49 protein-coding genes, 2 tRNA genes and 1 pseudogene (1 of these 52 cut by a window edge) are annotated in these 56,385 nt (G+C 73.5%); 36 read left to right on the top strand and 16 right to left on the bottom strand.

The genetic code is table 11. From position 1 onward, the window contains the following. Positions 1 to 101: 101 nt before the first annotated feature. Together ACFOYX_RS06785 and ACFOYX_RS06780 are read right to left on the bottom strand one after the other, a co-directional pair. Entirely contained in the window at positions 102 to 1,121 is a 1,020-nt protein-coding gene (locus tag ACFOYX_RS06785) for a TAXI family TRAP transporter solute-binding subunit (protein ID WP_322439923.1), read from the bottom strand. Further along, positions 1,118 to 3,403 (bottom strand): TRAP transporter permease, encoded by a 2,286-nt coding sequence (locus tag ACFOYX_RS06780; RefSeq protein ID WP_377533836.1) that lies wholly within the window; start codon positions 3,401 to 3,403, stop codon positions 1,118 to 1,120. Before ACFOYX_RS06780 ends, ACFOYX_RS06785 begins: the two co-directional genes overlap by 4 nt. Before the next feature lie 337 nt (positions 3,404 to 3,740). Between ACFOYX_RS06780 and ACFOYX_RS06775 the strand changes: the two genes are divergently transcribed. From ACFOYX_RS06775 to ACFOYX_RS06685, 19 genes and pseudogenes are all read left to right on the top strand, one after another. Continuing rightward, positions 3,741 to 4,673, top strand: coding sequence for an ABC transporter ATP-binding protein (locus tag ACFOYX_RS06775; protein ID WP_322439922.1), 933 nt, complete (start codon positions 3,741 to 3,743; stop codon positions 4,671 to 4,673). A gap of 83 nt (positions 4,674 to 4,756) precedes the next feature. Further along, on the top strand, positions 4,757 to 5,557 hold the full coding sequence (locus ACFOYX_RS06770; protein WP_377533845.1) for an ABC transporter permease: 801 nt from the start codon (positions 4,757 to 4,759) through the stop codon (positions 5,555 to 5,557). Positions 5,558 to 5,569: 12 nt separating this feature from the next. Next, positions 5,570 to 6,379, top strand: coding sequence for an ABC transporter permease (locus ACFOYX_RS06765; RefSeq protein WP_322439920.1), 810 nt, complete (start codon positions 5,570 to 5,572; stop codon positions 6,377 to 6,379). A 62-nt stretch (positions 6,380 to 6,441) separates the two neighbouring features. Next, positions 6,442 to 7,524: pseudogene (locus ACFOYX_RS06760) on the top strand (YihY/virulence factor BrkB family protein). A gap of 388 nt (positions 7,525 to 7,912) precedes the next feature. Further along, positions 7,913 to 9,091 (top strand): ROK family protein, encoded by a 1,179-nt coding sequence (locus ACFOYX_RS06755; RefSeq protein WP_322439919.1) that lies wholly within the window; start codon positions 7,913 to 7,915, stop codon positions 9,089 to 9,091. 217 nt (positions 9,092 to 9,308) lie between these two features. Further along, on the top strand, positions 9,309 to 10,820 hold the full coding sequence (locus tag ACFOYX_RS06750; RefSeq protein ID WP_322440008.1) for a sugar ABC transporter ATP-binding protein: 1,512 nt from the start codon (positions 9,309 to 9,311) through the stop codon (positions 10,818 to 10,820). Positions 10,821 to 10,863: 43 nt separating this feature from the next. After that, positions 10,864 to 11,985, top strand: coding sequence for an ABC transporter permease (locus ACFOYX_RS06745; protein ID WP_322439918.1), 1,122 nt, complete (start codon positions 10,864 to 10,866; stop codon positions 11,983 to 11,985). Positions 11,986 to 12,076: 91 nt separating this feature from the next. Then, the gene (locus tag ACFOYX_RS06740; RefSeq protein WP_109804727.1) at positions 12,077 to 13,129 is read left to right on the top strand and encodes a substrate-binding domain-containing protein; all 1,053 of its coding nucleotides are present in this window, start codon (positions 12,077 to 12,079) and stop codon (positions 13,127 to 13,129) included. A 20-nt stretch (positions 13,130 to 13,149) separates the two neighbouring features. Next, entirely contained in the window at positions 13,150 to 14,361 is a 1,212-nt protein-coding gene (locus ACFOYX_RS06735) for a Gfo/Idh/MocA family oxidoreductase (protein ID WP_322439917.1), read from the top strand. Positions 14,362 to 14,785: 424 nt separating this feature from the next. Next, on the top strand, positions 14,786 to 15,946 hold the full coding sequence (locus ACFOYX_RS06730; protein ID WP_322439916.1) for an inositol-3-phosphate synthase: 1,161 nt from the start codon (positions 14,786 to 14,788) through the stop codon (positions 15,944 to 15,946). After that, positions 15,930 to 16,817 carry an SCO3242 family prenyltransferase gene (locus ACFOYX_RS06725; protein ID WP_322439915.1) on the top strand — a complete coding sequence of 296 codons (888 nt, stop codon included), beginning with the start codon at positions 15,930 to 15,932 and terminating at the stop codon, positions 16,815 to 16,817. Before ACFOYX_RS06730 ends, ACFOYX_RS06725 begins: the two co-directional genes overlap by 17 nt. After that, complete coding sequence (locus ACFOYX_RS06720) at positions 16,814 to 17,734, top strand: sugar phosphate isomerase/epimerase family protein (protein WP_322439914.1); 921 nt, start codon at positions 16,814 to 16,816, stop codon at positions 17,732 to 17,734. Before ACFOYX_RS06725 ends, ACFOYX_RS06720 begins: the two co-directional genes overlap by 4 nt. A 13-nt stretch (positions 17,735 to 17,747) precedes the next feature. Then, a complete protein-coding gene (locus ACFOYX_RS06715) occupies positions 17,748 to 18,371 on the top strand; it encodes an EboA domain-containing protein (RefSeq protein ID WP_109804697.1) in 624 nt (207 codons plus the stop codon). Next, positions 18,371 to 19,222: a TatD family hydrolase gene (locus ACFOYX_RS06710; protein WP_109804698.1), complete on the top strand. Its 852-nt coding sequence runs from the start codon at positions 18,371 to 18,373 to the stop codon at positions 19,220 to 19,222. Before ACFOYX_RS06715 ends, ACFOYX_RS06710 begins: the two co-directional genes overlap by 1 nt. Beyond that, entirely contained in the window at positions 19,222 to 20,421 is a 1,200-nt protein-coding gene (eboE, locus tag ACFOYX_RS06705; RefSeq protein WP_322439913.1) for a metabolite traffic protein EboE, read from the top strand. Before ACFOYX_RS06710 ends, eboE begins: the two co-directional genes overlap by 1 nt. Beyond that, positions 20,418 to 21,812, top strand: a complete 1,395-nt coding sequence (locus tag ACFOYX_RS06700) for an alkaline phosphatase family protein (RefSeq protein ID WP_322439912.1) — start codon at positions 20,418 to 20,420, stop codon at positions 21,810 to 21,812. Before eboE ends, ACFOYX_RS06700 begins: the two co-directional genes overlap by 4 nt. Then, positions 21,809 to 22,876, top strand: a complete 1,068-nt coding sequence (locus tag ACFOYX_RS06695; RefSeq protein WP_322439911.1) for a polyprenyl synthetase family protein — start codon at positions 21,809 to 21,811, stop codon at positions 22,874 to 22,876. Before ACFOYX_RS06700 ends, ACFOYX_RS06695 begins: the two co-directional genes overlap by 4 nt. A 200-nt stretch (positions 22,877 to 23,076) precedes the next feature. Next, a complete protein-coding gene (locus ACFOYX_RS06690; protein WP_322439910.1) occupies positions 23,077 to 23,715 on the top strand; it encodes an ATP-binding protein in 639 nt (212 codons plus the stop codon). A 217-nt stretch (positions 23,716 to 23,932) separates the two neighbouring features. Then, entirely contained in the window at positions 23,933 to 24,943 is a 1,011-nt protein-coding gene (locus ACFOYX_RS06685) for a sugar phosphate isomerase/epimerase (protein WP_109804703.1), read from the top strand. 323 nt (positions 24,944 to 25,266) lie between these two features. On the opposite strand, the gene ACFOYX_RS06680 is transcribed toward ACFOYX_RS06685, so the two are convergent. The 4 genes from ACFOYX_RS06680 to ACFOYX_RS06665 all read right to left on the bottom strand — a co-directional run bounded on the left by ACFOYX_RS06680 (position 25,267) and on the right by ACFOYX_RS06665 (position 31,728). Further along, entirely contained in the window at positions 25,267 to 26,451 is a 1,185-nt protein-coding gene (locus tag ACFOYX_RS06680; protein WP_322439909.1) for an ROK family protein, read from the bottom strand. A 109-nt stretch (positions 26,452 to 26,560) separates the two neighbouring features. Beyond that, entirely contained in the window at positions 26,561 to 27,634 is a 1,074-nt protein-coding gene (locus tag ACFOYX_RS06675) for a sugar phosphate isomerase/epimerase family protein (RefSeq protein WP_322439908.1), read from the bottom strand. Positions 27,635 to 27,724: 90 nt separating this feature from the next. Beyond that, positions 27,725 to 31,060 (bottom strand): ThuA domain-containing protein, encoded by a 3,336-nt coding sequence (locus ACFOYX_RS06670; protein ID WP_322439907.1) that lies wholly within the window; start codon positions 31,058 to 31,060, stop codon positions 27,725 to 27,727. 263 nt (positions 31,061 to 31,323) lie between these two features. Further along, a complete protein-coding gene (locus ACFOYX_RS06665; RefSeq protein WP_322439906.1) occupies positions 31,324 to 31,728 on the bottom strand; it encodes a hypothetical protein in 405 nt (134 codons plus the stop codon). 271 nt (positions 31,729 to 31,999) lie between these two features. On the opposite strand from ACFOYX_RS06665, the gene ACFOYX_RS06660 reads away from it, so the two are divergent. From ACFOYX_RS06660 to ACFOYX_RS06635, 6 genes are all read left to right on the top strand, one after another. After that, positions 32,000 to 32,072: transfer RNA gene (locus ACFOYX_RS06660), tRNA-Asn, on the top strand. A gap of 200 nt (positions 32,073 to 32,272) precedes the next feature. Beyond that, the gene (locus tag ACFOYX_RS06655; RefSeq protein WP_322439905.1) at positions 32,273 to 34,408 is read left to right on the top strand and encodes an MMPL family transporter; all 2,136 of its coding nucleotides are present in this window, start codon (positions 32,273 to 32,275) and stop codon (positions 34,406 to 34,408) included. Continuing rightward, a complete protein-coding gene (locus tag ACFOYX_RS06650; RefSeq protein ID WP_322439904.1) occupies positions 34,398 to 35,663 on the top strand; it encodes an NAD(P)/FAD-dependent oxidoreductase in 1,266 nt (421 codons plus the stop codon). The genes ACFOYX_RS06655 and ACFOYX_RS06650 overlap by 11 nt, the downstream gene beginning before the upstream one ends. Before the next feature lie 36 nt (positions 35,664 to 35,699). Further along, positions 35,700 to 36,647, top strand: coding sequence for a hypothetical protein (locus tag ACFOYX_RS06645; RefSeq protein WP_322439903.1), 948 nt, complete (start codon positions 35,700 to 35,702; stop codon positions 36,645 to 36,647). Next, a complete protein-coding gene (locus ACFOYX_RS06640; protein ID WP_322439902.1) occupies positions 36,644 to 38,347 on the top strand; it encodes an insulinase family protein in 1,704 nt (567 codons plus the stop codon). Before ACFOYX_RS06645 ends, ACFOYX_RS06640 begins: the two co-directional genes overlap by 4 nt. 63 nt (positions 38,348 to 38,410) lie before the next feature. Further along, positions 38,411 to 38,487: transfer RNA gene (locus ACFOYX_RS06635), tRNA-Ile, on the top strand. 47 nt (positions 38,488 to 38,534) lie between these two features. Here ACFOYX_RS06635 and ACFOYX_RS06630 read toward each other — a convergent pair. Beyond that, entirely contained in the window at positions 38,535 to 39,143 is a 609-nt protein-coding gene (locus tag ACFOYX_RS06630) for a hypothetical protein (protein ID WP_109804713.1), read from the bottom strand. An 81-nt stretch (positions 39,144 to 39,224) separates the two neighbouring features. On the opposite strand from ACFOYX_RS06630, the gene ACFOYX_RS06625 reads away from it, so the two are divergent. Beyond that, positions 39,225 to 39,683 carry a hypothetical protein gene (locus ACFOYX_RS06625; protein ID WP_322439901.1) on the top strand — a complete coding sequence of 153 codons (459 nt, stop codon included), beginning with the start codon at positions 39,225 to 39,227 and terminating at the stop codon, positions 39,681 to 39,683. Positions 39,684 to 39,917: 234 nt separating this feature from the next. Further along, entirely contained in the window at positions 39,918 to 40,325 is a 408-nt protein-coding gene (locus ACFOYX_RS06620) for a hypothetical protein (protein ID WP_322439900.1), read from the top strand. Between the two features lie 236 nt (positions 40,326 to 40,561). Here ACFOYX_RS06620 and ACFOYX_RS06615 read toward each other — a convergent pair whose 3' ends face one another. Beyond that, on the bottom strand, positions 40,562 to 41,077 hold the full coding sequence (locus ACFOYX_RS06615) for a hypothetical protein (protein WP_322439899.1): 516 nt from the start codon (positions 41,075 to 41,077) through the stop codon (positions 40,562 to 40,564). A gap of 52 nt (positions 41,078 to 41,129) precedes the next feature. Next, the gene (locus ACFOYX_RS06610) at positions 41,130 to 41,708 is read right to left on the bottom strand and encodes a TetR family transcriptional regulator (protein ID WP_322439898.1); all 579 of its coding nucleotides are present in this window, start codon (positions 41,706 to 41,708) and stop codon (positions 41,130 to 41,132) included. A gap of 71 nt (positions 41,709 to 41,779) precedes the next feature. Between ACFOYX_RS06610 and ACFOYX_RS06605 the strand changes: the two genes are divergently transcribed. Continuing rightward, the gene (locus tag ACFOYX_RS06605) at positions 41,780 to 42,988 is read left to right on the top strand and encodes an FAD-dependent monooxygenase (RefSeq protein ID WP_322439897.1); all 1,209 of its coding nucleotides are present in this window, start codon (positions 41,780 to 41,782) and stop codon (positions 42,986 to 42,988) included. Between the two features lie 10 nt (positions 42,989 to 42,998). On the opposite strand, the gene ACFOYX_RS06600 is transcribed toward ACFOYX_RS06605, so the two are convergent. The 3 genes from ACFOYX_RS06600 to ACFOYX_RS06590 all read right to left on the bottom strand — a co-directional run bounded on the left by ACFOYX_RS06600 (position 42,999) and on the right by ACFOYX_RS06590 (position 44,151). Beyond that, the gene (locus tag ACFOYX_RS06600; protein ID WP_322439896.1) at positions 42,999 to 43,541 is read right to left on the bottom strand and encodes an SRPBCC family protein; all 543 of its coding nucleotides are present in this window, start codon (positions 43,539 to 43,541) and stop codon (positions 42,999 to 43,001) included. Positions 43,542 to 43,543: 2 nt separating this feature from the next. Next, a complete protein-coding gene (locus ACFOYX_RS06595; protein ID WP_322439895.1) occupies positions 43,544 to 43,852 on the bottom strand; it encodes a metalloregulator ArsR/SmtB family transcription factor in 309 nt (102 codons plus the stop codon). A gap of 80 nt (positions 43,853 to 43,932) precedes the next feature. Continuing rightward, the gene (locus ACFOYX_RS06590; protein WP_322439894.1) at positions 43,933 to 44,151 is read right to left on the bottom strand and encodes a hypothetical protein; all 219 of its coding nucleotides are present in this window, start codon (positions 44,149 to 44,151) and stop codon (positions 43,933 to 43,935) included. Positions 44,152 to 44,226: 75 nt separating this feature from the next. Between ACFOYX_RS06590 and ACFOYX_RS06585 the strand changes: the two genes are divergently transcribed. From ACFOYX_RS06585 to ACFOYX_RS06575, 3 genes are all read left to right on the top strand, one after another. Then, complete coding sequence (locus ACFOYX_RS06585; protein ID WP_377533834.1) at positions 44,227 to 44,853, top strand: hypothetical protein; 627 nt, start codon at positions 44,227 to 44,229, stop codon at positions 44,851 to 44,853. Positions 44,854 to 44,927: 74 nt separating this feature from the next. Next, positions 44,928 to 46,097: an FAD-binding protein gene (locus ACFOYX_RS06580; protein WP_322440007.1), complete on the top strand. Its 1,170-nt coding sequence runs from the start codon at positions 44,928 to 44,930 to the stop codon at positions 46,095 to 46,097. A 404-nt stretch (positions 46,098 to 46,501) separates the two neighbouring features. Continuing rightward, positions 46,502 to 47,125, top strand: coding sequence for a maleylpyruvate isomerase family mycothiol-dependent enzyme (locus tag ACFOYX_RS06575; protein WP_322439892.1), 624 nt, complete (start codon positions 46,502 to 46,504; stop codon positions 47,123 to 47,125). Here the strand turns inward: ACFOYX_RS06575 and ACFOYX_RS06570 are convergent. Both ACFOYX_RS06570 and ACFOYX_RS06565 read right to left on the bottom strand, forming a co-directional pair. Further along, positions 47,122 to 48,264: a site-2 protease family protein gene (locus tag ACFOYX_RS06570; RefSeq protein WP_322439891.1), complete on the bottom strand. Its 1,143-nt coding sequence runs from the start codon at positions 48,262 to 48,264 to the stop codon at positions 47,122 to 47,124. The two genes, ACFOYX_RS06575 and ACFOYX_RS06570, sit on opposite strands and share 4 nt — an antisense overlap. 49 nt (positions 48,265 to 48,313) lie before the next feature. Beyond that, positions 48,314 to 49,165 (bottom strand): alpha/beta fold hydrolase, encoded by an 852-nt coding sequence (locus ACFOYX_RS06565; RefSeq protein ID WP_322439890.1) that lies wholly within the window; start codon positions 49,163 to 49,165, stop codon positions 48,314 to 48,316. Positions 49,166 to 49,310: 145 nt separating this feature from the next. Here ACFOYX_RS06565 and ACFOYX_RS06560 point away from each other — a divergent pair, with 145 nt between their 5' ends. The 4 genes from ACFOYX_RS06560 to ACFOYX_RS06545 all read left to right on the top strand — a co-directional run bounded on the left by ACFOYX_RS06560 (position 49,311) and on the right by ACFOYX_RS06545 (position 52,983). Continuing rightward, positions 49,311 to 50,270 (top strand): ABC transporter ATP-binding protein, encoded by a 960-nt coding sequence (locus tag ACFOYX_RS06560; RefSeq protein WP_322439889.1) that lies wholly within the window; start codon positions 49,311 to 49,313, stop codon positions 50,268 to 50,270. 1 nt (position 50,271) lies between these two features. Beyond that, complete coding sequence (locus tag ACFOYX_RS06555) at positions 50,272 to 51,072, top strand: ABC transporter permease (protein WP_322439888.1); 801 nt, start codon at positions 50,272 to 50,274, stop codon at positions 51,070 to 51,072. Positions 51,073 to 51,101: 29 nt separating this feature from the next. Next, positions 51,102 to 52,253, top strand: a complete 1,152-nt coding sequence (locus ACFOYX_RS06550) for a sensor histidine kinase (protein ID WP_322439887.1) — start codon at positions 51,102 to 51,104, stop codon at positions 52,251 to 52,253. 106 nt (positions 52,254 to 52,359) lie between these two features. Beyond that, on the top strand, positions 52,360 to 52,983 hold the full coding sequence (locus tag ACFOYX_RS06545; protein ID WP_322439886.1) for a response regulator transcription factor: 624 nt from the start codon (positions 52,360 to 52,362) through the stop codon (positions 52,981 to 52,983). A gap of 9 nt (positions 52,984 to 52,992) precedes the next feature. Here the strand turns inward: ACFOYX_RS06545 and ACFOYX_RS06540 are convergent, their stop codons facing one another. Together ACFOYX_RS06540 and ACFOYX_RS06535 are read right to left on the bottom strand one after the other, a co-directional pair. After that, the gene (locus tag ACFOYX_RS06540) at positions 52,993 to 53,913 is read right to left on the bottom strand and encodes a L,D-transpeptidase family protein (protein WP_322439885.1); all 921 of its coding nucleotides are present in this window, start codon (positions 53,911 to 53,913) and stop codon (positions 52,993 to 52,995) included. A 102-nt stretch (positions 53,914 to 54,015) separates the two neighbouring features. Further along, positions 54,016 to 55,461, bottom strand: a complete 1,446-nt coding sequence (locus tag ACFOYX_RS06535) for an alpha-amylase family protein (RefSeq protein ID WP_322439884.1) — start codon at positions 55,459 to 55,461, stop codon at positions 54,016 to 54,018. A 299-nt stretch (positions 55,462 to 55,760) separates the two neighbouring features. Here ACFOYX_RS06535 and ACFOYX_RS06530 point away from each other — a divergent pair, with 299 nt between their 5' ends. Continuing rightward, positions 55,761 to 56,385: the 5' end (the start) of a hypothetical protein gene (locus ACFOYX_RS06530; RefSeq protein WP_322439883.1), read on the top strand. The gene runs 971 nt beyond the window's last position; 625 of the gene's 1,596 nt are visible here — the first part of the coding sequence; the start codon lies at positions 55,761 to 55,763; the stop codon falls past the right edge of the window.

Raw genomic sequence — 56,385 nt, 5'->3', positions numbered from 1 at the left:
GCCAGTGAACCGGGTGCCGGGGGCGGGCCTGGCGCGACCGGGGCGAGCGCCCGGCCGCGATGCCGGGCCCGGACGGGACGGCCGGACCCGGCCCGGGTGGATCAGTTCGCGCCGAGGTCCTGCAACGCCTTGGCCGCGCCCCGGTGCAGTGGCACGGGGTCGGTCTTGCGGGCGTTCTCCAGACTGATGCCCTTGGCGGCCGGATTGGCCTGGGCGAGGGCGTCCTTCTTCTCGAAGACCGTCTTCGTGATCGCGCAGGCGACGTTCGCGTCGAGGTCCTTGCGGACCAGCAGCACATTCGGCACCACGATGGTGGGGGTGTCGGCCGCGGTCCGGTAGACGTCCGCGCGAATCGTCCCGGCCTGGTACGCCGGGTTGAGTTCGGTCATCTTCGGCAGCAGCGGAGTGATGTCGATGAACTTCACCTTGTCGCCGGCGGTGGTGAACAGGTCGGTCACCCCGCCGGTGGGCACCCCGCCGGACCAGAAGAAGCCATCGATGCTGCCGTCCTTCATGCCCTCGACGGTCTTGGTCAGGTCGAGCCGCTGCGCCTGGATGTCCTTGGCCGGGTCCAACCCGGCGGCCTCCAGCAGCCGATTCGCGATGACCTCCGTGCCGGACTTGGGGGAGCCGGTGGAGATCTTCCTGCCCTTCATGTCCGCGACCGAGGTGATCCCGGAGTCGGCCCGGACGGCGACCTGGGTGTAGTTGTCGTAGATCCGGCCGAGCGCCTCGACCGGCTGAGGGGCGGTGAAGCTGCCCTTGCCCTGCACCGCGTTGACCGCCGTGTCGAAGAGCGAGAAGGCGACGTCGTACTGGCCGCCGACCAACTGCTCGACGTTCTGCACCGAGGCGCCGGTCTCCGCGGCGGTGCCGGTCAGCTTGCCGCCGGTGGCCGCGGAGAGCTGGCCGGCCAACGCGTTGCCGACCACGTAGTAGACGCCGGTGGCGTTGCCGGTGGCGATGCCGACCCGGGTGTTCTCGGTGACCTTGCAGGTGACCTCGCTGGAGGCGTCGTCCTTGGCCGCGCCGTCCTGACGGCCCCCGCATCCGGCGGCACCCGCCGCGACAAGGGCCAGCGCGCCCACCCCCGCGGCGATCCGCACGTCGATCCGTCTCACAATCTTTCCTCCCCCTGGTTCGCCGGTGATGTCGACGGCGCGTCGGCCCGGCCGGCGGCGCCGCGTCGTACGAGCACAACCGCCACCGTCGCGGCGGCCAGGACGGCGCCGACCGTGACGGGTACGGGTTCCAGCCAGAGCAGCGCCAGGCCGGCGAGTGCGCCGAGCAGCCGCTCCGGCGGGCCGGCCGGGCCGACGCCGGGCAGCCAGCCGCCCGCCGCGACGGCCAGCACGGCGACGCTGAGCGCAACGACCGCTCCGGCCACGGCGATCCGCCCCGGGCCGCCGATGCCGAGCAGCCCGAGGCCGGCTGGGGTGATCACGAAGGCGATCGGGATGAGGTAGGCCGGCAGGGCGTACCGGAGGGTCTGCCACATGGTCGGCACCAGCCGGCCGCCGGTGACCGCGGCGGCGGCGACCGCCGCGAGCGCGGTCGGCGGGGAGGCCTCGGACAGGACCGCGAAGTAGAAGACGAACATCGCCGCGGCGGGCGCGGCGACGCCCAGGTTGAGCAGGGCCGGGCCGATGATCACCCAGCCGATCACGAACGACGCGGTGACCGGCACGGCCAGGCCGAGCAGGCTGAGCGCGATCGCGGCGAGCAGCGCGGTGAGCGCCAGCACCACCGCCGGGTCCGAGCTGACCGCCTGCGCCCCGCCGACCAGCAGCGCGGCCGCCTGCGGGCCGAGGCCGGTCTTGGTGGTGGTCGCCGTGATGATGCCCGCGGCGGCGCAGACCGCGGTCACTGCGAGCACCCCGCGCACGCCGCCGCTGAGCGCGGCCACCAGGCGGGCGGGGGTGAGCCGGTGCCGCCGGTCCAGGAAGGACAGCGCGGCGGCCAGGAGGGTGGCGGCCACTACGGCCCGCGTCGCGGACATGCCGAGCGCGAGCAACACGATGATCACGAGCAGCGAGAGGAAGTGGTAGCCGAAGCGGGCCAGCAGCCGCCAGGCAGAGCCGGTGTCGATCACCACCGGGCGCACGCCGGAGCGCCGGGCGTCGATCTCGACCGAGAGCAGAATGCCGAGGTAGTAGAGGACCGTCGGGACGGTCGCCCAGCCGAGCACCTGGAGGTACGACACGCCCAGGTATTCGGCGATGATGAAGGCCGCCGCGCCGAGGGTGGGTGGGGAGAGGATCGCCCCCACGCCCGCGGCGGCCAGCATGCCGCCGGCGCGCTCGGCCGGGTAGCCGGCCCGGCGCAGGATCGGCCAGGTCACCGCGCCGATGCTCACCGTCGTCGCGGCACCCGATCCGGAGACGGTGCCGAGCAGGAAACCGGAGGCGACGGCGGTGCGCCCGGCGGCCGTCCGGGAGCGCCGGAAGGCGGCGGCGGAGAGCTCCACGAAGAATCGGCCCGCCCCGGAGAGGTCCAGCACCGCGCCGTAGATGGTGAAGAGCACGATGTACGAGGCCGCGACGTCCAGCGGCGTCCCGTAGAAGCCGCTGTCGGAGTTGTAGAAGGCGTCGACGAGTTGGCCGAAGTCGAGGCCGGCGTGGGCCACCGGCCAGGACTGCGGCAGCAGCCCGCCGTAGTAGCCGTAGGCCAGAAAGAGCAGGCAGACCGCGGGGAGGATCCACCCGGTGGTGCGCCGGCACGCCTCCAGCAGCAGGAGCAGCAGCACGGTGCCCATCGCGACGTCCAGCGGGACGAGCAGGCCCTGCCGGTCGAGGAACGCGTCGTACCCCCCACCGCCGGCGCCGAGGGTGACCGGTAGCACCGGGTAGAGGCAGCTCACCAGCGCCGCGACGGCGAGCGCCCGGTCGGCCGGGGTGGGCCCCTGCGCCGCCCGGCCCGCCGCCGTGCCGGCCCCCGTAGCCGCCCCGTCGGCCGGTACGGCGGGCCCGTCGGCCGATGCGCCGGGGGCGTCGGCCGTCGGGCGGTGCCGGCGGGGCAGTCGCAGGTCCGCCGGGTACGCGAGGAAGACCATCGGCAGAATGCCGGTCAGGAAGATGATCAGGTAATACTTGCTGCCCTGCGGGAGCGGGAAGAAGACCTGCCAGAGCGCGAGCAGTGCGATCGCCAGCGTCGCCCCGGTGAACAGCAGCCCGATCGGTCCGGAAAGGACGCGCCCCGGTTTCTCGTCCTCGAAGCGGGCGGCGAGTTCGCGGGTGTCGGAGTGGGCGCTGGTCGGCCCGTCGTCGGCCCAGGCAGGGTCGCCGACCGCTGCGTCGTCCGGCGGTAGGGCGACCAGGGCGGCGTTGGGCGCAGGCGTCGCCTCGCGGGAGCTGGCAGGCCGGGGCCGCGGGGGAGAGCCGTCGGAGGAACGAACGGGCGACACGAGGGGAACATACGCGAAATCCGTACACCACGCATTGCCCCTCGTGATTGCGGCAAGTCATGGAAATCGGCTGGCAGTCACTCAGCGCACCCGTTTGTCGGGCTGACTTCCCCGCCGCAGTCCGCGCAAAAATCCGGAGCGAGCTTCCCGCGTCGCGCGAGTCCGAACAGGACCTTTCCACTATGAGCCGGATTCGCCCCGACGGTCGGCTCCCGGCGAGACCGTCAGGTCGCTCACGCGGCGTAGCGGACAGCACTCCGCGTGGTGTCGTGGGTGCCGCGCGTCCGCGGCGACTAATCCGGTCGAAGCTGTCGGACCCGGCGGCTAGGGTCGGCCGGTGACCACTGCTCAACCACTCATCCAGGCTCGGGGGCTGGTGAAGCGGTTCGGCGACTTCACCACCGTCGACGGCATCGACGTCGAGGTGCGACCCGGCGAGGCGTTCGGCTTCCTCGGGCCGAACGGCGCCGGCAAGTCCTCCACCATGCGCATGGTCGGCTGCATCTCCCCGCCGAGCGGCGGGGAGCTGCGCATCCTCGGCATGGACCCGGTCCGGGACGGCCCGGCGATCCGGGCCGGGCTGGGCGTCTGCCCCCAGCTGGACAACCTGGACCCGGAGCTGACCGTCCGGGAGAACCTGACCACCTACGCCCGCTACTTCGGCATTCCCCGCCGGGTGGCCCGCGAGCGCGCGGCCGAGCTGCTCGACTTCGTCCAGCTCGCCGAGCGGGCCGACAGCAAGGTCGAGCCACTCTCCGGCGGCATGAAGCGCCGGTTGACCATCGCCCGCGCGCTGGTCAACAACCCGGAGATCGTCCTGCTCGACGAGCCCACCACGGGGCTCGACCCGCAGGCCCGGCACCTGGTCTGGGAGCGGCTGTTCCGGCTCAAGCAGCAGGGCGTCACCCTGGTGCTCACCACCCACTACATGGACGAGGCCGAGCAGCTCTGCGACCGCCTCGTGGTGATGGACGGCGGTCGGATCGTGGCCGAGGGCTCGCCCCGCGCCCTGATCGAGCAACACTCCACGCGGGAGGTGGTGGAGCTGCGCTTCGCCGCCGACTCGCAGGAGGCGTTCGCCGGCAAGCTCGACGGGCTGGGGGAGCGGGTCGAGGTGCTGCCCGACCGGATCCTGCTCTACGTCGCCGACGGCGACGCGGCGGTCGCCGAGGTCACCGCGCTCGGCCTCGTCCCGGCCAGCGTCCTGGTCCGGCGCAGCAGCCTGGAGGACGTGTTCCTGCACCTCACCGGCCGGACGTTGGTGGACTGACGGCCTATGGACCGTCGTAGGGTGGCGGGCGGTCTGTCGTACCCGGGAGGTAGGAAGGCCGTGGTGGGCGGAGAGCGGGGGTGGTGGACGTGAGCGTGGCGGGGCGGGTCCGGCCGGCGTTGCCGCGGGTGCCGGCGCTGGCGGTGCTCGCGCACTACCTGGTGGGCTATCGGCGGACCTGGCGGGCGGGGGTCTTCTCGTCCTTCCTGCTGCCGGTGCTCACCGTGGTCGGCTTCGGCTTCGGCGTCGGGGCGTACGTCGACCAGGGCGTCGGCGGCGTGCGTTACCTCGACTGGCTGGTGCCGGGCCTGATCGCCTCCACCGCGATGCAGGTCGCGATCGGCGAGTCGACCTGGCCGGTGCTGAGCAACTTCCGCTGGATCAAGACCTACTTCGCCCAGTCCGCGGCGCCGCTGCGGGTGGGGGACATCCTCGCCGGCCACCTCGCCTTCGTGCTGTTCCGGGCGTTCACCAGCACGGCCGCGTTCCTGCTGGTGACCGCGCTGTTCGGGGCGGTGCGCTCGCCGTGGGCGGTGGCCGTGCTGCCGGTGGTGCTGCTGCTCAGCCTGGCGGTCGCCGCGCCGACCTTCGCGTTCAGCGCCTGGGCGCCGAGCGACAGCTATCTTGCGCTGCTGTTCCGTTTCGCGGTGATCCCGATGACGCTCTTCGCCGGGGTGTTCTTCCCGGTCGAGTCGCTGCCGTCGGGGCTGCGCCAGCTGGCGTACGCGACGCCGCTCTGGCACGGGGTGGACCTCTGTCGGGCGGCCACGCTCGGGGTGGCGCCGCAGTGGTCCGTCCCCGGTCACCTGCTCTACCTCGCCGCCTGGGCGATCGCCGGTTGGCTGCTGGCCCGGCGCGCGTTCCGCCGCGAGCTCGTCGTCTAGGGGAGGGGTGTCGTGGTCGGTCTCGTCCTGCCCCGGCTGGTCAGCTTCGAGGGAGCGCCCCGCCGGTCGGCCTCGGTCGCCGAGCGCAACCTCGCGGCGCTGAAGAGCGCCTACTGGCTCGTGCTCATCTCCGGCTTCCTGGAGCCGGTGCTCTACCTCTTCTCCATCGGCATCGGGGTGGGGGCGCTGGTCGGCGACCTCACCCTCCCGGGCGGCCGGGTCGTCTCGTACGCCGGGTTCGTCGCGCCGGCGATGCTGGCCTCGTCGGCGATGACCGGCGCGCTGGCGGAGACCACCTTCAACTTCTTCGGGAAGATGAAGTACATGAAGCTGTACGACGGGATCATCGCGACCCCGGTGCAGCCGTTCGAGATCGCCCTCGGCGAGTTGGGCTGGGCGATGATCCGGGGCTCGCTCTACTCGGCGGCCTTCCTGGTCGTCATGGTGGTGATGGACCTGACCAGCGTGGGCCGGGCGGTGACCGCGTTCCCGGCCGCGGTGCTGGTCGGCTTCGCGTTCGGCGCGCTCGGCATGGCCGTCGCCACGTTCATGCGCAGCTGGCAGGATTTCGACCTGATGGGCTCCGCCCAGTTCACCCTCTTCCTCTTCTCCGGCACCTTCGTTCCGGCCGAGGCGTATCCGGCCGTGTTGCGCTGGGTGGTCGAGCTGACCCCGCTCTACCGGTCGGTGCACCTGATCCGGGGCATCTCCGTCGGGGCGACCGGCTGGTCGTGGCTGCTCGACGTGGCGTATCTGCTGGTCCTGACCGGGGTGGGGCTGTTGGTGGCATCCCGACGGATGGGGAGGTTGCTCTACAAGTAGCTGGTTAATCACCGGCTCTCGCGGGGCATGTGCAGGGCGACGCCGACGACGAGGGAGTGGCGATGGCCTCCGACGAGACTTCCGCCCGCAGCGGGCGCGACCGTGCCGACCGCGGAGAACCCGCCGCGGCCCGTGGCGGTGACCGGGCGGGCCGGGAGGCCGGCCGTGGGCGCAACCGCGGGCCGGTCGGTCCGGACGACGGGCCGGAGAGCCCGACCGAGCTGCCGGGCGCCGGGTGGAAGGCCGCGCTGAAGCGCACGGTCAGGGAGTTCCAGGAAGACAGCCTGACCGACTGGGCCGCCGCGCTCACCTACTAGGGGGTGCTCTCGATCTTCCCGGGCGTGCTGGTGCTCATCTCGGTGCTCGGCCTGCTCGGCACCCGCGCCACCGAGGGGGTCAAGGACACCGTCAACCAGGCCGTGCCTCAGGAGAACATCCGCGAGATCATCGAGACCGCGATCGAGCAGGCGGGCGCCTCCGGCGGCCTGGCCAGCATCGCCGCGATCATCGGTCTGCTCGCCGCCTTCTGGTCGGCCTCCGGCTACATCGCCGCCTTCATGCGCGCCTCCAACACCATCTACGACGTGCCGGAGGGGCGGCCGATCTGGAAGACCCTGCCGATCCGGCTCGGGGTGACCGCCCTGGTCGGCGTGCTGCTGCTGGCCGCCGCGGTGATCGTGGTCTTCACCGGCGGCCTCGCCGAGCAGGTCGGCAGCGCGATCGGGCTGGGCTCGACGGCCGTGACGGTGTGGAACATCGCCAAGTGGCCGGTGCTGCTGATCCTGGTGAGCCTGATGTTCGCGATCCTCTACTGGGCCTCGCCGAACGCGCGGCACGGTGGTTTCCGCTGGGTCAGCCCCGGCGGCGTGCTGGCGGTGGTGATCTGGCTGGTGATCTCCGGCCTCTTCGCCCTCTACGTCAGCAACTTCGGCTCGTACAACAAGACCTACGGGGCGCTGGCCGGCGTGATCATCTTTCTGGTCTGGCTCTGGTTGAGCAACATCGCGATCCTGCTCGGCGCGGAGTTCGACGCCGAGCTGGAGCGCGGGCGCGCCATCGAGGCCGGGCACCCGGCCGAGGAGGAGCCCTACGTCGAGCTGCGCGACGACCGCAAGCTGAAGAAGAAGCGCAACGCCCGTCGCTGATCCGACCCCGTCGACCGCCCCGCCCCGCCGCGCCCGTCGCGGCGGGGCGGTCGCACGTCCATCGTCCGGTGCCCGCCCGGTTCGCCGGGCCGGGTCCGGGAGATCGGCTCCGGGTCGGCGAGGTGGCGGTGTCGGCGGATCGCGCCATCTCGCCGATCCGGCGTCGATCGTCGTGCCGGCCGCCCCGCCGACGGGCGGCGGTGGGGTGAGCTGGGCCGGAACCGCCCGCTTTTCGTGATCCACTACGCGCTTTTGCTCAGATGGACAAAAGTTTGGGTCGGATCGCGCTGAAGCTATGGACATGCGGCCCGGAAGGCTCCTACTGTGTCGGACACGACACGTCGCCGTTGCGTCGATGTGAACGACTCCGATGCGGAGGTGAGTCCCGGTGCGGACGGTGGACCCCCTGCACGTACGGCTGCTGCGGTTGCTCCGGGACGAGGGAGCGGTGTCCCGGGCGGAGCTCGGCGACCGGTTGCAGATGCCGCGCCCCCGCCTCCTCGCCGAGCTGGAACGGCTGGTCGGCCTCGGCTACGTCGCCGAGGCGGGGCTGGCCGCGTCCCGCGGTGGCCGGCGCTCCACCCTGGTCGAGCTGAGCCCGCACCTGCGCTTCGCCGCGGTCGACCTGGGCGCCAGCTCGATCGACGTCGAGGTGGTCAACGGCCGCCTCGAACCGGTGGCCGCCTACACCGAGCCGGCAGACATCCGCTCCGGCCCGAAGGTGACCCTCCAGCGGGTCAACGAGCTGCTGCACAAGGCCAAGGTGGACGGCGCGTACGAGCGGCTCGACTCGGTCGGCATCGGCGTGCCGGGGCCGGTGAGCTTCCGCGACGGCGTGCCGGTCTCGCCGCCGATCATGCCGGGCTGGGACCGCTTCCCGGTCCGCGAGCTGCTCACCCGGGAGCACGGCTGCCCGGCGGTGGTCGACAACGACGTCAACATCATGGCGATCGGCGAGCGGCACGGCGGGGTCGCCCACTCGGTGGACGACTTCCTGTTCATCAAGATCGGCACCGGGATCGGCTGCGGCATCTACCTCAGCGGCGAGGTGTACCGCGGCACCGACGGGTGCGCCGGGGACATCGGCCACATCCAGGTCGATGCGAACGGTCCGATGTGCTCCTGCGGCAACCTGGGCTGCCTGGAGGCGCTGTTCAGCGGCGCCGCGCTGGCCAAGGAGGCGACCGCGGCGGCCCGCGCCGGCATCTCCCCGGCGCTCGCCGAGCGGCTCGACGCCCGGGGCGCGCTGACCGCGCTGGACGTCGCGCAGGGGGCGGCCGAGGGGGACGTCACCTGCATTCAGCTCATCCGCGACGGCGGCCGGCGGGTCGGCGGCGTGCTGGCCGGGCTGGTGAGCTTCACCAACCCGTCGATGATCGTGATCGGCGGCGGGCTCGCCCAGCTCGGGCACATCCTGCTCGCCGAGATCCGCAGCGTGGTCTACCGCCGGTCGCTGCCGCTGGCCACCGGCAACCTGCCCGTCGTCCTGTCCGAGCTCGGCCCGCGCGCCGGGGTCGCGGGGGCGGCCGTGCTCGCCAGCGACCTGGCCTTCGGGGAGGCGTCATGACCGCGAGGAGCGAGCCGGGCCTGCGAGCCCCGCAGCCGCGAGCCGGGGAGGCGTCATGACCGCGCGCGACGACGATCCGGTCGTCCCGGGCGCCGGTCCGGCCGGGGACACGGGGGAATCGGCCGACCGGGACGGACCGCCGACGAGCAGGAGCGAGGAGGCCGTCGTGACGAGGACGCCGCTGGTGGAGGCCCCCGCGGACACCGTCGCGGGGGAGGTGGTCCTGCGCCTCACCGACGTGGTCAAGACCTTCCCCGGCGTACGCGCGCTGGACGGGGTGCAGCTGGAGGTGCGGGCGGGCGAGGTGCACTGCCTGCTCGGGCAGAACGGCGCCGGCAAGTCCACCCTGATCAAGGTGCTCTCCGGGGTGCACCGGCCGGACTCCGGCGAGGTCCACTGGCGGGGCGAGCCGGCGGCTTTCGCCAGCCCGCAGGCCGCGATGCGGGCCGGGATCGCCACCATCTACCAGGAGCTTGACCTGGTCGAGGACCTGTCGGTCGCGGAGAACGCCTTCCTCGGCCACGAGCCGCGCCGGTTCGGGTTCGTCCGCCGCGGCCGGATGGCCCGCCGCACCCGGGAGATCCTCGGCCGCCTCGGCCACCCGGAGATCCCGCCGAATCGGATGGTCCGGGCGCTGCCCGCCGCCGGCAAGCAGGTCGTCAGCATGGCGCGGGCGCTCTCCCACGAGGCCCGACTGATCATCATGGACGAACCGAGCGCCGTGCTGGCCCACGACGAGGTGGGCAACCTGTTCCGGATCATCCGGGAGCTGACCGCGCAGGGCATCGCGGTCATCTACATCTCGCACCGGCTGGAGGAGATCCGCGAGATCGGCGACCGGGTGACCGTACTCAAGGACGGCCGGACCACGGCGGCGAACCTGCCGGCGCGCGACACCCCGACCCGCGACCTGGTCGCCCGGATGACCGGCCGGAGCATCGAGTACGTCTTCCCGGACCGCCCCGCCGCGGACCCGGCGGGCGCCGAGCTGCTGCGGGTGGACGGCCTCACCCGGTCCGGCGAGTTCGCCGACGTCTCGCTGACCGTGCGGGCCGGCGAGATCGTCGGGGTCGCCGGGCTGGTCGGCTCGGGCCGCTCCGAGCTGCTGGAGACCATCTACGGCGCCCGCCGCGCGCAGGCCGGCACGGTCCGGATGGGCGGCCGGACGCTGCGGCCCGGCAGCGTCGGCGCGGCGGTGCGGGCCGGCATGGGGATGGCCCCGGAGGAGCGCAAGAGCCAGGCGCTGCTGCTCGGCGAGTCGATCTACCGCAACGTCACCCTGGCGACCTTCGGCCGGTACGCCCGGCTCGGCTTCACCGACACCGGACGGGAGCGGGCCGAGGCGGACCGGATCGCCGACTCCCTGGAGCTGCGGCCCCGCGACGTCCGGCGGCCGGTGCGCACCCTGTCCGGTGGCAACCAGCAGAAGGTGGTGGTCGGGCGCTGGCTGCTCGGCGACACCCGGCTGCTGCTGCTCGACGAGCCGACCCGGGGCGTGGACGTGGGGGCCCGGGCCGAGCTGTACCAGGTCATCCGGCAGTTGGCCGCGCGGGGCGTCGGCGTGCTGCTGGTCTCCAGCGAGGTGCCCGAGGTGCTGGGGCTGGCCGACCGGGTCCTGGTGATGCGGGAGGGCCGGGTGGTCCGCGAGGCCCCGGCCGGCGAACTCGACGAGAACACCGTGCTCGACCTCGTCATGGCGGGGTCCCTCATGGAAGGTGCGCCGGCATGAGCGAGCGCAGCGAGCGAATCGACGTGTGGACGGAGGCGGCGGCATGAGCGAGATGAGTCCCACGGCGACGCCGGAGCGGCCGGCGGACCTGCCGGCGCAGTCGCCGCCGGTGGATCCGGCGGAGACCGCGGCGGCGACCGCGAAGTCGGACGCGCCCGGCCGGCTCTCCTGGTGGCGGGGCGACGGCGGGGAGGGCGCGAAGCGCAACCTGGGCCTGCTGGCGACCCTGGTGGTGCTCGTCGTCATCGGCATCCTCACCCGGCCCGACCTGTACGGGAACGCGAGCTGGGTGTGGGGCAACACGCTCACCATCCTCAAGCTCGCCTCGGTGGTCGGCGTGGTCACCGTCGGGATGACCTTCGTGATCATCGGCGGCGGCATCGACCTGTCGGTCGGCGCGATCGTCGCCCTGGCCGGCGTCTGGGCCACCACGGTCGCCACCCAGAGCTACGGCGCCGGCGGCATGATCTTCAGTGCCCTCACCGTCGGGTTGGCCGTCGGCGTGGTCAACGGCCTGCTCGTCTCGTACGGGCGGCTGGTGCCCTTCATCGCCACGCTCGCCATGATGGTCGCTGCCCGGGGGCTCGCCGCCGAGATCTCCGACAAGCAGACCCAGGTCTCGAACAACAGCTTCATCAACGGCATCGCCAGCACCGAACTGCTCGGCATCCCGCTGCTGGTCTACATCCTCGCCGCGGTGGTGGTCGCCGGTTGGGTGCTGCTCAACCGGACCACCTTCGGCCGCCGCACCGTCGCGGTCGGCGGCAACCCGGAGGCCGCCCGGCTCGCCGGCATCAACGTCCGGCGGCACACGCTGTACCTCTACGCGCTGTCCGGCCTCTGCTGCGGCATCGCCGCGGTCATGCTGACCGCGCAGGCCACCTCCGCGCAGGCGGCGATGGCGAACCTCTACGAGCTGGACGCGATCGCCGCCGCCATCATCGGCGGGACGCTGCTCAGCGGCGGGCGGGGCACCATCATCGGTTCCCTGCTCGGGGTGGTCATCTTCTCCACCATCACCAACCTCTTCGCCATCAACGGCCTCTCCACGGAGGCCCAGAACATGGTCAAGGGCGGCATCATCGTGGCCGCCGTCCTGATCCAGCAGGTGCAGTTCCGGAGCCTCACCCAGTTCCTCGGCCGCAACCGGGCCACCACCACCTGACCCACCGCACACCGGCGGCCACCTCGACAGCGACGGTGGCCGGGACCAGCACACCCATTTTCACCCCACCACCTCATCCATGGAGGTCGTCATGACCCAGCACAGTCGCGACCTGTCGCGCCGCCGGCTGCTGTTCGGCGGGGCCGCGCTCTCCGCCGGCGTCGTGCTCGCCGGCTGCACCAGCAACGAGGCGACGCCGACCGAGGCGCAGACCAAGGCCGCCGCAACCGGTGGCAACGCCGAGCCGGGCAAGAAGGTGACCATCGGCTTCTCCGCCCCGGCCGCCGACCACGGCTGGATCGCCGCCATCACCAACAACGCCAAGGCGCAGGCCGGGGCGTACTCCGACGTGGAGTTCAAGAGCGTGGAGGCCGGCGCGGACGCGGCGGCCCAGCGCGCCGCGCTGTCCACCCTGATCTCCCAGAAGCCGGACGTGATCGTGCTGCTGCCGCACGACGGCAAGGAGCTGAACGCGTTCGGCCTGGAGGCGATGAAGGCCGGCATCCCCGTGGTCAACCTGGACCGGGCCTTCCCCGACCCCAAGGCCTACCGCCTGCAGATCAAGGGTGACAACTACGGCATGGGGGTGGCCGCCGCCACCTACATCGTCGAGCAGCTCAAGGCCAAGGGGGTCAGCAACCCGGTGATCGGTGAGATCCCCGGCATCGACTCGCTGGAGCTGACCCAGGAACGCTCCAAGGGCTTCGCCGACACCCTCGCCGCGAACGGCCTGCGGGTGGCCAACCGCCGCCCGGCCGAGTTCACCGCCGACTCCGGCCAGCAGGCGGCCACCGGCTTGTTCCAGGCGCTGCCGAAGCTCGACGCGCTCTGGAACCACGACGACGACCAGGGCATCGGTGTGCTCGCCGCGGTCAACCAGGCCAACCGCAAGGAGTTCTTCATGGTCGGCGGCGCCGGCTCGAAGAAGGCGATGGAGGACATCCAGGCCGACAACACGGTGCTCAAGGCCACCGTCACCTACAGCCCGTCGATGGCCTCCTCGGCCATCTCCCTGGCCCGCCTCATCGGTCAGGGGAAGGGCATGTCCGACCTGGTGGAACTCCAGGTTCCGAAGGAGATCGTGCTCGCCTCCGAGACGATCACCAAGGAGAACGCGGGCAACTACCTGAAGCTCGGGTTCTGACACACGGGGGGAGACCCACCTTGTCCACTCACGACAGACACCTGCGGGTCGGCATGGTCGGCTACGCGTTCATGGGCGCCGCGCACTCCCAGGCGTGGCGCACCGTGAACCGGGTGTACGACCTGCCGGCGCGGGTCCGGATGTCGCTCATCTGCGGGCGGGACGCCGGAAAGGTGGCCGACGCCGCCGACCGGCTCGGCTGGGAGGGGCACACCACCGACTGGCGGCGGCTGGTCGAGTCCGACGAGATCGACGTGGTCGACATCTGCACGCCGGGTGACAGCCACTGCGAGATCGCGATCGCCGCGCTGGCCGCCGGCAAGCACGTGCTCTGCGAGAAGCCGCTGGCCAACACCGTCGAGGAGGCCCGGCTGATGGCGGCCGCCGCCGCCCGGGCCCGGGCCGACGGGGTACGCGCCATGTGCGGGTTCAACTACCGCCGGGTGCCGGCGGTCACCATGATGCGGCAGCTGGTCGCCGACGGACGGCTCGGTGTGATCCGGCACGTCCGGGCGGCGTACCTGCAGGACTGGATCGTGGACCCGCAGTTCCCGCTGGTCTGGCGGTTGCAGAGGGACAGGGCGGGCTCCGGCGCGCTCGGCGACATCGGCGCGCACATCATCGACCTCACCCAGTACGTGACCGGGCAGCGGATCAGCGGGGTCAGCGCGCTGACCGAGACCTTCGTCAAGGAGCGGCCGTTGCCGGCCGGGTCGAGCGGCCTGGCCGCCCACGCGGACGGCAACGGCCGGGCCACCGGCACGGTCACCGTCGACGACGCGGCGGTCTTCGTCGCCCGGCTCGACGGCGGCGCGCTGGCCACGTACGAGGCGAGCCGGTTCGCCACCGGCCGCAAGAACGCGCTCCGGGTGGAGATCAACGGCTCGCTCGGCAGCGTGGTGTTCGACCTGGAACGCCTCAACGAGCTGGAGTTCTACGACGCCACCCGGCCCGCCGCCGAGCAGGGTTTCACCCGGATCCTGGTGACCGAGGGGGAGCACCCGTACATGTCGGCCTGGTGGCCGCCGGGCCACATCATCGGCTACGAGCACTCCTTCACCCACCAGATGCGGGACTTCGTCGAGGCGGTCGCCACCGGCATCGACCCGACCCCCTCCTTCGCCGACGCGTTGCAGGTCCAGCTCGTGCTGGACGCGGTGACCCGCTCGGCGGAGCTGGGCTCCTCCTGGACGGAGGTGGAGCCGGCCGTGGCGGCCGAGCTGGCCGCCTGACCCGTCGCGGCGCCGGCCGACCCGCCGGCGCCGCCCGATCGACTTTCCGGAGCCGGCCGGCGAGGGACCGGCCGCGGTTGCGCCCCGCGGCGGGGACGAGGCCGGCCCCGGAGGGCGTGCCACCGGAGCTGCTCCGGTGCGGCACGAGCAGCACGGCCGTCCGGTGCGGCCGGACCGGGATTCCCCGGCCGCACCGGCGGACGCGTACCACCCGGCGACGCGGGGCAGGCAGGACCGGGACGCCGACCGACCCGGCCTGCCAGCCCCGTCCGCCCACACCCGCCCGGGACCCCGTCCGGCGCGCTGCCGCCGACTTCGCCGCCGGACCCGGGCGCAACCCCGGGACGCCACGGGCGGACGGGGCCCATCCGCACATTGACGACCAGCGAGATCTCGGCACGGAGGTTCCACGGGAAGGAGCACGATGCGTACGGGTATCTGGCTGATGGGGGCGCGCGGCTCGGTCGCGACCACCAGCATCGTCGGGGCGCTCGCCCTCCGGGCCGGGCTCACCGGCCCGACCGGCTGCGTCACCGAGCTGCCCGAGCTGCGGGGTCCGGCCCTGCCGGCCTTCGCCGATCTCGTTCTCGGCGGCCACGACGTGGTGGCGACCCCGCTGATCAAGCGGGCCGAGGCGCTGGCCACCGCGGGCGTGCTGCCCGGCCGGCTGGTCGACACCCTCGCCGGGGAACTGGACGAGGTCGAGCGGGCGCTGCGCCCCGCCCCGGCCGGGGGCACCCAGGCCGACCGGGCCGCCGCCGTCGCGCGGGACCTGACCGACTTCCGGGACCGGCACGGGCTGGACCGGGTGGTGGTGGTCAACGTCTGCGCCACCGAGCCGGCCGCCGTCGCGCACCCGGCGCACGCCGACCTGGTGGCCCTGCGGGCCGCGCTGGCCGGCCCTGACGAGGTGCTGCCGCCCAGCTCGCTGTACGCGTATGCGGCGTTCACCGCCGGCTGCCCGTACGTCGACTTCACACCGTCCACCGGGGCCCGGCTGCCGGCGCTCGCGGCGCTGGCCGCGGAGCGTGGCCTGCCGTACGCGGGGCACGACGGCAAGACCGGGGAGACGCTGGTCAAGTCGGTGCTGGCACCGATGTTCGCGATGCGGCACCTGGCCGTCCGGTCCTGGTCCGGGGTGAACCTGCTCGGCGGCGGGGACGGCGCGAACCTGGCCGATCCGGCGGCGAACGCGGCCAAGGTGGCCAGCAAGCAGCGGGTGCTCGGCGAGACGCTCGGCTACCTGCCGCAGGGCGACACCCGGATCGACCATGTCGAGGAGCTGGGCGACTTCAAGACCGCCTGGGACCTGATCACCTTCGCCGGCTTCCTGGGCACCGGGATGCGGATGGAGTTCACCTGGCACGGCTGCGACTCCGCGCTGGCCGCCCCGCTGGTGCTCGACCTGGCCCGGCTCACCGCCGCCGCGCACGCCGCCGGGCGGCGCGGCCCCCTCCCCGAGCTGGCCTTCTTCTTCAAGGACCCGCTCGACGCCCCGACCCACTCGCTCGTCGAGCAGTGGGCCCTGCTGCGCGACCTCGTCGCCGGCCTGCACCGGGGAGGCGCCGATGGCCAGCCTCGCTGACCTCGCCGAACTGGTCCGGGCGCCGGCCGCGCTCTCCGTACCCGGGGACGTGCTGGCGGGCGCGGCGGCGGCCGGCGTCCTGGACCGCCGGACGCCGGCGCTGGCCGGGGCGTCGGTGCTGCTCTACTGGGCCGGCATGGCGGCCAACGACTGGGCCGACCGCCGCCTGGACGCGGTGGAGCGGCCGGAGCGGCCGATCCCCTCCGGCCGGGTGAGCCCGCCGGCCGCGCTCGGGCTCGCCGCCGGCCTCACCGCCGCCGGGCTCGCCCTGGCCACCGCCGCCGGGGGCCGGCGGGCGGCGGCCGTCGCGGTGCCGCTCGCCACCGCCATCTGGGGGTACGACCTGCTGGCCAAGAACACCGCGGCCGGTCCCGCCGTGATGGCCGCCTGCCGGGGCCTGGACGTGCTGCTCGGCACCACCTCCGCCGGCCCGGCTCCGGCCGGCCGCCGCGCCGGCGGCTCGGCGGGAACCCGCCTGGCCCGGGCGCTGCCGGCGGCGCTGACCGTGGCCGCGCACACCTGGACGGTCACCGAGCTGTCCCGCCGCGAGGTCACCGGCACCGACCGGCGGCTGCCCCGGGCCACCCTCGCCGGCACCGCCGTCGTGGCGGCGACCGCGCTGGGCCGGGCCGACCCGGTCCCGGTCGCGCTCGCCGCCGGCTACGCCACCCGGTACGGCGCCGCGCAGGCCAGGGTGGTGGCCGACCCGTCGCCCGGCCGGGTCCGGGCCGCGGTCGCCGCCGGCATCACCGGCCTGCCCGCGTTGCAGGGCGCGCTGACCGCCCGGGCCGGCGCCCGGCTGCTCGGCCTGGCCGTCGCGGCCGCCGCCCCGCTCGGGCGCCGTCTCGCCCGGTTGGTGTCGCCGACATGACCGGGCGCGCGGCACCGGGGCCGGCCGGAGCGACCGACGTGCCGCTCCGCCCGACCGGGCTGCGATTCGGCTACGGGACCAACGGCTTCGCCAACCACCGGCTGCTCGACGCGCTGGCGGTCATCGCCGACCTCGGCTACCACGGGGTGGCGCTCACCCTGGACCACGACCACCTGGACCCGTTCGCGCCCGGGCTGGCCCGCCGGGTCGCCGCCGTGCACCGCCGGCTGGCCGCGCTCGGCCTGGCCACGGTGGTCGAGACCGGGGCCCGCTACCTGCTCGACCCGTGGCACAAGCACGCCCCGACGCTGCTGCACGACGACCCGGCCCGGCGGGTCGACTTCCTCCGCCGGGCGGTGCGGATCGGCGCCGACCTGGGCGCCGAGGCGGTCTCGTACTGGGCCGGGGTACGCCCGCCGGAGGTCCCGGCGGCCGTCGCGTGGGACCGGCTGGTGGCCGGCTGCGCCACCGTCTGCGCCGAGGCGGAGGCCGCGGGCGTGCCGCTCGGCTTCGAGCCGGAGCCCGGAATGCTGGTCGAGGACATCGCCGGCTGGCGGCGGCTGCGGGCCGCGCTCGACGCGCCACCCGCATTCGGCATCACCCTCGACATCGGACACTGTCGCTGCCTGGAGCCGACGCCGGTGCCGGACTGCGTGGCGGCGGTCGCCGACCACCTGGTCAACGTGCAGATCGACGACATGCGCCGGGGCGTGCACGAGCACCTCGAGTTCGGCACCGGTGAGATCGACTTCCCGCCGGTGCTGCGCGCCCTCGCCGACGCCGGCTACCGCGGCCTGGTCGCGGTGGAACTGCCCCGGCACTCGCACGCCGCACCGACCGTGGCCGCCGGCTCGATCGAGTTCCTGCACGCCGCCGCCCGGGCGGCCGAGAAGGGCGGCGGCGCACCACGTACCTGAGAGGGGAGACGGCATGACACCCGACCGACTGCGCGCCGCATTGCGGGGCGTACCCGATCCGCAGTGGCTGGACGCGGCGCTGCGCCGCGTCGCGGCCGAACCCGCGGCGATCGCCCGGCTGTTCCCCGCCGCCGCGCGGCGCTGCGGGCGGGGACCGCTGCCCGACCCGCCCGGCTGGACCGCCGACGAGGCCGCCCGGGCGCTGCTGCTCACCGCGCTCCCCGCCGACCAGGCGGCGGCCACGGCGGAGACCCTCTACCGGCACGGCGACGCGGCCGAGAAGCGGGCCGTGCTGCGGGCGCTGCCGCTGCTGCCGATCGGCGCGGCCTGCGTACCGCTGCTGCACGACGCCATCCGCACCAACGACACCCGGCTGGTCGCCGCCGCCCTCGGCCCGTACGCCCGGCACCTGGAGCAGTCCGCCTGGCGGCAGGCGGTGCTCAAGTGCGTCTTCACCGGCGTACCGCTGGCGGTGGTGGACGACCTCGACGGGCGCGCGGACGGCGAACTCGGCGCGATGCTGGCCGCGCTGGCGGCCGAGCGGCACGCCGCCGGCCGGGCCATGCCCGCCGACGCCACCGACCTGCTCGACCGGCTCGGCGCCGGCTCGGACCTGACCACCGCCAGGGAGGCGTGATGCGCATCTTCGACCCGCACATCCACATGACGTCACGGACCACCGACGACTACGAGCGGATGGCCGCCGCCGGGGTACGCGCGGTGGTGGAGCCGGCGTTCTGGCTGGGTCAGCCCCGCACCAGCGCCGCCAGCTTCGTCGACTACTTCGACTCGCTGATCGGCTGGGAGCCGTTCCGGGCCGGGCAGTTCGGGGTCCGGCACCACGCCACCGTCGCGCTCAACCCCAAGGAGGCCAACGACCCGCGCTGCCACCCGGTGCTCGACCTGCTCCCGCGCTACCTGGACAAGGACGGCGTGGTGGCGGTCGGTGAGATCGGCTACGACTCGATGACGCCGGCCGAGGACGCCGCGTTCGCCGGCCAGCTCGCCCTGGCCGTCGCCCACGACCTGCCCGCCCTGGTCCACACCCCGCACCGGGACAAGGCGCGGGGCGTCGAGCGGAGCCTCGCGGTGGTCGCCGAGTCGGGCATCGAGCCGGGCCGGGTGCTGGTCGACCACCTCAACGAGGTCACCGTGAAGCTGGTCCGGGACACCGGCTGCTGGCTGGGCTTCTCCATCTACCCCGACACCAAGATGACGCCGCCGCGAATGGTCGAGCTGCTGCGGACGTACGGGACCGAGCGGATGCTGGTGAACTCGGCGGCCGACTGGGGGCGCTCCGACCCGCTGCTGACCCGGGCCACCGGCGAGGCGATGCTGCTCGCCGGCTTCACCGGGGACGACGTCGACCAGGTGCTGTGGCGCAATCCGGTGGAGTTCTACGGCCAGTCCGGCCGGCTCGACCTCAGCGACCTGGCGGCGCCCGGCGTCACCTTCGCCGGCAACTCCATCCTGCGCGGGGGCGAGTGATGCGGCTCCGGCACGCCGACGGCAGCACCGTCCACCTCGGCTACTGCACCAACGTCCACCCCGCGGAGGACCTGGCCGGGATCCTCGCCCAGCTCGACCGCTACGCGGTGCCGGTGCGCCGGGCCCTCGACGCCGACCTGCTCGGACTCGGGCTCTGGCTGGCCGCCCCGGTCGCCGCCGAGCTGGCCGCCGACCCGGCGCTGCGCCGGCGGCTGCGCACCGAGCTGACCGTACGCGGGCTGGAGGTGGTCACCCTCAACGGCTTCCCGTACGCCTCCTTCCAGGCCCCGGTGGTCAAGGGCGCGGTCTACCACCCGGACTGGACCACCGGCGACCGGCTCGCGTACACCCTGGACCTGGCCCGGGTGCTGGCCGACCTGCTCCCCGACGACGCGGCCCGGGGCTCGGTCTCCACCCTGCCGCTGGCCTGGCGGGAGCCGTGGGACGCCGACCGGGCCGACGCCGCCCGGCGCCGGCTCGCCGAGCTGGCGACCGGGCTCGCCGCGGTCGAGCGGGAGACCGGCCGGCCGATCCGGGTCGGTTTCGAACCGGAACCGGGGTGCATTGTGGAGTCCACGGGACAAGCGAGCGCGGTATTGTCAGCCATGGATACCGACCGGCTCGGGATCTGCCTCGATCTGGCGCACCTGGCGTGCGCCTGGGAGGAGCCGGCCGAGGCGCTGGGCCGGCTGGCGTCGGCCGGACTGCCGGTGGTCAAGGTGCAGGTCTCCGCCGCCGTCGAGGCGGCCGACCCGGGCGGCTCGACCGAGGCGCTGCGCCACTGGGTCGAGCCCCGCTTCCTGCACCAGACCCGCGCCGCCGGCTGCGCGTCCGCCGCCGACCCGGCCGACCCGGCGTACGCGGCCGACGACCTGGACGCCGCCCTCGACGCGCGGCTGCCCGGGGCGTGGCGGGTGCACTACCACGTGCCGCTGCACGCGCCGCCCGAGCCGCCGCTGCGCTCCACCCTGCCGGTGCTGCGGGCCGCCCTGGCCGGGCTGTTCGCCGGCCCGACCGCCGGCTGCGACCACCTCGACGTCGAGACGTACACCTGGGGGGTGCTGCCGGCGGCGCGGCGGCCGCGCACCGACCCGGAGCTGGCCGCCGGGATCGCCGCCGAGCTGGCCTTCGCCCGCGACGAGCTGGTCGCCGTCGGCCTCGCCGCCGCGACTCCGGCCGGGACGGGGGTACGGCGATGAGCCGGCGGCTGGTGGTGCTGGACGTGGTGGGGCTGACCCCGTGCCTGCTCGCGCACATGCCCCGGCTGCGGGCGGTGGCCGAGGCCGGCTTCGCCGCCGAGCTGGGCACCGTGCTGCCCGCCGTGACCTGCTCGGTCCAGTCCACCTTCCTCACCGGCGAGCCGCCCTCCGGGCACGGGATCGTCGGCAACGGCTGGTACTTCCGGGACCTCGGCGAGGTGCTGCTGTGGCGGCAGCACCACGCGCTGGTCGGCGGGGAGAAGCTCTGGCAGGCGGCCCGCCGGGTCGAGCCCGGCTACACGGTGGCGAACGTCTGCTGGTGGTACGCGATGGGCGCCGACGTGGACTGGACGGTCACCCCGCGCCCGGTCTACCACGCCGACGGTCGCAAGGAGCCGGACTGCTGGACCGACCCGCCGGAGCTGCACGACGTCCTCACCGAGGCGCTCGGCACGTTCCCGCTGTTCACCTACTGGGGGCCGGGCGCCGGGCTGCCGTCGTCCCGGTGGATCTGCCGGGCCGCCGAGCGGATCCTGGCCGACCAGGCGCCCGACCTGACCCTGGTCTACGTGCCGCACCTGGACTACGACCTGCAACGCTTCGGCCCGAACTCGCCGCGGGCCGCCGCGGCGGCGGCCGAGCTGGACGCGGTGCTCGCCCCGCTGCTCGACGCCGCGCGGGTGAAGGACGCCACGGTGGTGGCGCTGTCGGAGTACGGCATCACCGACGTGTCCCGGCCGGTGGACGTCAACCGGCTGTTGCGCGCCGAGGGACTGCTGCGGGTCTACACCCAGGCCGGCATGGAGTACCTCGACCCGTGGACGTCCCGGGCCTTCGCGGTCGCCGACCATCAGGTGGCGCACGTCTACGTCAAGGACCCGGCCGACGTGCCGGCGGTGGCGAAGCTCTGCGCCGGGCTGCCGGGGGTGGCCGAGGTGCTCGACGCCGACGGCCAGGCCGGGTACGGGCTGGACCACGACCGCTCCGGCGAACTGGTGCTGGTGGCCGAGCCGGACGCCTGGTTCACCTACTACTACTGGCTCGACGAGGCCCGCGCCCCCGACTTCGCCCGGCTGGTCGAGATCCACCGCAAGCCCGGGTACGACCCGGCTGAACTCTTCTTCGACCCGGCGGCGCCGGGCGCGGCGAAGCGCCGGGCCGCGGTGGCGCTGGCCCGTAAGAAGCTCGGCCTGCGCTACCTGATGAGCGTGGTCGGGCTGGACGTCGGCGCTCGGGCGGTCCGCGGCTCGCACGGCCGGCTGCCCGCCGACCCGGCGGACGGGCCGGTGCTGCTCTGCTCGGACCCGTCCGCCGCCCGCGACCGGCTGGCCGCGACCGACGTGAAGGCGCTGCTGCTCCAGCTCGCCGGACTGGCCCGGGAGGCGCCATGACCATAACCGTCGTACCGACCGACCCGGCCCTGCTGCGGGCGCGTTTCGACGCGGAACTCGCGGCGTTCCTGCAGCGGCGGGGGCCGGGTCGGTCGGACGGCGTTCCGGGGGCCGTTCACGCCGCCCTGCGCCGGTTCGTCCTGGCCGGTGGCAAGCGGCTGCGGCCCCTGTTCTGCTACTGGGGCTGGCGCGGTTTCGGCGGGGCGGACGGGCCACCGATCGTCGGCGCGGCGGCGGCGCTGGAGCTGTTCCACGCCTTCGCGCTGATCCACGACGACATCCTGGACGGCAGCGACCGCCGGCGCGGCCAGCCCACGGTGCACCGGCACTTCGCCGACCTGCACGCCCGGTCGGGCTGGCGGGGCGACCCCGAGGCGTACGGGCGGGGCGCCGCCCTGCTCTGCGGGAACCTCTGCATCGCCTGGTCGCAGGAGATGTTCCACGGCTGCGGCCTGGGCGCCGAGCAGCTCCGCCGGGGGTACGGGGTCTTCGCGCTGATGCGCGCCGAGGTGATCGCGGGGGAGTACCTCGACCTGGTCTCGGCCGTCGGGGACGGCTCGGTGGCGACCGCGTTGACCGTGATCCGGATGAAGACCGCCCGGTACACGGTGACCCGGCCGTTGCAGATCGGGGCCGCCCTGGCCGGCGCGGACCCGGCCACGGTGGCCGCCCTGGCCGAGTTCGGCGATCCACTCGGCGACGCCTTCCAGCTCCGCGACGACCTGCTCGGGGTCTTCGGCGACCCGGCGGTCACCGGCAAGTCCACCATGGACGACCTGCGCGAGGGCAAGCCCACGGTGCTGATGGCGTTGACCCGGGCCGCCACCGACCAGGCCGGGTCCGCCCGGCTGCGGGCCCTCTTCGGTAACCCGGCGTTGGACGCGGCCGGCGCCGCCGAGCTGCGCGAGCTCATCGAGGCCACCGGGGCCCGGGAGCAGGTGGAGCGGATGATCCGGGTACGCGCGGAGCAGGCGCGGGCCGCGCTGGACCGGCAGTCCCTGGCGGAGCCGGCGCTGTCGGCGCTCGCGGACCTGGCGGCCCGCGCGGTGTACCGCCGACACTGACCGGCAGTTGGTTGCGCGGACCAGCGCGGCGGGCTGTGACGTGGTGCTGCGCGTGGCGCCCCGCTTTCCCCGCGACCGCTGCCGGAACCTGCCGACCATCGGCTGACCTGCGCCACCTCCGACGCGCCGGGCCGGCGACGCGCCGCCCCGACTTCGGACGCGTGCGGCCCCGCCCGGCCGGCTGCCGTACCTTGGGCCGTATGGGACGCCTCGCCCAGTGGCGCCGGATCGTCCGGGCGCACCCGACGCTCGCCGGCGCGCTGCTGGCCACGGTGCTGTTCGTGGTCAGCCTGCTGGTGCTCACCCTCGACGTGCCGTGGCTGGGCCGGGCCGTCGTGGTGCTGCTGCTCTGGTTCGGCGTCGCGGCCGCGCTCGGCGTGGAGGTGCGCCGCCGGCGGGCGTACGGGAGACCGCACGACGTGGCGGCCCACCACCTCCCCCCGGTCAGGACCCCCGTGCCCGCTGAGCCGGCGCCCAGCCTCAACCGGCTCGACGCCCTGATGGAGGGGCTCGGCGCCGGGCAGTCGGTGCGCTGGACCGTCGGCGGGCAGCCCCGGCCGCTGCCCGACGGCGTCGACGTGGCGGCGTACCGGATCATCCAGGAGTCGCTGACCAACGCGCACGAGCACGCCCCGGGTGGGGGCGTCGCCGTCCGCCTGCGCTACGACCCCGAAGGCGTCACCATCGAGGTACGCGACGACGGCCCGCCCCGCCCGGAGGTGGTCGGCACGCGCGAGCGGGCCGAGAGCGTCGGTGCTGCCTTCTCCGCCGGGCCGCGTCCGGGCGGCGGCTGGCTGGTCCGGGCCGAGTTGCCCGCCCCCGAGGAGGAGGCCGGATGAGGGTTCGGTTGCCGGTGGTGCCGGGCCTTCCCCGACGGTCCCCGCCGACCTAGAGTGAGGGCGGCGACCGCGAGGTGGCCGGTGACCCGACGGGAGGCGCAACCCGTCGGGCCCAGGTGCGAACGCGCCCACCGGCCTTCAGTCGGGGCCGCCCGCACCCGGTCGCCCTCGCCCCGGTCCGCTACGGAATCCCCCATGACGACAGGGGAGAAGGACAATGGCGCGACCCATCACGCTCTTCACCGGCCAGTGGGCCGACCTTCCGTTCGACGAGGTCTGCCGGCTCGCCGCCGAATGGGGTTACGACGGCCTGGAGATCGCCTGCTGGGGTGACCACTTCGAGGTCGACAAGGCCCTCGCCGACGAGTCGTACGTCGACCGGAAGCGGGCCACCCTCGCCAAGCACAACCTTCAGGTCTTCGCCATCTCCAACCACCTGGTCGGTCAGGCGGTCTGCGACCACCCGATCGACGAGCGGCACCGGGACATCCTGCCCGCCCGGATCTGGGGCGACGGCGAGCCCGAGGGGGTCCGCCGGCGCGCCGCCGAGGAGATGCAGGCCACCGCCCGGGCGGCGGCGAAGCTGGGCGTCAAGACGGTGGTCGGCTTCACCGGCTCGTCGATCTGGCACACCCTGGCGATGTTCCCGCCGGTGCCCCCGGCAATGATCGAACGCGGTTACCAGGACTTCGCCGACCGGTGGAACCCGATCCTGGACGTCTTCGACGAGGTGGGGGTCCGCTTCGCCCACGAGGTGCACCCCAGCGAGATCGCGTACGACTACTGGACCACCAAGCGGGCCCTGGAGGCGATCGGCCACCGCCCGGCGTTCGGGCTGAACTGGGATCCGTCGCACTTCGTCTGGCAGGAGCTGGACCCGGTCAACTTCATCTTCGACTTCGCCGACCGGATCTACCATGTGGACTGCAAGGACGCCAAGGTCCGCACCGGCGACGGCCGGCGCGGCCGGCTCTCCTCCCACCTGCCCTGGGCGGATCTGCGCCGGGGCTGGGACTTCGTCTCCACCGGCCACGGGGACGTGCCCTGGGAGGACTGCTTCCGGGCGCTGAACGCGATCGGGTACACCGGCCCGATCTCCATCGAGTGGGAGGACGCCGGCATGGACCGGCTGGTCGGCGCGCCCGAGGCGCTCCAGTTCGTCCGCCGGCTCGCCTTCGACGCCCCGGCGGCCGCCTTCGACGCCGCGTTCAGCAGCAACCGCGACTGACCCGCGCCGCCCGGGGCCGGTCGCGTCGGCCCCGGGCGGGCGAGCATTTCAGTCGTGTCGCCGGAGCCGGCACGGGCGTGGCGCGGCTGTCGGCAGATGCCCCGTCGGGGGCTACGAAGCTGATGACGTAAACGATTCACTGTGGGCTCGCCGGCCAACGACGAACCGCCGCCTGGCGGGATGGGCCTGCCCGGCACGGTGATTCACTTGCGTTATCAGCTTCATAGCGTCTGCGCCGGAGGGTGATCCCGACGGCGGCCGGCCCCCGCTGCCCGGACATGAGCGCGGCCGGACCGAGCCGCGCAGCCCCGCCCCACCCCGGGTCAGCGGGCCGCGAAGACCTGGTCGCTGATCAGGCGGGCCGCGCCGACCAGGGCGGCCCGGTCGTCCAGGTCGGACAGGACGATCGGCATGCTGCCGGTGGCGAGCGGCGTGGAGCGCCGGTAGACCACTCCGCGGATCTCGGCGAGCAGCACGGGCCCGATGCCGGGGGCCGCCCCACCGATGATCACGATGGCCGGGTTGAAGAAGCTGACCAGGCCGACCAGCACCTGCCCCAGCCGGCGGGCGCCGTCGCGCACCAGGGTCTGCGCGGTGCGGTCCCCGGCCGTCGCCGCCCGCGCGACGTCCGCCGCGGTCAGCGTCCCAGCCTCCGCCAGGCGGTCGGCGAGCGCCGCCGCCCGGCCACCGTGCGCGGCGGCCAGCGCCTCCCGGACCAGGGCGCCGTCCCCGCAGTACGCCTCCACACAGCCGGTGTTGCCGCAGTCGCAGAGCGGGCCGTCGTCGGCCAGCCGCAGGTGCCCGATGTCGCCGGCCCCGCTGGTCGCGCCCCGGTAGAGCGTGCCGCCCAGCACCAGTCCGCACCCGATGGCGCTGCCGAGCTTGACGTACAGGAAGTCGTCGAACGCCCGGCCGGTGCCGGCGTGCAGCTCACCCAGCGCCATCACGTTGGCGTCGTTGTCCACCTGCACGGGACAGCCCAGCTCGGCGGCGATCGCGTCGCGCACCGGGAACTGGTGCCAGCCCGGCAGGGCGGGCGACGAGACCGGGGATCCCTCCCGCACCGCGACCGGCGCGGGCAGCGCCACGCCCACCCCGGCCAACCGGGACAGCCCCGCCTCGGCGCGGAGCTTGCCGAGCAGCTCTACGGCGCGGCCGACGACCGCCTCGGGGCCGTCCCGGAGGTCGATCGGCTCGCCGAGACGGGAGAGCGGGGTCAGCCCGCCGTCGGTCAGCGCGACGTCGAGCCACCCTGCGCCGACGGCCACCGCGCCGAAGCGGACCTGCCCGGCGACCCGGAGCAGGGACGAGCGGCGACCGCCCCGGGACGCGGCCGGCCCGGCCGTCTCCACGAGGCCCTGGGCGGTGAGCCGGTCCACCTCCGCGATGAACCGGTTCCGGTTCAGGCCCAGCGCGTCGGCCAGCTCGACCCGTGAGCGGGGGCCGTCGTCGCGCAGCAGACGCAGCAGCCGCGCCTGGTCCGGGTTCTCCGGTCCGATCAACGTCATCACGATCACCTCCCTCCGGAATCTGCCACACCGGCGTCACGACCACGTGACGCGAGGGGGCCGCGCCCGGTTACCCGGGCGCGGCCCTCGGTGGTACCGGTCGGGTCCGTCAGCCCCGCAGACCCGACATGTGCTCGTAGCTGATCTCCGCGAAGCGCAGCGACCGGCCCGGGTCGGCGCTGCCGCCCGGCGCGTTGTCCTGCTCCCACATCGGGTTGTGGTACCCCTTCGCGCCCATGTTGGCGAAGAAGGTGCCGTAGTCGATGTCGCCCTGGCCGAGCGGCACCATGTCGTAACCGGCGGAGCTGGCCGGGTTGAACGCCCCGTCCTTGGCGTGGAACAGCGGGAAGCGGGTGGTCCGGACCGCCACCGTGGCCAGCGGGTCGAAGACGTTCGTCTGGGTCACGCCGTCCGGGTCGACGTAGCTGCGGTACCGGTACTGCGCCACGTGCGCCCAGTAGATGTCCATCTCGAACCAGACCCACTCCGGGTTGGTCAGCCCGAAGAAGTACTCCAGCTTCCGTACGCCGGAGGACCGGGTCGGCCGGCCCAGCGTGTCCAGCGGGCCGCTGTCCAGCAGGAAGTTGTACGCCGCGTCGTGGTTGTGCGTGTAGAGCTTCAGCCCGCGGGCGGCGGCCATCTCGCCGAAGGTGTTCCACCGGTCGGCCGCGGCGTCCCAGTCGGCCTTGTAGTTGCTGCCGGTCGGGTCGTTGCCGGTGCCGATGTGCGTCATGCCGAGGATCTCGGCGGTGTCCAGCGTCTGCTCGAACGCGGCGATGGTGTCCGGGGTGACCGTGCTCGGGACCGAGGCGTGCGAACCGTTGGCCCGCAGCCCGTTGTCGTCCAGGATCTTGCGGATCTCCGCGGGGGTGATCTGCCGGCCGAGGATCCCGGTGTTCTGGGTGTACCCGGCGAACTCGACCTCCTGGTAGCCGATCTCGGCGAGCCGGCCGAGCACCCGCTCGAACCCGTACGGGACGCCGGAGGTGTCCGGTGCGGCGCTGATCCGGTCGCGGACGCTGTAGAGGATGATGCCGCGTTTGCCGGTGGGGATGAGCAGGCCGTTGCCCTCGGCGGCGGCCGAGGGGGCCCAGCCGGCGGCGCCGACGGCGACCGCGCCGGCGGCCCCGGCGATGGTGCCGAGCACCCGGCGACGGCTCATTCCGTGCTGTGTGTCGTTCATGTCCTGGCTGCCTTTCCGTGCTGACTGGTGATGGGGGACTGGTGCTGCGGTGTCCGGGTGGGGCCGCCGGGTGGCGGCCCCACCCGGTGGTCACGGGGTGACGCCGATGCCCTGACCGGCGAACTCGACCCAGTTGAGGTTGCCGAAACCGCTGGCCGCACCGCCGGGAACGGTGGTGAAGACCAGGTAGAGCTTGTGCGAGCCGCCCGGGTCGGTCAGCGGCACGGTGGTGCTGGTGAAGGCGTTGTTGCCGCTGGTCGCGTTGACCGTGGCGGTGGTCAGCAGCGGGCCGGTGGGCGAGTCCAGCCGGAACTGGACGCCGAACCGGGGCTGCCCGGCGGTGGCCGCGCTGCCACCGGAGGTACGCAGCGTCACCGACTGCATGTTCTTCAGGTTCACGGTGTTGTTGATCGCGATCCAGTCGCCCGGGTCGAGGCTGCCGCGCTGCTGCCCGCCGCCGGTGTCGGCGCTGGCGCCCACCGTGGTGCCGGTCTCGTCGGTGGCGAACTCCACCTCCTGCCGCTTGGCCTGGACGATCTGCTGGTCCACCGTGGTCAGCGCCGGCTGCCCGTTGGCGCCCTGGTCGGTGTACGACGCGCTGACCACGCCGTAGATGTAGCCGCCGTGCGAGGCGTCGTCCGGCTCGGTGGGCAGCACCCCGGAGCAGCCGAACTGGTTGGCCTCACCGTGACCGTGCTGGTCGTGGCCGAGGACGAAGGTCACCTCGACCTTGCTGCAGTCGACCGGCCCGTCCTCCGGGTCGGTGACGGTGACCGACCACGGGATGTCGTCGCCCCAGCTGAAGAAGCCGCCCTCGAGCGGGGTGACGACGGTGACGGTCGGCGCGGTGTTGCCGACGGTGATGGTGGTGTTCGCCGACGCGGTCTTGCCGCTGGAGTCCGTCACCGTCAGCCGGGCGGTGTAGACGCCGTTGGCGGTGTAGGTGTGCGTCGGGTTCGGGTCGATGGAGTCGGTGGTGCCGTTGCCGTCGAAGTCCCAGGCGAACGAGATGGAGTCGGCCGGGTCCGGGTCCTTCGAGCCCTCGCTGGAGAACGCCACGGTCAGCGGCGCGATGCCGTTGGTCGGGGTCGCGGTCAGCGTGGCGGTGGGTGCCCGCAGGCCCTTGACGTAGCTGAACTTCAGCATCGCCGCGTCCGGGTTGACGTTGAAGAACCCGTCGCCGTACGTCAGCAGGTAGAAGTTGCCGTCGGCGCCCCAACGCATGTCCATCGGGTTGTCGCACAGGAACGGCTTGGCCGGCGTGGTCGGTGCCTGGCCGCAGTTCAGCACATTGTTGATCTTCAGGATGTCACCCTTGTCGTCCAGCCGGACCTCCTTGAGGGTGTCCCGGGTGAACTCGCCGAAGAAGATCGCGCCGTCGTAGTACTCGGGGAACTTCGTCTCCGACCTCAGCTCCGGGTCGAAGTCGTACTTCGCCGCACCGTGCGGGCCGACGCCACCCGTGCCGAGCTCGGGGAAGAGCACCGGACAGGTCTGCGTGGGCGTCGACAGGTACGACTCCGGGCACGGGGTCGGCGCCTGGAACGAGTACCACAGCTCGGACTTCTCCACCGCCGGCAGGTCGGTCAGGCCGGTGTTGTGCCGGGAGGTGTTCTTCGGCGCCGCGCAGTCGAACGGCGCGACCGGCGAGATCGGGTTGGTGGTCCAGTTCATCTCGATGTACGGCAGGTTCGGCTGCACGCACATCGGCCAGCCGTAGTTCGCCGGCTTGTCGACCACCATCATCCGGCCGGTGCCCGCCGGTCCACGACCGACCTGCGCGGTCGAGGAGTCGGGGGAGTAGTCGGTGACGTAGGCGACGTCGTTCTTGTCGAGAGTGATCCGGAACGGGTTCCGGAATCCCATCGCGTAGATCTCCGGCCGGGTCTTCGCGGTGCCCGCCGGGAACATGTTGCCCGCCGGCACGCTGTACGACCCGTCCGTCCCGACCGTGATGCGCAGGACCTTGCCGCGCAGGTCGTTGGTGTTCGCCGAGCTGCGCCGGGCGTCCACGAAGGGCGCCTGGTAGACCCCGGTGGCGCTGACCGAGTCGTTGTGCGGCGAGAAGCCGCCGGAGCCACCGCCGCCGGCCGGGGTGTCGTCCCCGGTGACCAGCCAGAGGTTGTTCTTCGAGTCGAACGCGATGTCACCGGCCACGTGGCAGCAGGCTCCCCGGTCCACCGGCACCTGGAGGATCTTCTGCTCGGTGCTCAGGTCCAGCGACGGGGTGTCCCCGTCGACGAACTTGAACCGGGACAGCTGGAAGTAGCCCTTCCACTGGTCCCAGGCGGCCGGGTCGGTGCTGGTGGTGGGCGCGCCCCCGGTCGGGGTGTCCAGCGGCGGCGCGTAGTAGAGGTAGACCCACTTGTTGGTGGCGAAGTCGTGGTCGATCGCCGGGCCGTACATCCCGTCCTCGCTGTGGGTGTAGACCGGGATCTGCGCCAGCACGGTGGTCTCGTTGCTCGCCGGGTCGTGCAGGCGTACGCCGCCGCGCCGGTCGGTCTGGATCACCCGGCCGTCGGGGAGCACGTCGAAGCCGATCGGCTCGTTGACGTTGGGCTGCGCCCCGACCACCGTCATCTGGTAGTTGGCCAGCACGGTGGCGCCGCAGTCGCCGTCGGTCACGCCGGCCGCCCACTGGATCGCGCCGCCGAGGTGGGCGCGTAGGTCGGTGCTGCCGTAGCTCTCCGCGGTGGCGCCGAGTCCGGTGTAGAACGACCGGCCGCCCTGGTAGTCCTTGCACCAGGTCACCGGGTGGTCGAAGCCCATGCTGCCGCCGCTGTACGACTTCTCGTCCACGGTGGCCAGCACGTGCGAGACGCCCCGGACGTTGGCCGCGAAGTTGTACCACCGGTCGGTGGTGCTCCAGCGCTGCGGCAGCGTCTCGGATGCGGGGTGGACCCGGTCGGCGACGGTCACGGTCGCCTTGCTCACCGCGGAAGGGGCGCCGTTGGCCCGGGTGCCGAGCACGTTGGTGAGGAACGACCACCCCGGCTCGGCCTCGATCGCGGAGTGGACGCCGACGAACCCGCCGCCGTCGCGGTAGTACTCCTCGAAGGCGGCCTGCTGGGCGTCGTTGAGCACGTCGCCGGCGGTGTTGAGGAAGACCACCGCCCGGAACTGCTTCAGGTGTGGCGCGTCGAACTTGCGGGCGTCGTCGGTGACCTCGACGGTGAAGCGCCGGTCGCGCCCGAGCTGCTGGATGGCCTGCACCCCGGCCGCGGTGGCGCCGTTGCTGCCGCTGGCCGAGCGGGTGAAGACGAGCACCTTGTACTCGATGCCGTTGCTGACGGGTGCCGGTGCGGTGAGTGCCGGCGCTGCCTGCGCCGGGGTCGGTTGCTGCTGCGCCGTCGCGACGAGCGTCGCGCCGACGAGGGCGAGCAGGCTCAGGTGGGTGGCGGCCCTGCGGCCGATTGGTCTGCGCATCGAACCTCGCTCTGGTCGGGCGGGTCCGCCTCAGCCGGGACGAGGCTGAGGAGGTCGCTGGGGAGGTGACGAGAGCCTGGCCAGGTTCTACGCAGGACGATATTTGCGTACGCCAGCAAAGAGAAGAGGTTGAAGGCAAAAGTTTTGAATGAACCTCTCCCACTTTTGTTCAGGATCAGCAAAAGTGGGGCGGCTCGGTGTCGTTCGGACAGACGACAGCGGGCCGGTCACCCGAAGGTGCCGGCCCGCTGTCGTCGGTGCGGTCAGAGGGTGCTGGCGTTGCTGCCCGTGCCGGACGGCTTGGTACGCGGGCTGGTGGTGGCCGACGACCCGGAGCTCGAGCCGCTCGAGCCCGTGCTGGGCGAACCGGCCTTGGCCCCTACCGTGGCCGGCGTGCCGGCGAACGGCTTGTCGGCCGCGGTCAGCTGCTGCATGTTGCCGTTGCCGCTGAGCTTCTCGCCGAGCTTGGTCTGCCCGAGCTTGTCCTTGCCCTCGCTGTAGAGCCGGGTCGCCTGAGCCTGCGCGACGCCCGCCGCCTCCTGGACGGTCGGGTGGTCGAGCACCTTGCGGCCCCGGACCACCAGTTCCTCGTACTTCTCTCGGCCGGCACGGGCGCCCAGGACGAATCCCGCAGCCAGCCCGCCAAGAAACATGATCTTTCCGCGCATGGCGGCTCCTCTCGTACCTGACGCGCTGTCGTCCCCGACCGGGGGCGACCCACTCGCGCCTACGTCCTCTGTCGGCGGCTAACTACCCATCCTGCTCCGCGCCCATGCCTCGATGCGCCAAGATGACGATTTGTCCGAATTCCGGCGCGTCCGAATCCCGGCGGGGGAGCGGACGGCGATGCGGTAACCCCCTGGCGCGCCACCCCCCGATGTCCTGTACTCTTGTCCCCGTCGCACGGCGCGGAGAGATCCGCGACCGGGCGGTGCACGGTCCCCCGTAGCTCAATTGGCAGAGCAGCCGGCTGTTAACCGGCAGGTTTTTGGTTCGAGTCCAAACGGGGGAGCTTCGCTCCACAGCACGCCCGTCGGCCCCGCCGGCGGGCGTTTCTCGTTTCCCGGTGCGGCAGCTCCAGCGACCCTCCAGCCGGCCCCCAGCCGCCGGCGGGAGGTTTTCGCCCCGCAGGGTCGGGTTGCCCGGCAGGATGGTCGATGTCGACTTGGACTCCCGCTGCGTCGATTGGTGCGTCGATCATGAGGGGTGGAGATGACCGGAGGGCGAGGCCGCTGGACGGCCACCCTGATCGCGGTGGCGGTCGTGCTCGGCTGGCTGGTCGTCGGGGGCGTCGCCGGGCCGTACTCCGGGAAGCTGGGCGACGTCGCCACCAACGACAACGCCGCGTTCCTGCCCACCGACGCCGAGGCCACCCGGGCCCAGGGCCTCTCCGCCGGCTTCGTGGCGAAGGAGACGACGCCGGCGCTCGTCGTCTACGAGCGCCCCTCCGGGATCACCCCCGCCGACCAGCAGCGGGTGCAGGCCGACGCCGCCCGGTTCGCCCAACTGCCCGGCGTGCTGGGCCCGCTCCCGCCGCCGATCGTCAGCCAGGACCGGCAGGCCGTCCAGGTGATCGTGCCGATCGACGCCGCCGAGGGCGAGCAGATCCGGCAGGTCGTCGACGAGCTGCGCGACATCGCCGGCCCGGACCGGGACGGGCTCACCGTCAACGTGGCCGGACCCGCCGGCCTGCTCGGCGACCTGATCGAGGTCTTCACCGCCATCGACGGGCCGCTGCTGCTGGTCACCCTGGTCGTCGTCCTGGTCATCCTGCTGATCGTCTACCGCAGCCCGGTGCTCTGGATCCTTCCGCTGCTCGCCGCCGGGATGTCCTACTCGCTGGCGTCGGTCTTCGTCTACCACCTGGCCAAGCACGACGTGATCAAGCTCAACGGGCAGGCGCAGGGCATCCTCACCGTGCTGGTCTTCGGCGCCGGCACCGATTACGCCCTGCTGCTGATCGCCCGGTACCGGGAGGAGCTGCACCGGCACCACCGGCCGTGGGACGCGATGAGGACGGCCTGGCGGGGCGCCGCCCCGGCCGTCATCGCCTCCGGCACCACCGTCATCGTCAGCCTGCTCTGCCTGCTGCTGTCCAGCCTCAACTCCAACCGGGCGCTCGGTCCGGTCGCCGCCCTCGGCATCGCCGCCACGCTGCTGGTGATGCTCACCTTCCTGCCCGCGCTGCTGGTGCTCGGCGGACGCTGGGCGTTCTGGCCGCGTACGCCCCGCGAGGACCAGGCGGACCCGCAGGCCGACGGCATCTGGAGCCGGATCGCCGGCTTCGTCGCCCGCCGATCCCGCGCCGTGTGGCTGGTCACCGCCGTCGCCCTGGCCGCGCTCACCCTCGGCCTCAGCCAGCTCGGCGCCACCACCCTCGGCCAGTCCGACCTGTTCACCAGCCCCACCGACTCGGTGGCCGGCCAGGAGGTGATCGCCCGGCACTACCCGGCGGGCACCGGCAGCCCGGCCACCATCTTCACCACCCAGGCGACCGCGCAGCAGGTTGCCCAGGTGGCCCAGGGCGTGCCCGGGGTGGCCTCGGTCCGCCCGGTCACCGAGCGGGGTCAGGCCGGCCCGCCCGACCCGAACGCGCCACCCAAGGTGGTCGACGGCCGGGTGGAGCTGCAGGTGACGCTGGCCGACCCGCCGGACAGCGACGGCGCCGAAGAGACCGTCCGCGACCTGCGCGAGGCGGTGCACCGGGTGCCCGGCTCCGACTCCGTGGTCGGCGGCTTCACCGCCATCAACGTGGACACCGCCGCCGCCTCCACCCGGGACCGCAACGTCATCATCCCGGTGGTGCTCGTGGTCATCGCGGTCATCCTGGCCCTGCTGCTGCGCGCCCTGCTCGCCCCGGTGCTGCTCATCGCCACCGTGGTGCTGTCGTTCCTGGCCACCCTGGGGCTCTGCGCGCTGATCTTCAAGTACGTGCTGGACTTCCCCGGCGTCGACCAGTCCTTCCCGCTCTTCGCGTTCGTCTTCCTGGTCGCGCTCGGCATCGACTACAACATCTTCCTGATGAGCCGGGTCCGCGAGGAGTCGGTCAAGCGCGGCACCCGCGCCGGGGTGCTGGGCGGCCTCGCGGTCACCGGTGGCGTGATCACCTCCGCCGGCATCGTGCTCGCCGCGACCTTCTCCGCGCTCGCCGTGCTGCCGCTGGTGGTGCTGGTCGAGCTGGGCGTGGCGGTCGCCGTCGGGGTGCTGCTCGACACCATCGTCGTACGGTCGCTGCTGGTGCCCGCCCTGGCGTACGACATCGGGCCGAAGGTCTGGTGGCCGAGCCGGCTGTCCCGGACGAACCGCAACGGCGACCGGGCCGGCGCGGAGGTCGAACATGCTCGCTGAGACCGACGTGGTCATCGTCGGCGGCGGCCTGGCCGGCCTCGCCGCCGCCCGCCGGTTGCACCGCGCCGGCGTGCCCTGGCTGCTGCTGGAGGCCGGCGACCGGCTCGGCGGCCGGGTCGCCACCGACCAGGTCGACAGCTACCTGCTCGACCGCGGCTTCCAGGTGCTCAATACCGCCTACCCCCGGCTGGGCACCCTGCTCGACCTGGCCGCGCTCGACCTGGGCTGGTTCACCTCCGGCGTGCTGGTCCGCCGCGGCGACCGCCTCGACCGGCTGGTCAACCCGCTGCGCGAACCCACCGGGGCGGCGGGGACCGCCACCGCCGGGGCCGGGTCCCTGGTGGACCGGCTGCGCCTCGCCGCGCTCGCCATCGGCTGCGCCACCCTGCCGGTGAGCCGGCTGCTCGCCGCCGCGGAGACGACCAGCGAGGCGGCCCTGCGCCGGGCCGGCCTCTCCGACGCGATCATCGAGGAGCTGCTCCGACCGTTCCTGTCGGGCGTCCTCATCGACCGGGAGCTGGAGACCTCCAGTCACGTGCTGGCCATGGTGCTGCGCTCCTTCGCCCGCGGTCGGATCGGCCTTCCCGCGCACGGCATGGGGGCGCTGCCCCGCGCCGTCGCCGACCCGCTGCCCGCCGACCTGATCGAGCTGGACACCCCGGTCGCCGAGGTCGCGCCCGGCCGGGTCCGCACCCAGGCCGGCGACATCGCCTGCCGCGCCGTCGTGGTCGCGGTGGACCCGCCGGCGGCGGCCACGCTGCTGCCGCGGCTCGTGCGGGTACGGATGCACAGCTACACCACCTACTACCACGCCGCCGAGTCGGCGCCGCTGGACGAGCCGATCCTGCTGGTCGACGGCGACCGGCGGGAACTGGTCGCCAACACGGTGGTGCCCAGCAACGCCGCGCCCACGTACGCCCCGGCCGGGCGGCACCTGGTGGCCACCTCCGTGGTCGGCCCGCAGGCCCCGCCCGAGCCGGTGATCCGGCGGGAGCTGGACCGGCTCTACGGGCGGTCCACCGCCGACTGGACCCACCTGACCACCGTGTCGATCCCGGACGCGCTGCCCGCCGCGCCGCCGCCGCAGGGCCGGCTGCGCAAGCCCGTGGCGCTCGGCGACGGGCTCTTCGTCGCCGGCGACCACCGGGACAGCCCCTCCGTCCAGGGGGCGCTCGCCAGCGGGTGGCGCACCGCCGGTGCCGTCCTCGCCGCGCTCCGCCCCGGGCAGGGGGCCCCGTCCGAGCTGGACGGGTGACCCGAGACCCCCTCGTGATCACCTATGATCGCCGCCATGCCCACACCCCTCCCGGCGATCACCTTCGACCCGGCCGCCGCCTTTCCCGAGGTCAACGACATGCGCGCGGCCCTCGCCGGGCGCGACTGGCCCCGAGTCCGGCAGCTGCTCGACGTCCGCGACTGGGCGGGCAGGGCGTTCCTGATGGGGTTCGCCGAGGACGACGCCGCGACCGGGACCTGGCTCCGCCAGGTCCTCGCCCAGCAGCCCGGCGATACCGTCGCCGCCACCATGCTCGCCGCGCACCTCGTCCAGGTCGGCTGGAAGATCCGGACCGACAAGCTGGCGAAGTACGTCAGCCGGGAGCAGTTCTCCCAGCTCCACGACCACCTGCGGCAAGCCGAGCAGATCCTCATCGACGTCTGCGCCCGGGAACCGGGCAACGTCATCGCCTGGGAGGAACGGCTGACCACCGCGATGGGCCTGGGACTGGGCCAGGCGGAGGCCCGCCGCCGCTACGACCGGCTCGCCCGGTACGCCCCGCACCAGATGTCGGCCCAGTCCCGGTTGTTCCAGCAGCTCTGCCCCAAGTGGGGCGGCAGCTGGGAGAAGGCGTTCGACTTCGCCCGGGAGTGCATGCTCTCCGCCCCGGAGGGCGCGCAAAACGCCGTCCTGCTCGCCGAGGCGCACCTCGAACGGTTCGTCACCTTCGACAGCGACGGCGAGCAGGGCGCGTACCTGCAGGACCCGCGGGTGATGCAGGACATCTGGGCGGCGGCGCAGCGCTCCGTGCTGCACCCGAACTTCCGGCACGAGCCCGGTTGGGTCTCCACCCGATCGGTCTTCGTCCTCTGGTTCGGGCTGACCGGGCAGTGGGCCGCGGCCGGGGCGCAGCTCGCCGCCCTGGGCCACCTGGGCAGCCAGCACCCGTGGTCGTACGTGGGCGGCACTGAGGTGCTTGACAACATCCGCGCCGAGGCGTACGCGAAGGGTGTGTTTCGTTGATCCGGCAGCTGGACGTGGACGGGGTGCCCACGCTGATGGCACCCACCGCCGGGCCGATGCGCGCCGGGCTGACCTTCCGGGTCGGCACCGCCGACGAGACCCTGGCCCGCAGCGGCATCACCCACCTGCTGGAACACCTGGCGCTCGCCCCGCTCGGGCTGACCGACTACCACTTCAACGGCGCCACCGCGCCGATCTTCACCTCCTTCTACATGCAGGGCTCCGAGTCCGACATCGCCGGTTTCCTCACCGCCGTCTGCCGCACCATCCACGACCTGCCGATGGCCCGGCTGGAGGTGGAGAAGGAGATCCTGCGCACCGAGTGGAGCAGCCGCGGCAACACGGCCGTCGACGCGCTGCCGCTGTGGCGGCACGGCGCCCGCGACCACGGCCTGAGCAGCTACCCGGAGTTCGGGCTGCACGCCCTGACCGAGCACGACCTGCGGTACTGGGCGGCCCGCTGGTTCACCCGGGAGAACGCGGTGCTCTGGATCGCCGGCGACCGGGTACCCGCCGGGCTGCGGCTGGCGCTGCCCGCCGGCGTACGGCAGCCGGTGCCGCCGGTGTCGTCGGCGCTGCCGCGCACCCCCGCGTACTTCGTCAACGGCTCGCGGGCCGTGGTGCTGGACTCGGTCGTGCGGCGCCGGACCGCCGCGGGCGTCTTCGCCGGGGTGCTGGAGCGCGAGATGTACCGCTCGCTGCGCCAGGAGGACGGGCTCTCCTACACCATCAACACCGGGTACGAGCCGCGCGGCGACGGCCACGCCACGCTGCGCGCCCTCGCCGACGCGCTGCCCGAGAAGCAGGACGCGGTGCTCGGCGGGTTCATCGACGTGCTGGCCAAGCTGCGGGCCGGCCGGATCGAACAGGCCGACCTGGACGCCACCGTGGCCAAGCGGGAGGACACCCTCGGCACCGCCGAGGTGGACGCCGCGCGGCTGCCCGGCCAGGCGGTGGACCTGCTCACCGGCCAACCCACCGTCACCGTCGACGAACTCCGCGCCGAACTCAAGACCGTCACCCTCCCCGACCTGCACCAGGTGGCCCAGGAGGTCACCGCCACCGCGCTGCTGATGGTGCCCGACGGCACCACCGCCGACTGGGCCGGCTTCGCCGAGGCGCCCACCCGCTCCACCCACACCCTGCCCGGCACCGCCTACCGGGAACGGGAGGGCGACGGCGAGCTGCGGGTCGGCGTGGACGGCGTCAGCTACGTCGGCCCCGGCGGCCCGCTCACCGTCCGGTACGCCGAGTGCGCCGCCCTGCTCGCCTGGCCGGACGGCGCCCGCCGGCTGATCGGCCACGACGCCATCTCGATGCACATCGAGCCGACCCTGTTCGACCTGCACCCCGCCGCCATCGGCGTGATCGACCAGCAGATCCCCGCCGACCGGCGGGTCCCCATGCCGGCCCGCCCGCCGGAGAAGATCCCCCAGCCGTACGCGGCCGCCAACCCCCCGCACCCGCAGCAGCGCCCGGCCCCGGTGCAGCGGGCCTGGTGGGAGATCCCGCTGATGGTGCTCAGCGGCCTCGCCACCCTCGGCGTCGGCGGGATCACCCTGCTGCTCACCTTCGGTCTCTTCGTCGCCGACGAGTCGGACGGTGACATCGGCTGGCTGTGGGGCATGGTCGGGGTGGGCTGGCTGCTCACTGTTATCCTCGCGTTGCCCATCGTGCTGTTGCGGCGGCGGAGACACTGAGAGACCGCCCGTTTCGGTGGTGGCCGGTGATCGACCGGGCGGGTTACGATCCGGCGCGGTAACGGGGCGGTAGCTCAGCGGGTTAGAGCAGGGGACTCATAATCCCTCGGTCGCGGGTTCGAGTCCCGCCCGCCCCACCACGCGAAAACCCTGGTAGCCGGGCAGGTGCCACAGTCCGGGTAACCCCCTACCCGGGCTGGGAGATCGACTCACGGTTGATGTAGGCGACCTGGGCGGCGAAGGCCAGCAGAGCCAATACGCTGCCGAGGCCGATCGCGAACCCGGACGACAGCCCCGCGAGCCCGGTCAGCAGCGTGACCGCGAGCCCCACCAGCAGCGCGTTCACCGCGCCCACCATCGCCGCCGTGGTCAGCAACAGCTGCGCCCGCCGGGGCGCGTTGCCGACCGCCGCCCAGGTGGCCCGCATGATGCCCTCGCCCTGCACCGCGTCGGCGAAGAAGTCGTGCTCGCCGGCCAGCCGACGGTGGTAGTACGCCCGGATGCGCTGGATCCGCGCGAGATCCAGCTCGTTCTCCACCATGTTCTGGACCAGCCGCAGGAATGTGAGCAGTCCGGTGATCACCAGCGTCGGCAGCACCGCCCCGAGGTACGGCCGGACGAGCGCCGCGTTGCTGGCGACGAAACCGAGCCCGATCAGCGCGGCGGAGAGCATGGTCAGGAAGACGGTCGCCCGGCCCACCGACTCGGTGACGGTCGCGCTGCGCGAGGTCTGCAGCACGAAATGCTCGGTGGTCAGGGCGGTGAGCAGCGCCTGCTCGCGTTCTCTGTCGTCCATGCACCTCAGCGTCCGTGGCCGACAGGGGTCATCGTCACGATACGAGTGGCGAGGACGCACGGATCGGGAAAACGGACGGCCATGAACGGGACACTGGGCGTCAAAGCGCGCATGTTTGCGGAGGCCCCGTGGGTGGCGGTGGCGCTGGTGGACCGGGCGAACGACACCTACCATGAGCCCGTGATCGAGCAGAGTCAGCGACACGTCCCCGTGCCGGTCACCGCCGCCGTGGTGATTTTGCTCGTGGCGACCGCGATCCCGGCGGGGAAGATGTTGACGAGTGGCCCATCCAGGGCCAGTGGGTTGATAGCGGGGCTTCTTGTCCTGGCGTTGGCTTTCGGCCTGTGGCGTGGTAGCGGGCGGGCCCGCTTTTGGACAACCGTCTTCTCGACCGCCAGCGTTGTGTATGGCGTCGTCGCGTTCGCCGGGGCTGATGCGTCAGGGCTGCTGCAGAGCCTTGGTGCGTCAGTCGTCGTCGGCCTGTTGCTGGTGCCCGCATCGTCCCGGCGGTGGTTTCACGACTTGCCGGTGGAGGAGTAGCGCCGGCGATGATGCGGCACTTCTGCGACGCGGTCGTCGCGTGCCGCGCTGCGCGAGCGTTGTCCACCCGGGTGCCCGTCGACCCGGACGGGTCGATCCGGCTGGCGGCCCGGGCCTGGGCGGTTCGCGGTACGGCGCCGGCCTGAGCACCGGCCGCTGCGCGGGATCCGCCGTACGAGAATCGTGAGTACGCGTGCTCATCCGGATATCGACCCCGACCGGAAGGATCAGGCCGTGAACTCGACGACGTGGACGCGTACCCTGCTCGGCGGCCTGACCCTCGCGGCGGCGACGGTCGGGGCGTGGTGGGCCTGGCTGGGCTGGGAGACCGGGTACACGGTGGACCCGGAGACCGGCGCGACCAGCGGCCCGTACGCCCCGTGGCAGGTGGCCGGCTGCGTCCTCACCCTGGCCCTGATCGCCGCCGTCGGTGGCTGGCTGCTCAGTCCGTGGGTGGTTGCCCCGGTGATGACGATCACCTTCACCATCGCCTGGGCGGCGCACGCCGCCGCGACCGACGACACCGGCCTCTGGGCGGTCGGAGCGCTCCTGGTCCTGGTCGGGGCGGCTCTCGGCACCACCGTGGTCAGCGGCGGCGCCTGGCTGATCCGTCGAGGCCGTACGGGAAGGTCAGCCGGCTGACCGCGCGTCGCCTCTTCGCCCGGTTGATCATGGCGGACTGGAGCGCCGCTCGCCGGCGTCGACTGGGCCGGTCTGCGGCTCGGCCCGCTGCACCGGCATGCACCGGGCCGGGGCTGGCGTGATTTGCGGGCCGCGCTGCCGCCCGCGTGGTCGGTCCGGGGAAGGGCAGCGGCGGCACATTCCTCCGACGCCGACAACCTCACCGACCACACCGACCCGGCCTACTACGGCGACGTTCAGGACGGGAAGCCGTCGACCAGGTCGGGTCGGCGGGTCGCGGCGAACCGCTCGCGGACCTGTCGACGGCTGGCCAGGACGAGCAGCGCGGCCGCGACCAGCGCCTTCGCGACGTTGACCGCCCGCACCCACCACGGCAACGGCTGGGTGAGGGTCAGACCGGTGGCGGCCAGCACGATCACCGAGATGAAGATGACCTGCCGATACGCCTTGCGCCGGCCGAGCCGCAGCCCGTGGATCACCGCCAGGTAGGCGACCGAGATCAGGGCGACCGGCAGGATGCGGGACCACGCCGAGGAGTGCAGCGTTTCCCGGGCGGCGGCGAGGTCCGTGCCGGCGGGCAGCGCCTGATGGGCGAGCTGGTAGTTCACCAGCTGTTCCTGGAAGACCAGCATCAGGCCGGCGAGCAGGGCGCTCAGGGCCAGGTTGGCGAGCATCAGCACGATCATGCGGCGTACGTGCGGCGGCGTGACCGTGCCGGCGGGCTCGGTGGCGGGGGCGTCCGGTGTCGTCATCGGCAGGGATCAGATCACACCGGTGTGGTTCCGCGCTGCCCCCTCCCCCCGGTCAGCCGCTGAACTCGGCGGTGACCGTGCGCATCGCCCGGATCAGGTCCCGCGCGGTGGGGACACTGTCCGGGTCGACCAGCGACTGGGTCGCCAGCCCAGCCAGCAGCGCCTGGTGGAAGGCGCCGAGCGCCAGGGCCCCCGCCTCGTCCGTCGCCGGGTCGAGGTGGTGGAAGATCTCGGCCAGCCCCAGCCGGGCCTGCCGGTTGGCGGTGGCGAACGCCTCGCGCAGCTCGGGGGTCCGGTCCATCTGGGCGATCAGCTCGAACTGGATGGCCCAGAGCGGCCGCAGCCGGGCGAAGGACTCGATGATCCGGGCCCAGGCCGCCTCGAACCGCTGCTCCGGGGTGGCGTCGGGGGCGGCGTCGACCGCGAGGGCCCGTTGCAGCTCCTCGCCCCACTCCGCCATCGCCTCGAACAGGGCCTCGTTGAGCAGCGCCTTCGTGGTGCGGAAGTGGTAGCCGATGGCGGCCAGGCTGGTGCCGGAGGCGGCGGCGATGTCCCGGGCGGTGGTGCCCGCGTACCCCTTCTCGATCAGGCAGCGCTTGGCGCCGGCGAGCAGGTCTTCCCGATTTCCCATGTCGGCAGCCTAGCCGATTCCTGGCACAAATGTCTTGCACAAACGTCTGAAACATCCGTACAGTGAGCGGCATGACGACCGTCCTGATCTCCGGCGCCAGCGTCGCCGGCCCCGCGCTCGCCTGGTGGCTGCGCCGCCACGGCTTCCGTCCGACCGTCGTGGAGCGCGCCCCGGCGCTGCGCGACGGCGGCTACAAGGTGGACATCCGGGGCGCCGCCCTGGAGGTGATCGACCGGATGGGCCTGCGCGGGCAGGTCGAGCGGCACGACACCGGGATGCGGTCGGCCCGCTTCGTGGACTCGGCCGGCGCGCAGCTCGCCACCATGGACGCCGCGCTCTTCGGCGGCCGGGAGGGCGACGACGCCGAGATCATGCGCGGCGACCTGGCCCGCATCCTCGCCGACGCCACCCGCGACGTGGAGTACGTCTTCGACGACTCGATCGCCACCCTGACCCCGTCGCCAGAGGGGGTCGAGGTGACCTTCGAGCGTGGCCCGAACCGGACGTTCGACCTGGTGATCGGCGCGGACGGGCTGCACTCGAACGTGCGGGGGCTGGCCTTCGGTCCCGAATCGGCCCACCTGCGGCCGCTGGGGCACCACATCGCGATCTTCACGGTGCCGGCGGAGTTCGGCGAGGAGCGCGTCGAGCTGATGCACCCGGCGCCGGGGCGCAGCGTCGGGGTCTACCGCACCGCCGGCTCACCGGACGCCAGGGCGATGTTCATCTTCCCCTCGCCCGAGGGCGCCGCCGGGAACCTGGACGTCGCCGGCCGGAAGGCGCTGCTGGCGGAGGCGTTCGCCGGCCTGGGATGGCAGGTGCCGCGCCTGCTCGACGCGATGTGGGCGGCCCCCGACTTCTACTTCGACTCGATGAGCCAGGTCCGGATGGACCGCTGGTCGACCGGGCGGATCGCCCTGGTCGGGGACGCGGCGTACGGGCCGTCGCCGGCGTCCGGGCAGGGCACGAGTCTCAGCCTGGTCGGGGCGTACGTGCTGGCCACCTCGCTCGCGGCGGCGCCCGACGACCCGGGGGCCGGCTTCGCCGACTACGAGCGGCGGATGCGCCCCTTCGTCGCGGCGAACCAGGGGCTCGCCGAGCGCAACCTCAAGGGCATGGTGCTGGGCTCGGCCGCCCAGATCCGGTTCCAGACGCTGATGCTGCGCCTGATGCCGCACCTGCCCGGCCGGGAGCGGATGATCCGCCGGGTGACCGAGCCGATCCGCCGGGCCGCCACCGCGATCACCCTCCCGGACACCCCGGCGCCGCGCCGGGCGTGAGGTCCGCCGGTCAGTGCGCCGGCGGTTCGGCGGCCAGCCGTTCGGCGTACGCGTCGCGCAGCTCGTCCCAGCCGAAGTCCATCGCCTCGGCCCCGCGGATCGGGCCGACCGGGTCGCCGTCGAGCAGATGGTCGGCGACGTCCAGGCAGAGGTGCCAGCCGGCGGCCATCATCGGCGCCAGTTCGGGCTTGTCGACGGTGTGCCGCAGGGTCAGCCGGGTGCCGGTGGCCGACGGGCTCAGCTCCCAGCGGAGCAGGCCGTCGCCCCAGGTGTACTCGAGCAGGGTCGGCGGCTCGGCGCGGAGCACGGTGGCCGGCTGGGGGAAGCTCTCGTCGCCGTCGACCGTGCTGAGCGTGGCCTCGCCCGGGGTGTCGAGGTTGCGGCTGGCCAGGAACGGCGCCCACTGGGCGAGCCGGTCCGGCTCGGTGAGGGCGGCCCACACCTTCTCGGGCGGGTGCCGGAGGTCCCGGACGAAGACCAGCTCCCAGCGGTCGTCGGCGGGCACCCGGGCCACCTCGGCGAGCGGGCCGGGTCGGAAGCGGTCGCGGTCCATGGTCACTCCTGACTGTCCAGATGGCGTTCGAGGGCGTCGAGGTGGTCCGCCCAGAGCCGGCGGTACGGCCCCAGCCAGTCGTCCACGGCCCGCAGCGGGCGTACGTCGAGCCGGTAGATGCGCTGCTGGGCCGCCGTGCGGACGGTCACGAAGCCGGCCTCGCGGAGCACCCTGAGGTGCTTGGAGACGGTCGGCTGACTCATCCCCAGCGCGTCGACCAGGTCGCCGACGCTGCTCTCGGCGCGGCGCAGCCGTTCCAGGATGCGGCGCCGGCTCGGCTCGGCCAGCACGGCGAAGGCGTCGACGGACACCAGCCCAATATGCCCTCTCGCTCATATGCCTGTCAAGTAATACACGTTGGTCCCGACGTCCCCGGGACCGCGCCGCGATGTCATGCCGCAGCACTGAGCCCGCCCGGACCGGCCGCCCGGGGCGCCGGCTTCGGTCCGGGCGCGGGGTCGGGCTCGGGCTCCGGGGTGGGTGCCGGCACCGGAGCGGTCGGGTACGCCGACGGCGCGCCGGCCGGGTCGGGGCCCACGCCGGTCGGGTCGATCTCCTCCTCGGAGGGGTACACGTCGCCGCGCAGGGTCGGATCGCGGTAGCTGCTCATCCGGGTAGGGTTCCCCGTCCACGCCGCCGCAACCATGCCCGATCGTCCGGTGTCCACCCCTTGACAAGGCGACGGATGATGCACCCGACGATGGGCCGCGAACGGGGGTACGACCACATGGAACTGCGCCGGGACCGGGGCCCGCTGGTGCTGGCCACCGTCTGCGTGGTCGGCGGCGTGACGGTGCTGATCGTCGGCGGCGACCGGGTGCTGCGGACGCTGGCCGCCCTGGGCGCCGTCATCCTCGGCGGCGTGGTGCTGCTCGGCGCGCTGCGACCGTTCCGCTTCGTCATCGGACCGGACGGGCTGGACGTGCGGCGGCCGGGACTGCGCGGCACGTACCGGTGGGACCAGTTCGACGCCCTGGTGCTCGACGACGCACCCCGACCGGGCTCGCGGTCCGGCTCGCCCCGGCTGCTCGGGGTGCCGGGCACCGCGCTGCCACCCGGCCCGCCGGCCACCGCGTACCACCCGGCCGACGGGCGGGCCGCGATCGAGCTGCTCGACCTGGCGCAGGTGCGCCAGGCGCCCGACGAGGTGGCGGCGGCGCTGGCCCGGTACGCCGGCGACCGCTTCATCGACGCCCGGGCCCGTCCCGCCGACGCGTCGCCCGACCGCCCCGCGAGCGACGGGAGCGATCGGGCGGCGAGCGACGGGCCGGTGAACGACCAGCCGGCGAGGGACCGGAGGACGACCTCGTGAGCGACGGCCCCGCCGGCTGCAACTGGGCCGGCAACGTCCGCTACGTAGCCCGCCGCCGGCACACCCCGTCCAGCATGGACGAGCTGCGCCGGCTGGTCGCCGGCAGCGAGCGGATCCGGGCCGTCGGCACCGGGCACTCCTTCAACCGGCTCGGCGACACCACCGGGGACCTGGTCTCGCTGGCCAGGCTGCCACCCGCCGTCGAGCTGGACCCGGAGCGCGGCACCGTCACCGTCGCCGCCGCCCTGCGCTACGGCGACCTCGCCACCCGGCTGCACGCCCACGGGTACGCCCTGGCCAACCTGGCCTCCCTCCCGCACATCTCGGTGGCCGGCGCGGTCGCCACCGGCACCCACGGCTCGGGCGACACCCATGGCAACCTGGCCACCGCGGTCGCCGCCCTGGAACTGGTCACCGCCGACGGTGACCTGCTGACCGTGGACCGCGCCGACGAGCGGTTCGCCGGCCTGGTGGTCAACCTCGGCGCGCTCGGCGTGGTCACCCGGGTGACCCTGGACGTGGTGCCCACCTTCGACGTCCGGCAGTACGTCCGGCTCGGCCTGCCGCGCGACGCCCTCGACGCCGCCTTCGCCTCGGCGTACAGCGTCAGCGCCTTCACCGACTGGCGCTCCGCGCGGCTCGACCAGGTGTGGCGCAAGCAGCGCGCCGACCAGCCGCCGCCCCCGGCGGACTGGCTCGGTACGACGGCGGCTCTGGCGCAGCGGCACCCGGTGCCCGGCATGCCGGCGGAGAACTGCACCCCGCAGCTCGGCGTGCCCGGGCCATGGCACGAACGGCTGCCGCACTTCCGGCTCGGCTTCACCCCGAGCAGCGGCGACGAGCTCCAGTCGGAGTACCACGTGGCGCGCGAGGTGGCCGCCGAGGCACTCGCCGCCCTGGACGGGGTGGCCGACCGGATCGCCGCCGTGCTGCAGATCTGCGAGCTGCGTACGGTCGCGGCCGACCCGCTCTGGCTCAGCCCGAACCACGGGCGGGACAGCCTGGCGATCCACTTCACCTGGATCGGTGACGCGTCGGCGGTGACGCCGGTGGTGGCCGCGGTGGAGGAGCGGCTGGCGCCGTTCGCGCCCCGCCCGCACTGGGGCAAGGTCTTCGGGCTGGACCCGGCGGCGGTCGCCGCCGCGTACCCCCGGTTCGCGGACTTCCGTGCCCTGCTGTGCGACCTGGACCCGGCCGGGAAGTTCCGCACCGAGGAGCTGGACCGCTATTTCCCCCGCCGCTAGCCGTCCGCACCGAGGGCCGTCCGCGCCGGACGTCGGACCGGTCAGCGGAACCACGATGCCGTGGCGCTGACTAGCCTGGAGGCCCGATCGTCCATCGTGGATCCCCGAGGAGTGTGATGGCGCAGGAGCTTCCCGGCCCCGACGGGCTGGTGCGGGTCGGGATCCGGGCGGTCGGGGCACCCGAGACGGGGAGGGCATCCGGGCCGTCCGGGCCCGCCCGCCCGGCGAGGTCGGCGCGCTCATCCGGGACGGCGTGATCACCGACTCGTTCACCATCGCCGCCTTCACCCGGGCGTCCCTGCGCGGGCTGCTGGGCGACGCCGGTCTGATCACTGGTACGGGTCGGTGATCTCCCGGAGCCGGGTGAGCGCCCGCCGTAGTTGGCTCGTGGCCTGCCGGCCCAGGTGCCGCGTCCATTCGGCTTCGACCTCGGCCTCGGCGGCTCTCGCCACCCGGATCGCGGCTTCGCCGCGCGCGGTGATGGTGACCAGCCGGGCTGGCGGGTCCGCGAGGTCGCCGCGCACCTCACCCTCGCCCACACCGGGGTGCGGTCCGCGGCGGTGGCGATGCTGCGGGCCCGCGGCAGCTTCGATCGCATGATCCACGACACCGCCGTACGGCAGGCCGCGCTCCCTGTCGAGCAGTACGCCATCCGCCTGCGCGGCATGGTCGGATCGCGCCGGAAGGCGCCGGGCGTGACGCGTCTGGAGCCGCTGCTGGACGTCCTGGTGCACGGTCAGGACATCGCCCTGCCGCTGGGCCGGAGCCGCCCGATGCCCACGGACGCGGCGGCCACGGCCGCGACCAGGGCCTGGACCATGGGCTGGCCGTTCGACGCCCGCCGCCGGCTGGACGGGTTCGAACTCGTCGCCGTCGACCACGACTGGTCCGTCGGGCGCGGCCCGCAGGTCGAGGGACCGATCGCGGCGATCCTGCTCCTGCTCACCGGCCGCTACGCGGTCCTCCCGGAGCTCTCCGGCCCCGGCGCCCCCGACCTCACCGCCCGGCTTGCCCCGGCACCTGCCTAACGGCGGCCCGTCGTCATCTGCTCGCGCATGCTGCCGCGCTGCACCGCCCGGCTGATGTCGCTCGGCGAGACGATCCCCACCAGCCGCTGGTCGGTCACCACCAGTGCCCGGCCGTCGGCGCACTCGCTGAGCCGGGGAAGCAGGTCGTTGAGCGCCTCGTCCGGGGCGGCGAGCACCAGCTCGTCGGCCCGGCAGGACACCTCGGCCAGCGTGGTGGTGGCCCGCCGATCGGCGGGGATGCCGCGGACCCGGTCCAGGGTGACCAGCCCGACCGGCCGGCCGTCCTCGGTCAGCGGCAGCGTCGAGTGCCGGTACGCGAATAGGTAGTGGTCCACGAAGTCGGCGACCGTCATGTCCCCGGACGCGGTCTGCGGCTGCGGCGTCATCACGTCGGTGACCCGGACCCCGCGCAGCGCGCTGCCCGTTCGGGCCTGCCGTTCCTCCATGCCGGCCGCGCCGATCAGGAACCAGCCGATCAGCGCCAGCCAGAGCCCGCCCACCCCGGCCCCGACCAGGAACTGCCAGAGCCCCAGGCCGATCAGCAGCGCGCCGAGGACCCAACCGGCCCGGGCCGCCACCACCGAGGCCTTCGTCCGGTCGCCGGTCGCCTTCCACACCGCGGCGCGCAGCAACCGGCCGCCGTCCAGCGGCGCCGCCGGCAGCACGTTGAAGATCGCCAGCAGGATGTTGATGCCGGCCAGCCAGGCCAGCGACCCGAGCAGCAGGCCGTGCGCGCCGGCCAGGGCCAGCAGCATCGCGATGCCGCCGAAGAAGAGGCCGATGATCAGGCTGACCAGCGGCCCGATCCCGGCGATGCGCAGCTCCGCACCCGGGTCGCGGGCCTCCCCGCGCAGCTCGGAGACGCCGCCGAAGAGCCAGAGCGTGATCCCCTCGACCGCGATGCCGTTGCGCTTGGCGATCACGGCGTGGGCCACCTCGTGGGCCAGCAGGCCGAGGAAGAAGACCACCGCCGCGCTCAGGCCGGCCGCCGCGTACGCCAGCGCCGGCCGGTCCGGGTAGGCGCGCGGGAACTGGTTGGCCGCCAGCCCCCAGGCGATCAGCAGGAAGATGACCAGGACGCTCCAGTTGACCCCGACGGGTACCCCCGCGATCCGGCCAAGCCGGAAGCTCGCCCTCATGCGTCCGTCATACCCCCACCTCGTCCCGACATGCCACCGCCCGCACCGATCACCGGCCGGGGGCCTCGCTGACCACGGTCGGCGAGAACTCGTTGGCCGCCTCGACCGCCCACTCCAGCGCGTAGTCGGCCTCCTGCTCCCAGCCCGGCTCACCACCGACGAAGTGCGACCGGCCCGGGAACTCGTGATAGGCGGTCACCGCGCGGGACGGCCGGTAGAGGCCGGCGGCGGACCGGGCCAGCGTCGGCGGCACCACATGGTCCTCGGTGCCGGTCGTGATCAGCAGCGGCGCCCGGCCGTCCCGGTGGGTGTCCGCCTTGGTGGCCGAGTTCGGGTCCAGGTTGGCGAAGGCGCCCTCGAAGAAGACGTGCCCGGCGCCGGGGACGGCGTACCGCTCCCAGGCCGCGTCGGAGTCCTCGCGGCTCAGGGTGTTGCCGAAGGCGTACGCGAAATCGTCGGGGGGGAACGGCACCGCCCGGTGCCGGTTGGCCGGGCTGCGCAGGATGGAGAACCCGGAGCGCAGCGTGCTGAGCGGTAGCTTCAGCACCCCCTTGACCGGGGCCGGGTGCATCGCGACGCCGGCGGCGCCGAGCCCGCGGGAGATCAGCAGCTGGGTGACCAGACCACCGAAGGAGTGTCCCATGATGATCGGGGGGCGGGGCTGGTCCCGAATGATCGCCGCGTAGTGGTCGACCATGTCGGCGATCCGCTGCTCGGCGATCGGAGTGGGGTCGGCGCGCAGCGCCGCCACCTCGGCCTCCATGCCCGGCCACGCCGGGGCGAGCACCTTGAAGCCCAGGGCCGCGTACCGGTCGACCCAGTGTTCCCAGCTCCGGGGCGTCATCCAGAGGCCGTGGATGAGCACGACCGTGTCGACCCGTACCGTCGGCGCGCTGGCCATGGCGTTCCTCCCGGTTCCGCGGCGTGGTCCGGGGGCGCTTACCCGGCGGGGCCGCCCCCGCACCTGTGCGGCCTGACAAATGTCATGGCCGGAACGTGACGGCCGCTCCGGGGGCGGGACGGCCGGCCGCCGGAGCATTCCTGTCATGACCGACACCGCACCGGCCGTCGAACTGGCCGGACTCACCAAGACCTTCGGCCCGGTGACCGCCGTCGACGGGCTCAGCCTCCGGATCGAGCCCGGTGAGGTGGTGGCCTTCCTCGGCCCGAACGGCGCCGGTAAGACCACCACCGTGGACATGCTGCTCGGGCTGGCCCGCCCGGACGCCGGGAGCGTCCGGCTCTTCGGCGGCACCCCCGCCGACGCCGTCCGGCTCGGCCGGGTCGCCGCCGTGATGCAGACCGGCGGGCTGCTCAAGGACCTCACCGTCGGCGAGACGGTGCGGATGACCGCCGAGTTCTACGGCCGGACCCGGCCGGTGGCCGAGGTGCTGGACCGGGCAGGCATCGCGTCCATCGCCGATCGGCTGGTCGGCAAGTGCTCCGGCGGCCAGCAGCAGCGGCTGCGCTTCGCCCTGGCGCTGCTCCCGGACCCGGACCTGATGGTGCTCGACGAGCCCACCACCGGCATGGACGTCGAGGGGCGGCGGGACTTCTGGCAGGCCATCCGGGCCGACGCCCGGACCGGCCGGACCATCATCTTCGCCACCCACTACCTGGACGAGGCCGACGCGTACGCGGACCGGATCGTGCTGGTGCGGCAGGGCCGGGTCGTCGCCGACGGCACCACCGCGGAGATCAAGAACCTGGCCGCCGGCCGGATCGTCCGGGCCACCCTCCCCGGCGCCGACCAGGCCGTGCTCGCCGCCCTGCCCGGCGTCCGCGCGGTCGAGGTACGCGGCGACGTGGTGCTGGTCCGCACCGACGACTCGGACGAGGTCGCCCGGCACCTGCTCACCCGGACCGCCGCCCGGGACGTCGAGATCACCTCCCGCAACCTCGAGGACGCCTTCCTCGCCCTCACCACCGACGGCCCGGCCACCGATGGCTCGACCACCCCCGGCCCGACCGCCGCCCGCCCGACCGCCCAGACCATCGGAGCCTGAGATGACCGTCGCCGCCCCCTCCGCCCCGTCCGTCACCCGCGCCGACCGGCGGCCGCCCGCCCTGGGCGGGTTCTCCATCGCCGTGCTGGCCATCGAGATCCGCCGGGTCCTGCGGAACCGCCGGACGCTGGTCTTCATCCTGGTCATGCCGGCGGTCTTCTTCCTCCTCTTCGGACTCCCGCAACGCGGACAGGAGCTGCCCAACGGCCGCCCGGTCACCGGCTGGATCATGATCAGCCTCGCCGTGTACGGCGCCATGGTCGCCACCACCAGCGCCGGTGCCGCGGTGGCCACCGAGCGGGCGCTGGGCTGGAGCCGGCAGCTCCGGCTCACCCCGCTGCGCCCGCCCGCGTACGTGGCGACGAAGGTGGCCACCGCCATGGTGCTCGGGCTGATCGCGGTGCTCGTCGAGTTCGCGGTCGGCGCGGCCGCCGGGGTCCGGCTGCCCGTCCAGGTCTGGCTGCTGTCCGGGCTCACCGCCTGGCTCGGCTCGCTGGTCTTCGCCGCCTTCGGGCTCTTCGTCGGCTACCTCGCCCCGGCCGAGAACGTCATGCAGTTCATGGGCCCGATCCTGGCGATCCTGGCCATGCTCGGCGGCCTCTTCGTCCCGCTCGACGTGCTGCCGCACGTGCTGCAGCAGATCGCCAAGTTCACCCCGGTGTACGGGGTCGGCCAGCTGGCCCGGGCCCCGCTGACCGGGGCCGGGCTGGACTGGGTGGCGCTGGGCAACGTGGCCGGCTGGACCGTGCTCTTCGGCCTCGGCGCGGCCCGGCTGTTCCGCCGGGACACCACCCGGGTCTGACGGGTACGGCGGAGACTAGCGTGTTCCGGATGGACCTCCCGTCGGACCTGCCCCGGCCGGCGAGCCGCCACTGGCGGGTCACCGGCTGGTTGCTGGCCGCGGTCTGGCTCTTCTTCCTCAACATCCCGCTGCTCGCCGCCCTGCACCAGCCAGAGGTCTGGCGGCGGGTGGTGGGCGCGGTGACGCTGCTCGCCTTCGGGGTCCTCTACGTCGGCGTCTTCCAGTGGGCCCGGGGCCAGCGGCAGCAGCACCGGGGCATCCCCGCCGGCCATGCCTGGGCGGCCGTGGCGCTGCTGCTCGCGCTCGGGCTGGCCGGCATCCCAGGGACCGGTGGCGACTGGTTGACCACGCTGGTCTTCGTCGCGGCGGCGGCGGTGTTCCTGCTGCCGAACCGGCAGGCGCTGGTGGTGGTCGCCCTGGCCGCGCTGACCCCGCCGGTCACGGCCGCGCTGGTGCCCGGCTGGGAGGCGGAGGGCACCGTGGTCTTCGCGGTGCTGCTCGCCTCGTTCGCCATGTTCGGGGTGACCCGGCTGGCCCAGCGCAACAGCGAACTCCAGGCCGCCCAGCAGGAGATCCGCCGGCTGGCGGTGGCCGAGGAGCGGGCGCGCACCGCCCGGGACCTGCACGACATCCTCGGCCACTCGCTGACCGTGGTGGCGGTGAAGGCCGAGCTGGCCGGGCGGTTGCTGGACTTGGACCCGGACCGGGCGGCCACCGAGATCGCCGACGTGGAACGGCTGGCCCGGCAGGCCCTCGCCGACGTGCGGGGCACGGTAGGGGCGTACCGGGGGATGAGCCTGGCCGGGGAACTGGCGGGTGCCCGCTCCGCGCTCGCCGCCGCCGGCATCGCCGCGGAGCTGCCGGACGCGGCGCCGGAGCTGCCGGCGGAGCGGGACGAACTCTTCGGCTGGACGGTTCGGGAAGGGGTGACCAACGTGGTCCGGCACAGCGGGGCGCGGCGCTGCGAGATCCGGGTGGAACCGGGCCTGGTCGAGATCCGCGACGACGGGCGGGGACCCGCCGCGGAGACCGGCTCGGACGGACACGGGCTGGTCGGCCTGCGCGAGCGGGCCCGGCGGCTGGACGCCACCGTCACCGTCGGCCGCCGCGCGGACGGACCGGGCTTCCTGCTCCGCGTCGCCCTGCCGATGGACCGGGGCACCGGTGAGCGCGAGGAGTGAGCCGGGGTTGCGAGCCCCGCAGTCGCGAACGAAAGGTGGGCACCGTGAGCGCGAGGAGTGAGCCGGGGTTGCGAGCCCCGCAGTCGCGAACGAAAGGTGGCCACCTTTGAGCGGGCCGATCCGGCTGCTGCTCGCCGACGACCAGGCGCTGGTCCGGGGGGCGCTGGCCGCGTTGCTGTCGCTGGAGCCGGACCTCACGGTGGTCGCCGAGGTCGGGCGGGGCGACGAGGTGGTCCCCGAGGCCCGCCGCACCACGCCCGACGTGGCCCTGCTCGACGTCGAGATGCCCGGCCTGGACGGGATCGCCGCGACCACCGCGCTGCGCGCCGCGGTGCCCGGCTGCCGGGTGCTGGTGGTGACCACCTTCGGCCGCCCCGGCTACCTGCGGCGGGCGATGGAAGCGGGCGCCAACGGCTTCGTGGTGAAGGACACCCCGGCCCGGCAGCTCGCCGACGCGGTACGCCGGGTGCATGCCGGGCTTCGGGTGGTCGACCCCACCCTGGCCGCGGAGACCCTGGCCACCGGGGCCAGTCCGCTGACCGAACGGGAGACCGAGGTGCTGCGGACGGCCCGGGGCGGCGGCACGGTGGCCCAGCTCGCCGCCGTGCTGCACCTGTCCGAGGGGACGGTGCGCAACCACCTCTCCGCCGCGATCGGCAAGACCGGCGCGCGGAACCGGGCCGACGCGGTGCGCATCGCCGAGGAGAACGGCTGGCTGCTCGGCGAGTGAGCGCGCCGGTCAGGCGGTGGCCGGCGGGGCGGGCAGCTCGTCGACCACCACGACACCGGTGCCGGCGGGCACCTCGCCGAGGAGTTGGCGCTGGCCGCTGCGGGTCAGCCGGATGCAGCCGTTGGTGACGTTCTGCCCGAGGGTGTCGTCGTTGTGCCAGCTGTGCAGGCCGATGTGGGCACCGCGCAGCCCGGCCGGGACGGCGCCCGGATCGTCGGGGATCGCGCCGAGGGCGAAGATGTCCACCCCGCCGTAGACCGCCTGCGGCGGGGGCGTGCGGCCGAGGACGAAGGTGCGCCCGAGCGGGGTGAACTGGCCCGGCCTGCCGAGGCTGACCTCCCACGACTTCACCGCGCGGCCGTCGCGGTACCAGGTCAGCCGGTGCGGTCGGCGTTCCACCACGATCTGGTCCCGGAGCGCGACGGTGGTCCAGCCGCCGGCTGGCAGCCAGGCGATCCGGCGGTTGGCCGAGGGGAGCAGCACCGCCGTCCAGCCGACGCGGTGGTCGACCACCGGCATGGTCAGCTTCACGTCCCGGATGGTGGGGGCGAGGAAGGCCAGCGGGCGTCCGCCGGGCGCGTCGTAGGCGGCGATCTGCCGGGTGGGCGCGAGCCCCTCGGTGAGCGGGCGGAGATCGCCCGATCCCGGGTCGGTGGGGAAGCCGCGTGGCGCGGGCTCGTAGTCCACGACCGGCAGGTCGTCCGGGGCGGGCGCCGCCGCGGGTACCGACTCCGCGGGTGTCGGCGCCGCGTCGGTCGCGACGGGGCCGGCCGGGCCGGTCACCACGGGGCCGGCCGCGGCCCCGGTCGGCGTCGGCCCGCCGGTGAGCGTCCGCCCGACCAGCAGTGCGGCCAGGAGCAGCAGCGGTACGCCGAGCGCGGCGAGCAGCCAGCCCAGCGTCCATCGGGAGATCAAACGGTCAAACAGCACAAAATGACTGTAAAGGAAAGGAAGCCCCCCGCTCGGCTGAAGTGCGGCGCGGGGGGTCTCCGAGTCGGTCCGGGCCGGTCGGATCGGGCCGGCCGGGCCGGGTCAGGGCAGCTTCGCGCCGATGTGGACGGCGACCGCGTCGTGCGCGTTGATGTTCGCCGCGAACCAGCCGCTGGAGTCCACCGTGATCACCGGCCCGCTGCAGGAGCCGTTGCTGAAGTCGCCGTGGATGACGTCGCAGTACCGGCCGGCGGGCAGCCCCGCGTAGTAGGAGCGGCCGGTGACCGCGAAGTCCTCGTCGTTGATGGTCAGGTAGCCCTTGCCGGCCCGGCTGAACGCGATGTGCTGGTACCCGTTGTCGTACCAGTTGGCCACCGCGGCGCCCTGGGTGGCGTTGTTGAACGCCACCATGTTGGCGATCACCCGCCAGCGGTGCTCGCACTGCCAGCCCGAGTAGCAGGTGGTGTTGAGCGTCTTGTTGTCGGCGTCCGAGGGCGGGCCCTGGTCCCGGCTGCTGAAGGTGAAGCTCGACATCACCGTCGGCGACCCGTACGGCCAGGCCAGCATGAACGCGTTCGCGAGCGCGTAGGTGCCGCCGTTGCGGTAGGTGAGCACCCCGCCGTCGCGCTGGGTGTCGTGGTTGTCCACGAAGACCGCGGCCGAGCCGGTGGGCAGGTAGCCCCACGCCTCGCCGAAGTTCCTCAGGTACGCCAGCCGCTCGCTGTTGAACATCCGGGCGAGGTCCTTGCCGTACCGGAACTCGTGCACGTCGCCGTTGCCGGTGTACTCGGTCGGCTGGATCGGCTCACCGGCGCCGTAGATGACCTCCTGCACGACGTATGCCGAGCGGGAGAGCTTGCCCTTGATGGCGGCGATGTCGGCGGCCGGCATGTGCTTGCTGGCGTCCAGCCGGAACCCGTCCACGCCGAGCGAGAGCAGGTCGTTCAGGTAACCGGCGAGCTTCGACCGGACGTAGTCCGACTCGGTCCTGAGGTCTGCGAGGTTGACCAGCTCGCAGTTCTGCACCTCGTACCGGTCGTTGTAGTTGACGATGTCGTCGCCGCCGTTGCGGCCGCAGTGGTGGAAGTCCTGGGTCTGGTAGCTGCCCGGGTAGTCGTAGTGCCCGTACGACGAGCCGGCCCAGCCGGTGCCGCCGTTGTCCTGGCCGGACATGTGGTTGATGACGGCGTCGACGATCACCTTGACGCCGGCGGCGTGGCAGGTGTTCACCATGGACTGGAACTGTGCGCGGGTGCCCTTGCGGGACTCGACCCGGTAGCTGACCGGCTGGTAGGCCAGCCACCACGGGTTGCCCTTGACGTGCTCCTGGGGCGGGGAGACCTGGACGTAGCCGTAGCCCTTGGGGCCGAGCACGCTGGTGCACTCGCTGGCCACCGAGGGCCAGTTCCACTCGAAGAGCTGGGCGATGACCTTCTTGGTGCCGGACGGGGCCGCGGCGGCCGGGGGAGCCGCCACGGCCGTCGGTACGAGCAGGCTGGCGATCATGCCGAGGGCGAGGACCGCCGAGCGGCATCGGCGTCGATCCATCGGGACTCCTGGGGGTACGGGGGGACGGGGTGGCGCGGCGCGGGGAGGACTCCGACTGTCGAGTTCTTGCAACAGTGGCCTGAAATTTTCGGCAAGGTTACAAGCGTGTTGCAACGGCTGTCAACGGATGGAAATGCGTCGCTGGATTTGGCGCTACACGCGCGCCGGGGGCACCCGGTTCGACCGATCGGCCGAGAAATTCGCGACCGGGCTGATCCGCTCGCCACGCCGCTCCGTACCTGAGGAGGGAGCAGGGTCGGCCGGTGGGGGCGCCGCCGTGAGACACGATCGAGGAGCAGATGGCCCGGGCAGAGCAGAACGAGAAGGCGGCGACCGTCCGGACCACCAGCACCAGTCGAGGCGCCCGGACGCGGTCCAAGTCCGCACTGGTCGCGCTGACCGCGTCCGCGCTCGCCCTCGCCTGGGCCGGCGTCGAACTGGCCGGCGCGGGCGGGACGGTGTACGCGTACGGCTTCTTCTTCACCGAGTTCTTCGCCGGGGTGGTCGCCCTGGTCTCGCTTAGCCTCACCGTGATGATGGGGCTGCTCGCCACCGACCGGCTGGTGCTGCTGATCCGGCATCGGGTGCTGCTCCAGTCCGCGCACCGGGCCACCGGCATCCTCGGCGTGGCCGGACTGGTCGTCCACGTCATCACCAAGATCTCGATCGGCCGGGCCGCGCCGACCGACGCCGTGGTGCCGTTCATCGGGGGCCGGGGGCTCTACGTCGGGCTGGGCACCGTGGCCGCCTTCCTGATGGTCAGCGTGCTCTGGACCGGCCTGATCCGGGTCCGCTTCGCCGGGGTCGGTCCGAAGTGGCTGTGGCGGGCGCTGCACTCCATGGCCTACGTCTCCTGGCCGTTCGCCCTGCTCCACGGCCTCAACGCGGGCCGGCCGGCCAGGTCCTGGGTGGTGCTGAGCTACC

Source organism: Micromonospora sp. GCM10011541, assembly GCF_042650725.1.
Lineage (GTDB): Bacteria > Actinomycetota > Actinomycetes > Mycobacteriales > Micromonosporaceae > Micromonospora > Micromonospora sicca.
The sequence above is the reverse complement of the archived record's forward strand: the minus strand, read 5'-3'. Positions and strand labels throughout refer to the sequence as shown.

What these genes read in the sequence shown, in the direction of transcription:
- ACFOYX_RS06745 (WP_322439918.1), top strand. Translation starts at nt 10,864, where the DNA reads ATGAGCGAGATGAGTCCCACGGCGACGCCGGAGCGGCCGGCGGACCTG.
- ACFOYX_RS06740 (WP_109804727.1), top strand. Translation starts at nt 12,077, where the DNA reads ATGACCCAGCACAGTCGCGACCTGTCGCGCCGCCGGCTGCTGTTCGGC.
- ACFOYX_RS06730 (WP_322439916.1), top strand. Translation starts at nt 14,786, where the DNA reads ATGCGTACGGGTATCTGGCTGATGGGGGCGCGCGGCTCGGTCGCGACC.
- ACFOYX_RS06725 (WP_322439915.1), top strand. Translation starts at nt 15,930, where the DNA reads ATGGCCAGCCTCGCTGACCTCGCCGAACTGGTCCGGGCGCCGGCCGCG.
- ACFOYX_RS06720 (WP_322439914.1), top strand. Translation starts at nt 16,814, where the DNA reads ATGACCGGGCGCGCGGCACCGGGGCCGGCCGGAGCGACCGACGTGCCG.
- ACFOYX_RS06715 (WP_109804697.1), top strand. Translation starts at nt 17,748, where the DNA reads ATGACACCCGACCGACTGCGCGCCGCATTGCGGGGCGTACCCGATCCG.
- ACFOYX_RS06710 (WP_109804698.1), top strand. Translation starts at nt 18,371, where the DNA reads ATGCGCATCTTCGACCCGCACATCCACATGACGTCACGGACCACCGAC.
- eboE (WP_322439913.1), top strand. Translation starts at nt 19,222, where the DNA reads ATGCGGCTCCGGCACGCCGACGGCAGCACCGTCCACCTCGGCTACTGC.
- ACFOYX_RS06700 (WP_322439912.1), top strand. Translation starts at nt 20,418, where the DNA reads ATGAGCCGGCGGCTGGTGGTGCTGGACGTGGTGGGGCTGACCCCGTGC.
- ACFOYX_RS06695 (WP_322439911.1), top strand. Translation starts at nt 21,809, where the DNA reads ATGACCATAACCGTCGTACCGACCGACCCGGCCCTGCTGCGGGCGCGT.
- ACFOYX_RS06690 (WP_322439910.1), top strand. Translation starts at nt 23,077, where the DNA reads ATGGGACGCCTCGCCCAGTGGCGCCGGATCGTCCGGGCGCACCCGACG.
- ACFOYX_RS06685 (WP_109804703.1), top strand. Translation starts at nt 23,933, where the DNA reads ATGGCGCGACCCATCACGCTCTTCACCGGCCAGTGGGCCGACCTTCCG.
- ACFOYX_RS06680 (WP_322439909.1), bottom strand. Translation starts at nt 26,451, where the DNA reads ATGACGTTGATCGGACCGGAGAACCCGGACCAGGCGCGGCTGCTGCGT.
- ACFOYX_RS06675 (WP_322439908.1), bottom strand. Translation starts at nt 27,634, where the DNA reads ATGAACGACACACAGCACGGAATGAGCCGTCGCCGGGTGCTCGGCACC.
- ACFOYX_RS06670 (WP_322439907.1), bottom strand. Translation starts at nt 31,060, where the DNA reads ATGCGCAGACCAATCGGCCGCAGGGCCGCCACCCACCTGAGCCTGCTC.
- ACFOYX_RS06665 (WP_322439906.1), bottom strand. Translation starts at nt 31,728, where the DNA reads ATGCGCGGAAAGATCATGTTTCTTGGCGGGCTGGCTGCGGGATTCGTC.
- ACFOYX_RS06655 (WP_322439905.1), top strand. Translation starts at nt 32,273, where the DNA reads ATGACCGGAGGGCGAGGCCGCTGGACGGCCACCCTGATCGCGGTGGCG.
- ACFOYX_RS06650 (WP_322439904.1), top strand. Translation starts at nt 34,398, where the DNA reads ATGCTCGCTGAGACCGACGTGGTCATCGTCGGCGGCGGCCTGGCCGGC.
- ACFOYX_RS06645 (WP_322439903.1), top strand. Translation starts at nt 35,700, where the DNA reads ATGCCCACACCCCTCCCGGCGATCACCTTCGACCCGGCCGCCGCCTTT.
- ACFOYX_RS06630 (WP_109804713.1), bottom strand. Translation starts at nt 39,143, where the DNA reads ATGGACGACAGAGAACGCGAGCAGGCGCTGCTCACCGCCCTGACCACC.
- ACFOYX_RS06625 (WP_322439901.1), top strand. Translation starts at nt 39,225, where the DNA reads ATGAACGGGACACTGGGCGTCAAAGCGCGCATGTTTGCGGAGGCCCCG.
- ACFOYX_RS06615 (WP_322439899.1), bottom strand. Translation starts at nt 41,077, where the DNA reads ATGACGACACCGGACGCCCCCGCCACCGAGCCCGCCGGCACGGTCACG.
- ACFOYX_RS06610 (WP_322439898.1), bottom strand. Translation starts at nt 41,708, where the DNA reads ATGGGAAATCGGGAAGACCTGCTCGCCGGCGCCAAGCGCTGCCTGATC.
- ACFOYX_RS06605 (WP_322439897.1), top strand. Translation starts at nt 41,780, where the DNA reads ATGACGACCGTCCTGATCTCCGGCGCCAGCGTCGCCGGCCCCGCGCTC.
- ACFOYX_RS06600 (WP_322439896.1), bottom strand. Translation starts at nt 43,541, where the DNA reads ATGGACCGCGACCGCTTCCGACCCGGCCCGCTCGCCGAGGTGGCCCGG.
- ACFOYX_RS06590 (WP_322439894.1), bottom strand. Translation starts at nt 44,151, where the DNA reads ATGAGCAGCTACCGCGATCCGACCCTGCGCGGCGACGTGTACCCCTCC.
- ACFOYX_RS06585 (WP_377533834.1), top strand. Translation starts at nt 44,227, where the DNA reads ATGATGCACCCGACGATGGGCCGCGAACGGGGGTACGACCACATGGAA.
- ACFOYX_RS06580 (WP_322440007.1), top strand. Translation starts at nt 44,928, where the DNA reads ATGGACGAGCTGCGCCGGCTGGTCGCCGGCAGCGAGCGGATCCGGGCC.
- ACFOYX_RS06570 (WP_322439891.1), bottom strand. Translation starts at nt 48,264, where the DNA reads ATGAGGGCGAGCTTCCGGCTTGGCCGGATCGCGGGGGTACCCGTCGGG.
- ACFOYX_RS06565 (WP_322439890.1), bottom strand. Translation starts at nt 49,165, where the DNA reads ATGGCCAGCGCGCCGACGGTACGGGTCGACACGGTCGTGCTCATCCAC.
- ACFOYX_RS06560 (WP_322439889.1), top strand. Translation starts at nt 49,311, where the DNA reads ATGACCGACACCGCACCGGCCGTCGAACTGGCCGGACTCACCAAGACC.
- ACFOYX_RS06555 (WP_322439888.1), top strand. Translation starts at nt 50,272, where the DNA reads ATGACCGTCGCCGCCCCCTCCGCCCCGTCCGTCACCCGCGCCGACCGG.
- ACFOYX_RS06550 (WP_322439887.1), top strand. Translation starts at nt 51,102, where the DNA reads ATGGACCTCCCGTCGGACCTGCCCCGGCCGGCGAGCCGCCACTGGCGG.
- ACFOYX_RS06535 (WP_322439884.1), bottom strand. Translation starts at nt 55,461, where the DNA reads ATGGATCGACGCCGATGCCGCTCGGCGGTCCTCGCCCTCGGCATGATC.